The sequence below is a fragment of the Rahnella sp. Larv3_ips genome, assembly GCF_003697865.1.
Classification (GTDB): domain Bacteria; phylum Pseudomonadota; class Gammaproteobacteria; order Enterobacterales; family Enterobacteriaceae; genus Rahnella; species Rahnella rivi.
In genome coordinates this window covers 1,153,817-1,210,771 of record NZ_MJIB01000004.1, presented here as the reverse complement: position 1 = coordinate 1,210,771, position 56,955 = coordinate 1,153,817, and the positions used below count along the sequence as shown (strand labels likewise).

General features: G+C 52.2%; 54 protein-coding genes, 2 pseudogenes and 1 other annotated feature (1 of these 57 running past the window's edge). Of the genes and pseudogenes, 27 read left to right on the top strand and 29 right to left on the bottom strand.

What is annotated here, in order from left to right:
* Positions 1–1,149, top strand: the 3' portion of a protein-coding gene (locus tag ED901_RS07820; RefSeq protein ID WP_056780807.1) for a UDP-glucose/GDP-mannose dehydrogenase family protein. Its footprint begins 195 nt before the window's first position; 1,149 of the gene's 1,344 nt are visible here — the last part of the coding sequence; its start codon lies beyond the left edge, outside the window; it ends in the stop codon at positions 1,147–1,149.
* A 9-nt stretch (positions 1,150–1,158) separates the two neighbouring features.
* A complete protein-coding gene (locus ED901_RS07815; protein ID WP_122095520.1) occupies positions 1,159–2,166 on the top strand; it encodes an NAD-dependent epimerase in 1,008 nt (335 codons plus the stop codon).
* A gap of 197 nt (positions 2,167–2,363) precedes the next feature.
* Here the strand turns inward: ED901_RS07815 and hns are convergent, their stop codons facing one another.
* Entirely contained in the window at positions 2,364–2,771 is a 408-nt protein-coding gene (gene hns / locus ED901_RS07810) for a histone-like nucleoid-structuring protein H-NS (protein WP_056780802.1), read from the bottom strand.
* A gap of 624 nt (positions 2,772–3,395) precedes the next feature.
* On the opposite strand from hns, the gene ED901_RS07805 reads away from it, so the two are divergent.
* A complete protein-coding gene (locus ED901_RS07805) occupies positions 3,396–4,004 on the top strand; it encodes a thymidine kinase (RefSeq protein WP_122095519.1) in 609 nt (202 codons plus the stop codon).
* Between the two features lie 136 nt (positions 4,005–4,140).
* Here the strand turns inward: ED901_RS07805 and adhE are convergent, their stop codons facing one another.
* The gene (adhE, locus tag ED901_RS07800) at positions 4,141–6,816 is read right to left on the bottom strand and encodes a bifunctional acetaldehyde-CoA/alcohol dehydrogenase (protein ID WP_122095518.1); all 2,676 of its coding nucleotides are present in this window, start codon (positions 6,814–6,816) and stop codon (positions 4,141–4,143) included.
* A 540-nt stretch (positions 6,817–7,356) separates the two neighbouring features.
* Here adhE and ED901_RS07795 point away from each other — a divergent pair.
* The 6 genes from ED901_RS07795 to oppF all read left to right on the top strand — a co-directional run bounded on the left by ED901_RS07795 (position 7,357) and on the right by oppF (position 14,901).
* Positions 7,357–8,001: a YchE family NAAT transporter gene (locus ED901_RS07795; protein ID WP_056780794.1), complete on the top strand. Its 645-nt coding sequence runs from the start codon at positions 7,357–7,359 to the stop codon at positions 7,999–8,001.
* A 1,165-nt stretch (positions 8,002–9,166) separates the two neighbouring features.
* Positions 9,167–10,807, top strand: coding sequence for an oligopeptide ABC transporter substrate-binding protein OppA (gene oppA, locus ED901_RS07790; RefSeq protein ID WP_122095517.1), 1,641 nt, complete (start codon positions 9,167–9,169; stop codon positions 10,805–10,807).
* Positions 10,808–10,988: 181 nt separating this feature from the next.
* The gene (gene oppB / locus ED901_RS07785; protein WP_056780787.1) at positions 10,989–11,909 is read left to right on the top strand and encodes an oligopeptide ABC transporter permease OppB; all 921 of its coding nucleotides are present in this window, start codon (positions 10,989–10,991) and stop codon (positions 11,907–11,909) included.
* 15 nt (positions 11,910–11,924) lie between these two features.
* Positions 11,925–12,833, top strand: coding sequence for an oligopeptide ABC transporter permease OppC (gene oppC, locus ED901_RS07780; protein ID WP_056780783.1), 909 nt, complete (start codon positions 11,925–11,927; stop codon positions 12,831–12,833).
* A gap of 11 nt (positions 12,834–12,844) precedes the next feature.
* Complete coding sequence (locus tag ED901_RS07775; protein WP_056780780.1) at positions 12,845–13,867, top strand: ABC transporter ATP-binding protein; 1,023 nt, start codon at positions 12,845–12,847, stop codon at positions 13,865–13,867.
* Between the two features lie 29 nt (positions 13,868–13,896).
* Positions 13,897–14,901: a murein tripeptide/oligopeptide ABC transporter ATP binding protein OppF gene (gene oppF, locus ED901_RS07770; RefSeq protein ID WP_056781023.1), complete on the top strand. Its 1,005-nt coding sequence runs from the start codon at positions 13,897–13,899 to the stop codon at positions 14,899–14,901.
* A 69-nt stretch (positions 14,902–14,970) separates the two neighbouring features.
* Here oppF and ED901_RS07765 read toward each other — a convergent pair whose 3' ends face one another.
* Together ED901_RS07765 and cls are read right to left on the bottom strand one after the other, a co-directional pair.
* Positions 14,971–15,294 (bottom strand): HI1450 family dsDNA-mimic protein, encoded by a 324-nt coding sequence (locus ED901_RS07765; RefSeq protein ID WP_056780777.1) that lies wholly within the window; start codon positions 15,292–15,294, stop codon positions 14,971–14,973.
* Positions 15,295–15,374: 80 nt separating this feature from the next.
* Positions 15,375–16,835 (bottom strand): cardiolipin synthase, encoded by a 1,461-nt coding sequence (cls, locus tag ED901_RS07760; RefSeq protein ID WP_056780773.1) that lies wholly within the window; start codon positions 16,833–16,835, stop codon positions 15,375–15,377.
* 280 nt (positions 16,836–17,115) lie between these two features.
* Between cls and ED901_RS07755 the strand changes: the two genes are divergently transcribed.
* Positions 17,116–17,298, top strand: coding sequence for a YciY family protein (locus ED901_RS07755; RefSeq protein ID WP_056780770.1), 183 nt, complete (start codon positions 17,116–17,118; stop codon positions 17,296–17,298).
* On the opposite strand, the gene ED901_RS25340 is transcribed toward ED901_RS07755, so the two are convergent.
* Positions 17,299–17,460, bottom strand: coding sequence for a YnfU family zinc-binding protein (locus ED901_RS25340; protein WP_217204059.1), 162 nt, complete (start codon positions 17,458–17,460; stop codon positions 17,299–17,301).
* 113 nt (positions 17,461–17,573) lie between these two features.
* Positions 17,574–17,870 carry a YciI family protein gene (locus ED901_RS07750; protein WP_056780765.1) on the bottom strand — a complete coding sequence of 99 codons (297 nt, stop codon included), beginning with the start codon at positions 17,868–17,870 and terminating at the stop codon, positions 17,574–17,576.
* A 213-nt stretch (positions 17,871–18,083) separates the two neighbouring features.
* Between ED901_RS07750 and ED901_RS07745 the strand changes: the two genes are divergently transcribed.
* On the top strand, positions 18,084–18,815 hold the full coding sequence (locus ED901_RS07745; RefSeq protein WP_122095516.1) for an energy transducer TonB: 732 nt from the start codon (positions 18,084–18,086) through the stop codon (positions 18,813–18,815).
* 82 nt (positions 18,816–18,897) lie between these two features.
* Here ED901_RS07745 and yciA read toward each other — a convergent pair whose 3' ends face one another.
* The 4 genes from yciA to ED901_RS07725 all read right to left on the bottom strand — a co-directional run bounded on the left by yciA (position 18,898) and on the right by ED901_RS07725 (position 21,291).
* Positions 18,898–19,338, bottom strand: coding sequence for an acyl-CoA thioester hydrolase YciA (gene yciA / locus ED901_RS07740; RefSeq protein ID WP_056780758.1), 441 nt, complete (start codon positions 19,336–19,338; stop codon positions 18,898–18,900).
* A 74-nt stretch (positions 19,339–19,412) separates the two neighbouring features.
* On the bottom strand, positions 19,413–19,952 hold the full coding sequence (locus tag ED901_RS07735; RefSeq protein ID WP_056780754.1) for a septation protein A: 540 nt from the start codon (positions 19,950–19,952) through the stop codon (positions 19,413–19,415).
* A 99-nt stretch (positions 19,953–20,051) separates the two neighbouring features.
* Positions 20,052–20,804: a YciC family protein gene (locus ED901_RS07730; protein ID WP_056780752.1), complete on the bottom strand. Its 753-nt coding sequence runs from the start codon at positions 20,802–20,804 to the stop codon at positions 20,052–20,054.
* A gap of 121 nt (positions 20,805–20,925) precedes the next feature.
* Positions 20,926–21,291: a YkgJ family cysteine cluster protein gene (locus ED901_RS07725; protein WP_056780749.1), complete on the bottom strand. Its 366-nt coding sequence runs from the start codon at positions 21,289–21,291 to the stop codon at positions 20,926–20,928.
* A gap of 291 nt (positions 21,292–21,582) precedes the next feature.
* Between ED901_RS07725 and ompW the strand changes: the two genes are divergently transcribed.
* Positions 21,583–22,215, top strand: a complete 633-nt coding sequence (gene ompW / locus ED901_RS07720) for an outer membrane protein OmpW (protein ID WP_122095515.1) — start codon at positions 21,583–21,585, stop codon at positions 22,213–22,215.
* A gap of 67 nt (positions 22,216–22,282) precedes the next feature.
* Here ompW and ED901_RS07715 read toward each other — a convergent pair whose 3' ends face one another.
* The 6 genes and pseudogenes from ED901_RS07715 to ED901_RS07685 form a co-directional block, all read right to left on the bottom strand.
* On the bottom strand, positions 22,283–22,597 hold the full coding sequence (locus ED901_RS07715; RefSeq protein ID WP_056780743.1) for a BON domain-containing protein: 315 nt from the start codon (positions 22,595–22,597) through the stop codon (positions 22,283–22,285).
* A gap of 242 nt (positions 22,598–22,839) precedes the next feature.
* Positions 22,840–23,646, bottom strand: a complete 807-nt coding sequence (gene trpA, locus ED901_RS07710; RefSeq protein ID WP_122095514.1) for a tryptophan synthase subunit alpha — start codon at positions 23,644–23,646, stop codon at positions 22,840–22,842.
* Positions 23,646–24,839, bottom strand: a complete 1,194-nt coding sequence (gene trpB / locus ED901_RS07705) for a tryptophan synthase subunit beta (RefSeq protein WP_183848127.1) — start codon at positions 24,837–24,839, stop codon at positions 23,646–23,648. Before trpB ends, trpA begins: the two co-directional genes overlap by 1 nt.
* Positions 24,840–24,880: 41 nt before the next feature.
* Entirely contained in the window at positions 24,881–26,245 is a 1,365-nt protein-coding gene (trpCF, locus tag ED901_RS07700) for a bifunctional indole-3-glycerol-phosphate synthase TrpC/phosphoribosylanthranilate isomerase TrpF (protein ID WP_122095513.1), read from the bottom strand.
* A gap of 3 nt (positions 26,246–26,248) precedes the next feature.
* Positions 26,249–27,852, bottom strand: a pseudogene (trpD, locus tag ED901_RS25335) (bifunctional anthranilate synthase glutamate amidotransferase component TrpG/anthranilate phosphoribosyltransferase TrpD).
* A gap of 1 nt (position 27,853) precedes the next feature.
* Positions 27,854–29,416 carry an anthranilate synthase component 1 gene (locus ED901_RS07685; RefSeq protein ID WP_122095511.1) on the bottom strand — a complete coding sequence of 521 codons (1,563 nt, stop codon included), beginning with the start codon at positions 29,414–29,416 and terminating at the stop codon, positions 27,854–27,856.
* A gap of 42 nt (positions 29,417–29,458) precedes the next feature.
* Positions 29,459–29,561: a sequence feature (Trp leader region), on the bottom strand.
* 328 nt (positions 29,562–29,889) lie between these two features.
* Between ED901_RS07685 and ED901_RS07675 the strand changes: the two genes are divergently transcribed.
* The 3 genes from ED901_RS07675 (at position 29,890) to rluB (ending at position 33,061) form a co-directional block, all read left to right on the top strand.
* A complete protein-coding gene (locus ED901_RS07675) occupies positions 29,890–30,813 on the top strand; it encodes a PHP domain-containing protein (protein WP_122095510.1) in 924 nt (307 codons plus the stop codon).
* A 37-nt stretch (positions 30,814–30,850) separates the two neighbouring features.
* Positions 30,851–31,471, top strand: coding sequence for an L-threonylcarbamoyladenylate synthase (locus tag ED901_RS07670; RefSeq protein ID WP_056780712.1), 621 nt, complete (start codon positions 30,851–30,853; stop codon positions 31,469–31,471).
* 699 nt (positions 31,472–32,170) lie between these two features.
* Positions 32,171–33,061 (top strand): 23S rRNA pseudouridine(2605) synthase RluB, encoded by an 891-nt coding sequence (gene rluB, locus ED901_RS07665; protein ID WP_183848129.1) that lies wholly within the window; start codon positions 32,171–32,173, stop codon positions 33,059–33,061.
* Between the two features lie 98 nt (positions 33,062–33,159).
* Here the strand turns inward: rluB and cobO are convergent, their stop codons facing one another.
* Together cobO and ED901_RS07655 are read right to left on the bottom strand one after the other, a co-directional pair.
* Entirely contained in the window at positions 33,160–33,750 is a 591-nt protein-coding gene (gene cobO, locus ED901_RS07660; protein WP_056780705.1) for a cob(I)yrinic acid a,c-diamide adenosyltransferase, read from the bottom strand.
* A 38-nt stretch (positions 33,751–33,788) separates the two neighbouring features.
* Positions 33,789–34,550 carry a YciK family oxidoreductase gene (locus tag ED901_RS07655; protein ID WP_056780701.1) on the bottom strand — a complete coding sequence of 254 codons (762 nt, stop codon included), beginning with the start codon at positions 34,548–34,550 and terminating at the stop codon, positions 33,789–33,791.
* Between the two features lie 358 nt (positions 34,551–34,908).
* Between ED901_RS07655 and sohB the strand changes: the two genes are divergently transcribed.
* Positions 34,909–35,952, top strand: a complete 1,044-nt coding sequence (gene sohB / locus ED901_RS07650; RefSeq protein ID WP_122095508.1) for a protease SohB — start codon at positions 34,909–34,911, stop codon at positions 35,950–35,952.
* A 93-nt stretch (positions 35,953–36,045) separates the two neighbouring features.
* On the opposite strand, the gene ED901_RS07645 is transcribed toward sohB, so the two are convergent.
* Positions 36,046–36,297, bottom strand: coding sequence for a YciN family protein (locus ED901_RS07645; RefSeq protein ID WP_056780695.1), 252 nt, complete (start codon positions 36,295–36,297; stop codon positions 36,046–36,048).
* Between the two features lie 461 nt (positions 36,298–36,758).
* On the opposite strand from ED901_RS07645, the gene topA reads away from it, so the two are divergent.
* From topA to acnA, 3 genes are all read left to right on the top strand, one after another.
* Entirely contained in the window at positions 36,759–39,356 is a 2,598-nt protein-coding gene (gene topA, locus ED901_RS07640) for a type I DNA topoisomerase (protein WP_122095507.1), read from the top strand.
* 363 nt (positions 39,357–39,719) lie between these two features.
* Positions 39,720–40,694 carry an HTH-type transcriptional regulator CysB gene (cysB, locus tag ED901_RS07635; RefSeq protein ID WP_056780687.1) on the top strand — a complete coding sequence of 325 codons (975 nt, stop codon included), beginning with the start codon at positions 39,720–39,722 and terminating at the stop codon, positions 40,692–40,694.
* 192 nt (positions 40,695–40,886) lie between these two features.
* Positions 40,887–43,562: an aconitate hydratase AcnA gene (acnA, locus tag ED901_RS07630; RefSeq protein ID WP_122095506.1), complete on the top strand. Its 2,676-nt coding sequence runs from the start codon at positions 40,887–40,889 to the stop codon at positions 43,560–43,562.
* Positions 43,563–43,643: 81 nt separating this feature from the next.
* On the opposite strand, the gene ribA is transcribed toward acnA, so the two are convergent.
* Positions 43,644–44,249, bottom strand: a complete 606-nt coding sequence (ribA, locus tag ED901_RS07625; RefSeq protein ID WP_056780679.1) for a GTP cyclohydrolase II — start codon at positions 44,247–44,249, stop codon at positions 43,644–43,646.
* Between the two features lie 297 nt (positions 44,250–44,546).
* Between ribA and pgpB the strand changes: the two genes are divergently transcribed.
* The 3 genes from pgpB (at position 44,547) to lapB (ending at position 47,055) form a co-directional block, all read left to right on the top strand.
* Entirely contained in the window at positions 44,547–45,302 is a 756-nt protein-coding gene (pgpB, locus tag ED901_RS07620; protein WP_122095505.1) for a phosphatidylglycerophosphatase B, read from the top strand.
* Positions 45,303–45,567: 265 nt separating this feature from the next.
* The gene (locus ED901_RS07615) at positions 45,568–45,879 is read left to right on the top strand and encodes a LapA family protein (protein WP_056781019.1); all 312 of its coding nucleotides are present in this window, start codon (positions 45,568–45,570) and stop codon (positions 45,877–45,879) included.
* A gap of 6 nt (positions 45,880–45,885) precedes the next feature.
* On the top strand, positions 45,886–47,055 hold the full coding sequence (lapB, locus tag ED901_RS07610; protein ID WP_056780671.1) for a lipopolysaccharide assembly protein LapB: 1,170 nt from the start codon (positions 45,886–45,888) through the stop codon (positions 47,053–47,055).
* A gap of 75 nt (positions 47,056–47,130) precedes the next feature.
* Here lapB and ED901_RS07605 read toward each other — a convergent pair whose 3' ends face one another.
* Entirely contained in the window at positions 47,131–47,418 is a 288-nt protein-coding gene (locus tag ED901_RS07605; RefSeq protein WP_056780668.1) for a hypothetical protein, read from the bottom strand.
* Positions 47,419–47,609: 191 nt separating this feature from the next.
* Here ED901_RS07605 and pyrF point away from each other — a divergent pair, with 191 nt between their 5' ends.
* Complete coding sequence (gene pyrF / locus ED901_RS07600; protein WP_056780663.1) at positions 47,610–48,338, top strand: orotidine-5'-phosphate decarboxylase; 729 nt, start codon at positions 47,610–47,612, stop codon at positions 48,336–48,338.
* Positions 48,339–48,350: 12 nt separating this feature from the next.
* Positions 48,351–48,680 (top strand): stress response translation initiation inhibitor YciH, encoded by a 330-nt coding sequence (yciH, locus tag ED901_RS07595; RefSeq protein ID WP_056780660.1) that lies wholly within the window; start codon positions 48,351–48,353, stop codon positions 48,678–48,680.
* A 70-nt stretch (positions 48,681–48,750) separates the two neighbouring features.
* Here the strand turns inward: yciH and osmB are convergent, their stop codons facing one another.
* Positions 48,751–48,969, bottom strand: coding sequence for an osmotically-inducible lipoprotein OsmB (gene osmB, locus ED901_RS07590; RefSeq protein ID WP_056780657.1), 219 nt, complete (start codon positions 48,967–48,969; stop codon positions 48,751–48,753).
* Between the two features lie 401 nt (positions 48,970–49,370).
* Between osmB and araD the strand changes: the two genes are divergently transcribed.
* A complete protein-coding gene (araD, locus tag ED901_RS07585; protein WP_122095504.1) occupies positions 49,371–50,066 on the top strand; it encodes an L-ribulose-5-phosphate 4-epimerase in 696 nt (231 codons plus the stop codon).
* 12 nt (positions 50,067–50,078) lie between these two features.
* Here the strand turns inward: araD and ED901_RS07580 are convergent, their stop codons facing one another.
* From ED901_RS07580 to ED901_RS07555, 6 genes and pseudogenes are all read right to left on the bottom strand, one after another.
* Positions 50,079–50,822: a DNA-binding transcriptional regulator YciT gene (locus ED901_RS07580; protein ID WP_122095503.1), complete on the bottom strand. Its 744-nt coding sequence runs from the start codon at positions 50,820–50,822 to the stop codon at positions 50,079–50,081.
* A gap of 60 nt (positions 50,823–50,882) precedes the next feature.
* Positions 50,883–51,569: pseudogene (locus tag ED901_RS07575) on the bottom strand (glycine radical domain-containing protein); the annotation flags it as partial.
* Positions 51,570–51,663: 94 nt separating this feature from the next.
* Positions 51,664–52,083 (bottom strand): hypothetical protein, encoded by a 420-nt coding sequence (locus ED901_RS07570; RefSeq protein WP_122095502.1) that lies wholly within the window; start codon positions 52,081–52,083, stop codon positions 51,664–51,666.
* Positions 52,080–52,481, bottom strand: coding sequence for a hypothetical protein (locus tag ED901_RS07565; RefSeq protein ID WP_122095501.1), 402 nt, complete (start codon positions 52,479–52,481; stop codon positions 52,080–52,082). The genes ED901_RS07570 and ED901_RS07565 overlap by 4 nt, the downstream gene beginning before the upstream one ends.
* The gene (locus tag ED901_RS07560; protein WP_122095500.1) at positions 52,471–52,740 is read right to left on the bottom strand and encodes a hypothetical protein; all 270 of its coding nucleotides are present in this window, start codon (positions 52,738–52,740) and stop codon (positions 52,471–52,473) included. Before ED901_RS07560 ends, ED901_RS07565 begins: the two co-directional genes overlap by 11 nt.
* A gap of 62 nt (positions 52,741–52,802) precedes the next feature.
* Positions 52,803–53,303, bottom strand: coding sequence for a hypothetical protein (locus ED901_RS07555; RefSeq protein ID WP_162997826.1), 501 nt, complete (start codon positions 53,301–53,303; stop codon positions 52,803–52,805).
* Between the two features lie 156 nt (positions 53,304–53,459).
* On the opposite strand from ED901_RS07555, the gene fsa reads away from it, so the two are divergent.
* Entirely contained in the window at positions 53,460–54,125 is a 666-nt protein-coding gene (gene fsa / locus ED901_RS07550; protein ID WP_056780627.1) for a fructose-6-phosphate aldolase, read from the top strand.
* 261 nt (positions 54,126–54,386) lie between these two features.
* Positions 54,387–55,382 carry a 2-keto-3-deoxygluconate transporter gene (gene kdgT, locus ED901_RS07545; RefSeq protein WP_122095498.1) on the top strand — a complete coding sequence of 332 codons (996 nt, stop codon included), beginning with the start codon at positions 54,387–54,389 and terminating at the stop codon, positions 55,380–55,382.
* 45 nt (positions 55,383–55,427) lie between these two features.
* On the opposite strand, the gene lsrK is transcribed toward kdgT, so the two are convergent.
* On the bottom strand, positions 55,428–56,955 hold a 1,528-nt coding region (gene lsrK / locus ED901_RS07540), incomplete at its 5' end, for an autoinducer-2 kinase (protein WP_122095497.1).

The window sequence follows — 56,955 nt, the reverse complement described above, 5'->3', positions numbered from 1 at the left end:
TTCAGCACCGATGCGGCCGAAGGCGTGGCGCATGCCACCGTTCAGTTTATTGCTGTGGGCACGCCGCCGGATGAAGATGGCTCCGCCGACCTGAAATATGTTACCGCTGTAGCGCGGACTATTGCTGAACACATGACCGACACAAAAGTGGTGATTGATAAGTCTACCGTTCCGGTCGGCACGGCAGATAAAGTTCGTGCCGTGATGACCGAAGTGCTGAAACAGCGCGGCGTAGACATCGATTTCAACGTGGTGTCAAATCCGGAGTTCCTGAAAGAGGGGGCCGCTGTTGCCGACTGCATGCGCCCGGAGCGTATCGTTATCGGTACCGACAATCCTGACGCCATCGACCCTATCCGTGAACTGTACGAGCCCTTCAACCGCAATCATGACCGTATGATCCTGATGGACATTCGCAGTGCTGAGCTGACCAAATACGCAGCTAACTGCATGCTGGCCACCAAAATCAGCTTTATGAATGAGATGTCCAATCTGGCTGAAATGCTGGGTGCGGATATCGAGAAAGTGCGTCAGGGGATCGGTTCTGATTCCCGTATCGGTTATCACTTTATCTATCCTGGCTGTGGTTACGGCGGTTCCTGTTTCCCAAAAGACGTGCAGGCATTGATCCGCACGGCAGAACATATTGGTTATCAGCCAAAATTATTACAGGCTGTGGAACAGGTGAATTATCAGCAGAAATATAAATTACCGACTTTCATTCAGCGCCACTTCGGTCAGGATCTGCAGGGTAAAACCTTCGCACTTTGGGGGCTGTCCTTTAAGCCGAATACCGATGATATGCGTGAAGCTTCCAGCCGCGTTTTAATGGAACAACTTTGGGCCGCGGGCGCGAAAATCAAAGCCTACGATCCGGAAGCCATGAATGAAACTCAGCGAATTTACGGCCATCGTGAAGATCTCGAACTGATGGGAACCAAAGAATCCGCATTGCAAAACGCCGATGCGCTGATTATTTGTACGGAATGGCAGAATTTCCGCGCGCCTGATTTCGATGTCATCAAAAATGCATTAAAAGAACCGGTCATCTTTGATGGTCGTAATTTATTCGATCCTGAACGTTTAGAAAAACGCGGGTTCACTTACTACGGGATTGGCCGTGGTGCATCAGTTAATCCGGTTCTGTAAGGAGAATTCATGAAATATCTGGTTACCGGCGCTGCAGGGTTTATTGGTTTTTATGTGTCACAACGTTTGCTTTCGGCAGGCCATACCGTTGTCGGGATGGATAATCTCAATGACTATTATGACGTCAATCTGAAACTTGCACGTCTGTCACAACTGGAAAATAAAGACGGCTTTGAGTTTATCAAGCTGGATTTAGCCGATCGTGAGGGTATGGCGGCATTGTTTGCGGCACAGCATTTTGATCGTGTTATTCATTTGGCTGCGCAGGCCGGTGTCCGGTATTCCATTGAGAATCCTTTAGCTTATGCAGATTCTAACCTCATAGGATTTGTTAATGTGCTGGAAGGGTGCCGTCATAATAAAGTCGGTCATTTGCTTTATGCGTCTTCCAGCTCAGTTTATGGTCTGAACAAGAAGCAACCCTTCTCAACGGATGATTCGGTTGATCATCCCGTGTCATTGTATGCTGCGACGAAAAAAGCCAATGAATTAATGGCTCATACTTATTCGCATCTTTATCGCCTGCCAACCACCGGATTACGTTTCTTTACTGTTTACGGTCCGTGGGGGCGTCCTGATATGGCGCTGTTTAAGTTTACCAAAGCAATGATCGCCGGTCAGAGTATTGATGTTTATAACCACGGTGAAATGCGCCGGGACTTCACTTATATCGATGATATTGCTGAATCCATTGTTCGCCTGCAGGATGTCATTCCACAAGCGCAGCAGGACTGGACGGTAGAAGAAGGTTCTCCTGCCAGCAGTTCAGCGCCTTATAGTGTCTATAACATCGGTAATAACCATCCGGTGAAGCTGACGGCCTATATCAGCGCGCTTGAGAAGGCCCTTGGGATTGAGGCTGAAAAGAATATGCTGCCTATGCAGCCTGGTGACGTGCATGAAACCAGTGCCGATACACAGCCGCTTTATGAGGCTATCCACTTTAAGCCGGAAACGACGGTTGAGCAGGGCGTGCAGAACTTTGTTGACTGGTACCGCGATTTTTACCAGGTCTGACATGAACTAATAACAAAAGGCTGCCCAGGCAGCCTTTTTTATTTATCGGAGATAATTCAGTTAAATCTTATGGTTGTTTTACCTGGATTGTTTTTGATTTTTGTTGCTACCCGAAATTCATCACCCTAAATACATAACAAAAAACCCATCACAAGGATGGGTTTTAGCATTAATAACACTGAAGTCAATAAGGGCAATTACAGCAGGAAATCGTCCAGTGATTTGCCTTGCTCTTCTATTGCTTTCTTGATCACAGCTGGAGTACGACCCTGGCCAGTCCAGGTTTTGTTTTCGCCGTTCTCGTCGATATATTTGTATTTCGCAGGGCGTGCAGCACGCTTAGCTTTACCAGCAGATTTGGTAGCAGCCATTGTTTGCAGCAATTCGTTAGGATCAATGCCATCAGCAATCAGCATTTCACGGTATTGTTGCAGTTTACGTGTACGCTCTTCAATTTCAGCAGCTGCCTGAGAATCTTCTTCGCGACGTTCGTTAACAACAACTTCTAATTTCTCCAGCATCTCTTCCAGAGTTTCGAGAGTGCATTCTCTTGCTTGTGCGCGCAGAGTACGGATGTTGTTCAGAATCTTTAATGCTTCGCTCATTATACTAGTCTCAAATTATATGGTGGGGGGCGTTTGGTTAATAATAGATTGCTCTTCTCTATTCTGCAATAGCCAATTTGAACACCTGACTCTAATTTACGCATTTAAAGCAAATATTGATAACAGTGTAAAAATATAGTTGAGCCGGAACACACTATTTATCTGGGGCATATAAGCTAATTTTCAATACATTCTTCAGGTGTATTCGCGTGCCGCAAGATGCGTTGTATAACTTTGCGAGACTTCGCACAAATAAAACATTTACGTCGGCATCTATTGTAAGGATATGGCAAATCAGGGCATTAATGCTACAGCCTATAGGATTTTTACCGAACTTTTAAGACTCCGCTGATCGGAACCGCTATGTATAGACAAACCAGCGTACACATAAGGTATTACATATAAATACCGGTCAGATAAGGTAATAAGGTGTTCAGATAACGCATTATGATTGGCGGGTTTTATAATTTCTGTTTGTAAGTTTCTGTGTTTTTTGAAAAGTCATAAAGCGTTATTCATGGATCTTATTGGGATCGGTGACGCGATGTTATCAGCCGGCAGGGGCTATGGTACAATCCGTGCCGAAAAATTCCGCCATCCAATACTTAACGGGGTCGCCGCTTAATGGCTCAACTTTATTTTTATTACTCGGCGATGAACGCCGGTAAATCAACATCTTTGTTGCAGTCTTCATATAATTATCAAGAACGTGGCATGCGTACGCTGGTCTTAACGGCGGAGTTAGATCACCGGTTTGGCGTCGGTATGGTCAGTTCTCGTATCGGGTTGTCATCGCCTGCGGAACTTTACAATAAAGAAACCGATCTCTTTAATTTGATCGCACAGGACAGCGGCTCACAGCGCCTGAATTGCGTTTTGATAGATGAGTGTCAGTTTCTTACCAAGGCGCAGGTGTCGCAGCTTACAGACGTCGTTGACGACCTTGATGTGCCGGTTCTGTGTTACGGCTTGCGGACAGATTTCCGTGGGGAGCTTTTTGAAGGCAGCGAGTACCTGCTGGCATGGGCGGATAAGCTGGTCGAGCTTAAAACCATCTGTCACTGCGGCCGTAAGGCCAACCGCAACCTCCGCATGGATGAGAAGGGTAACGCGCTGCACGATGGCGCACAGGTGGTCATTGGCGGGGATGAGAGCTATGTGTCCGTTTGTCGCAAGCATTACAAAGAAGCCATGGCTGCGATAGATCCGCTTGACGATACAAAGACACGCTAAGTCAGCCGGGCCTGTGAGCGGTAGCAAACCTGTACCAGATTGAAGAGTGCCATTAAAACGTCGAGTGACGCTCCTGATGGCACAATAAAAAAACCCGCCATTTGGCGGGTTTTTTGCTTACGGGAATCTCAGCAGATTATTTTTTGCTGGTTTTCTTTTCAGCTTTCAGTGCCGGAGCTGCAACGGCAACTTCATCAGCAACATCTTCGTTGTACTCACGACCGTAGTAAGTATCCATCAGAATCTGTTTCAGTTCGGCGATCAGCGGGTAACGTGGGTTAGCACCGGTACACTGGTCATCAAACGCATCTTCAGACAGTTTGTCTACTTTCGCCAGGAAGTCAGCTTCCTGCACACCGGCTTCACGGATTGAAGTTGGAATACCCAGATCCGCTTTGATTTCGTCCAACCAGTTCAACAGTTTCTGGATTTTCTGTGCAGTACGGTCACCAGGAGCGCCCAGACCTAAATGGTCAGCGATTTCTGCGTAACGACGACGCGCTTGTGGGCGGTCATACTGACTGAAAGCAGTCTGTTTAGTTGGGTTATCGTTCGCGTTGTAACGGATAACGTTTGAAATCAGCATGGCGTTGGCCAGACCGTGTGGAATGTGGAACTCTGAACCCAGTTTATGGGCCATTGAGTGACACACACCCAGGAAGGCGTTCGCAAACGCGATACCAGCGATAGTGGCCGCATTGTGCACACGTTCACGAGCAACCGGGTTTTTAGAACCTTCGTGGTAGCTGGCTGGCAGGTTTTCTTTCAGTAATTTCAGCGCCTGCAGAGCCTGACCATCAGAATATTCATTCGCCAGTACGGAAACGTAAGCTTCCAGTGCGTGAGTCACCGCATCCAGACCACCGAACGCACAGAGTGATTTCGGCATGTTCATCACCAGGTTGGCATCAACGATAGCCATATCTGGGGTGAGCGCGTAGTCAGCCAGTGGATATTTCTGACCTGTTGCGTCATCTGTCACTACTGCAAACGGAGTGACTTCAGAACCGGTACCGGAAGTGGTAGTGACGGCGATCATTTTCGCTTTCACGCCCATTTTCGGGAATTTGTAGATACGTTTACGGATATCCATAAAGCGCAGCGCCAAATCTTCAAACTGAGTATCTGGATGTTCGTACAGAACCCACATGATTTTCGCTGCATCCATCGGTGAACCACCACCCAGCGCGATAATCACGTCTGGTTTGAAGGAGTTCATCTGCTCAGCACCTTTACGAACGATACTCAGCGTTGGATCCGCTTCTACTTCGAAGAAGACTTCAGTTTCAATACCGTGACCTTTCAGAACGCTGGTGATTTGGTCTGCATAGCCGTTATTGAATAAGTAGCGGTCAGTAACGATGAAGGCGCGTTTCGCTCCGTCAGTCGCCACTTCTTCCAGTGCGATTGGCAGTGAGCCACGACGGAAGTAAATAGATTTTGGAAGTTTATGCCACAACATGTTTTCTGCTCGCTTCGCTACAGTTTTCTTGTTGATCAAGTGTTTTGGACCGACGTTTTCAGAGATGGAGTTACCACCCCATGAACCGCAGCCCAGCGTCAGAGAAGGGGCAAGTTTGAAATTATACAGGTCACCGATACCACCCTGTGAAGCAGGGGTGTTGATCAGAATACGTGCGGTTTTCATTTTGTTGCCAAAATAATTAACACGTTCTGGTTGGTTGTCCTGGTCTGTATACAGACAAGAGGTGTGGCCGATACCGCCCATTTCTACCAGTTTTTCTGCTTTTGCTACCGCATCTTCGAAATCTTTCGCACGGTACATCGCAAGGGTTGGGGACAGTTTTTCGTGTGCAAACGGTTCTGATTCGTCAACAACGCTGACTTCACCGATTAACACTTTAGTATGAGCTGGCACTTTGATGCCGGCCATTTCAGCGATTTTCGCGGCTGGCTGGCCTACGATTGCCGCGTTCAGGCCACCGTTTTTAAGAATGATGTCGGAAACGGCTTTCAGCTCTTTACCCTGCAGCAGGTAGCCGCCGTGAGAAGAGAAACGTTCACGCACTGCGTTATAAACAGAATCAACCACGATGATGGACTGTTCAGACGCACAGATAACACCGTTATCGAAGGTTTTAGACATCAGAACGGAAGCGACAACACGTTTGATATCAGCGGTTTCATCAACGACAACCGGGGTATTACCGGCACCAACGCCGATCGCGGGTTTACCAGAGCTGTAAGCGGCTTTCACCATGCCCGGGCCACCGGTTGCCAGGATCAGGTTCAGATCCGGGTGATGCATTAACTGGTTGGACAGCTCTACGCTTGGTTCATCAATCCAGCCAATGATGTCTTTTGGCGCGCCGGCAGCGATAGCGGCTTGCAGAACGATATCTGCGGCTTTGTTGGTTGCGTTTTTAGCACGTGGGTGTGGAGAGAAGATGATACCGTTACGTGTTTTCAGGCTGATCAGCGCTTTGAAAATCGCGGTAGAAGTTGGGTTAGTTGTCGGTACGATACCGCAGATGAGGCCGATTGGCTCTGCGATAGTGATGGTACCGAAGGTGTCATCCTGACCGAGGATGCCACAGGTTTTTTCATCTTTATAAGCGTTGTAGATATATTCAGAGGCGAAGTGGTTTTTGATCACTTTGTCTTCGACGATACCCATACCGGATTCTTCAACAGCAAGTTTTGCCAGCAGAATTCGAGCATCAGCAGCAGCCAGGGCGGCGGCGGCGAAGATCTTATCTACTTGTTCTTGACTGAAGTTGGCGTATTCACGTTGTGCCTTTTTCACTCGGGCAACGAGTGCGTTCAGTTCAGCGACATTTGTTACAGCCATAATGCTCTCCTGATAAAGTTAAACTCTTTTAGTAAATAACCTGCCAGAGATGAGTATAGCCTTGCTATCCTCCACTGTGAGAAAGTAATTATTACTACTGTTCTCAATGTGTTATCTCTGTCTCTTTATTTGCTCAAAGAGCTTTCAGTCGTGTAGCACCCAGAGTAGATAAATTGTCATTCCGCGCCATTTTGTGAACGTTTATCTCAGAGAGTGTTCGCAAGTACCGGTGAGTGACTATGCGCAAAGCTTACCTATTTGTAGGCAGAGGGAATTTGATCTGGATCACTAAACACCAATGCTGACTCCTTTCAGCTGGGGTTTAATAAGAATGATTATCAAAAAAGTGGAAACTATCTACAACTTAACGGCTTTTTGAGGCAGTAATATTACACTTTTTTAACAAAAGTGTCATTCACTGCTTTTTAATGAAATTCTGGTGATAAATACCATGAAACGACGTGGCGCCATCTTTGCAATTCCAGTACATTAGCGCCCCATCAAGACCTTCATCTACTGGCAATTTGTGCGGAGTTCTGCGTGAGCCAATCTTTATTAGATTTTTCAGGCTATATCAAATTTTTCGTCGGGTTGTTCGCGCTGGTTAACCCGGTAGGGATCCTGCCTGTCTTCATTAGTATGACCAGCTATCAGGCTGCCGCCGGTCGTAATAAGACCAACATGACGGCTAACTTATCCGTCGCCATTATATTGTCGACAGCGTTGTTCCTCGGCGATGCCATTCTGCATCTGTTTGGGATTTCCATTGATTCATTCCGCATCGCAGGCGGCATTCTGGTTGTGACCATTGCGATGTCGATGATCAGCGGCAAGCTCGGTGAAGATAAGCAGAACAAACAAGAGAAGTCGGAAACTGCGATCCGTGAAAATGTCGGTGTAGTGCCTTTGGCATTACCCTTGATGGCAGGGCCAGGGGCAATCAGTTCTACGATTGTCTGGAGTTCCCGCTATAACGGCTGGCAGAATCTGCTGGGTCTTACGCTGGCGATCATCTTCTTTGCCTTTTGTTGCTGGCTTCTGTTCCGTGCGGCACCGCTGTTGGTTCGTTTACTGGGGCAGACGGGCATCAACGTGATTACCCGAATCATGGGGTTGTTACTGATGTCTTTGGGCATCGAATTTATTGTGACGGGAATCAAAGCTATTTTCCCCGGCCTTCTCTAATCAATACGCAGCCAAATTATCACGAGATCATAAACGTGATTTCGTGATAATTATTACGTCTGCTTATAATCGAATGCATTAATATAGTGCAGCTAATGGTGTAAATAAGAGCATTTGCACCCTAATGTGGCGTAAACTCCCTTCTCAGACTTCTTTTGAATCCAAGCCTTCATTTCTTCTAATAAACTTAGCTATTTTTTTGCTAAAACCCCTCCTTTACTGCCCGTATTGCCGTTAATTTATCCACATCATTCTGTAAGGCTTGTGCAGGCCGTATCGAGATGTTATTAGTGTTAACACAGCAGTTAACAGGGCTTTATCCTTGAAATCGTCAGAATGTTAACTGATTGTGTCAGTCGAGTTCTTGAGCAACCTCGCAGGAGATTTCGGACCTGTAAATTGCATTTAAGATGAGTTTAAACAGCAAGTTACCTGCTGTTTCACGGTGTAGGTATCTTGGGCGCTCAAAAGCTTAGTAACGTATAAAAGAGAATTGCGTAACAAATTTGCAAAATTAATTGGCGCCGGTATCGGGGTTCTGATAATTTTCAAATCGTCTTAACAAATGGAAAATTGTGTAGAGTCATGCTCTAAGTGAGAACGAATCTTGCAAGGCACAGAAAGATTGAAGCAATTTCATTTGTTTTTGGAGAGCAAAGTGTCGCAATACGTACCGCAAAATTATCCTCAGTCGTTTTCTTTTCGCAGGAACACGATCTTTGCGTTACCGCCATTACACAGCTCTGAGTTGAATCTTCCCGCTCAGCAAAACAAATCTTCAGTTCTTCTTCTTAATTGATTTCTGACGTTTGATGACGGCGGAAATGCTTTCACCTTTACCGGTGACAGCCAAAAAATTTTATTTAAAGCCATTAGGAATATCAGTATGCGACTGCCTGGTGTACCTCCGGAATGAATGCCGGTGATAAACGGGGTAAGTCAAATGGAGGAGATCTTCCTTAACGATCTCTGAAACCGCATGGCGCTTAACAGCCTGACGTTTCACTTGCTTCACGCAGTAATAGGGGAAGCCATCCGCGGATGGTTACTGAATGGGGGCCTTTCTTGAGCAATTCGTTCCTGCTTGTGAAACCCGTAGACGCAGTAAGGGTTTATCTTGCGCCAGAGTGTGCAAGTTCATAATAAAAATTGGAGTTGAATGACAATGACCAACATCACAAAAAAAAATCTGCTGGCTGCCTGCATCATGGCTGCGGTTGGCGCCATTTCCATTAATACCGCCTTTGCAGCCACCGTGCCTGCAGGCGTGACCCTGTCAGACAAGCAAGAGCTGGTACGTAACAACGGTTCAGAAGTACAGTCCCTTGATCCGCATAAAGTGGAAGGCGTACCTGAATCCAACGTGATCCGTGATCTGATGGAAGGCCTGGTCAATACCGACAGCAAAGACGGCAGTGTGATCCCTGGTGTTGCCACCAGCTGGGATAATAAAGATTTCAAAGTCTGGACCTTCCACCTGCGTCCGGAAGCAAAATGGTCAAATGGCGATCCTGTGACTGCTCAGGATTTCGTATACAGCTGGCAGCGCCTGGCTGACCCAAAAACCGCCTCTCCTTATGAAAGCTACCTGCAATACGGCCACATCGAAAACATCGATGACATCATCAGTGGTAAAAAAAGCCCTGATACGCTGGGTGTGAAAGCGATTGATGACCATACTCTGCAAGTGACCCTGACTGAGCCAGTACCGTATTTTGTCAAAATGCTGTCTCACACCGCGATGAAGCCGGTGAACAAAAGTGTTGTTGAGAAATTTGGCGACAAATGGACTCAACCAGAAAACTACGTCAGCAATGGCGCATACAAACTGAAAGCATGGACCGTCAACGAACGTATCGTGCTCGAACGTAGCCCGACTTACTGGGACAACGCCAAAACCGTGATTAACCAGGTTACCTATCTGCCAATTTCTTCAGAAGTGACAGACGTTAACCGCTACCGCAGTGGCGAAATCGACATGACTTACAACAACATGCCGATTGAACTGTTCCAGAAGCTGAAAAAAGAAATCCCTACCGAAGTTCATGTTGACCCGTACCTGTGTACTTACTACTACGAAATCAACAACCAGAAAGCACCATTCACTGATTCACGCGTTCGTGAAGCACTGAAACTGGGCCTGGATCGCGACATCATCGTGAACAAGGTGAAAGCGCAGGGCGACCTGCCAGCCTACAGCTACACTCCTCCTTACACAGACGGCGCGAAACTGACGCCTCCGGCCTGGTTCAAAGAGACTCAGGATCAGCGCAACACCGAAGCGAAAAAACTGCTGGCTGAAGCGGGTTACACACCGGCTAAACCTCTGACCTTCGAACTGCTGTACAACACCTCTGACCTGCATAAAAAACTGGCGATCGCCGCAGCGGCTATCTGGAAGAAAAACCTGGGCGTTGACGTGAAACTTGTTAACCAGGAGTGGAAAACCTTCCTGGACAGCCGTCATCAGGGCAACTTCGATGTGGCGCGTGCCGGCTGGTGCTCTGACTACAACGAACCTTCTTCTTTCCTGAACACCATGCTGTCTGACAGCAGCAACAACACCTCTCACTATAAGAGCGCAGCGTTTGATAAAGCGATTGCTGACACTCTGACTGCGAAGACGGATGACGAGCGTGCTGATCTGTATCAGAAAGCTGAAACTCAGCTGGATAAAGATTCCGTTATCGTGCCTGTTTATTACTACGTGAACGCGCGTCTGGTGAAACCTTACGTTGGCGGTTACACCGGTAAAGATCCACAGGACAACGTCTACGTGAAAGATCTGTACATCATCAAACACTAATCAGTGAAAATAACAGGGCATCCCCGAGCTGCCCTGTTTTTTATTTGATGTAAGTAATGTTCTTAGCGCTGACGTTCAGTGCCAAAGCAAAGAGCCACCACGATGACCCACACACGCGGGGCATCGTGACCAAGCCAAAACTATCAAGCTGTAGTGACAGGCTTAGAAACAGGTACGGGCAATGTTAAAGTTTATTTTACGCCGCTGTCTGGAAGCGATTCCGACGCTATTCATTTTGATCACAATTTCGTTTTTTATGATGCGTCTCGCCCCCGGTAGCCCTTTTACGGGTGAGCGTAATCTTCCGCCAGAAGTTATGGCCAACATTGAGGCGAAATATCACCTCAATGATCCAATCTATAAGCAGTATTTCAATTATTTAGAACAACTGGCGAAAGGTGACTTTGGCCCGTCGTTCAAATACAAGGATTACACCGTCAATGATCTGGTCGCGGCTTCTTTCCCGGTTTCGGCGAAATTAGGCCTGGCGGCATTCATTATGGCGATTGTGTTTGGTGTGACGGCGGGCGTTATTGCTGCGCTGAATCAAAACACCAAGTGGGACTATACGGTGATGGGGGTCGCCATGACCGGGGTGGTTATCCCCAGTTTCGTGGTCGCGCCATTACTGGTGCTGATATTTGCCATCACGCTGAAATGGCTGCCGGGCGGCGGCTGGAACGGCGGTGGGGTGAAATACATGATCCTGCCGATGGTCGCCTTGTCACTGGCCTATATCGCCAGTATCGCGCGTATCACCCGTGGTTCGATGATCGAAATTCTGCACTCCAACTTTATCCGTACAGCCCGCGCCAAAGGCTTGCCGTTGCATCGCATTATTTTGCGCCATGCACTGAAACCTGCGCTGCTGCCGGTGCTGTCCTACATGGGGCCAGCATTCGTTGGGATCATCACCGGTTCGATGGTTATCGAGAGCATTTTCGGATTGCCGGGCATCGGCCAGTTGTTTGTTAACGGCGCTTTAAACCGTGACTACTCACTGGTATTGAGCCTGACTATTTTAGTGGGCGCATTGACCATTTTATTCAATGCGATCGTTGACGTGCTGTACGCCGTCATCGACCCGAAAATCCGTTATTAATGCCGGAGTACGTCAATGATGTTAAGTAAGAAAAACAGCGACGTTGTCGAGAACTTCAGCGAAAAACTGGAAGTTGAAGGCCGCAGCTTGTGGCAGGACGCACGTCGTCGCTTTATGCATAACCGCGCAGCGGTAACCAGTCTGATCGTTCTGGCCTTTATTGCGCTGTTCGTGGCATTTGCCCCGTTGCTGTCGCAGTTTGCCTACGATGATACTGACTGGAACATGATGTCAGCCGCGCCTGATATGGCTTCTCACCACTTTTTCGGTACTGACTCATCAGGCCGTGACTTACTGGTGCGTGTGGCGATCGGTGGGCGAATCTCCCTGATGGTCGGCGTTGCTGCTGCACTGGTGGCGGTGATCCTCGGGACTCTCTACGGGTCTTTGTCCGGCTACCTGGGCGGCAAAATTGACTCCGCTATGATGCGTTTGCTGGAAATCCTCAACTCCTTCCCGTTCATGTTCTTCGTTATCCTGCTGGTGACCTTCTTCGGGCAAAATATCCTGCTGATATTCGTTGCGATCGGCATGGTGTCGTGGCTGGACATGGCGCGTATCGTGCGTGGTCAGACCCTCAGCCTGAAACGTAAAGAATTCATCGAAGCGGCGCTGGTCAGTGGTGTGAGTACGAGAAATATCGTATTGCGTCACATTGTTCCTAACGTACTGGGTGTCGTCGTGGTCTATGCGTCGCTGCTGGTGCCAAGCATGATCCTGTTCGAATCCTTCCTGAGCTTCTTGGGTCTGGGTACGCAGGAGCCGCTGAGCAGTTGGGGCGCGTTACTGAGTGACGGTGCCAACTCGATGGAAGTTTCACCTTGGTTACTGCTGTTCCCGGCAGGCTTCCTGGTTGTAACTCTGTTTTGTTTCAATTTTATCGGCGATGGCCTGCGTGATGCCCTCGACCCGAAAGATCGTTAAGGAGTGCAATCATGAGCACCATTGAACAAATTCAGGCGAATGCCGCGTCATCGCACGCTGCGAACGGGCAGACGCTGCTTGATGTTAAAGACCTGCGCGTCACGTTCGAAACTCCGGACGGTGATGTGACTGCGGTTAACGATCTTAACTTTGATCTGCGCGCTGGCGAAACCCTGGGGATCGTTGGCGAATCCGGCTCCGGTAAATCTCAGACTGCGTTTGCGCTGATGGGGTTGCTGGCGAGCAACGGTCGCATTGAAGGCTCGGCTAAATTCAACGGCCGCGAAATTCTCAATCTGCCGCAAAAAGAGCTGAACAAGCTGCGCGCCGAACAGATTTCGATGATTTTTCAGGATCCGATGACCTCACTGAACCCTTACATGCGTGTGGGTGAGCAGCTGATGGAAGTGCTGATACTGCACAAAAATCTCAGCAAACGTGAGGCTTTCGAAGAATCTGTGCGCATGCTGGACGCGGTGAAAATGCCGGAAGCCCGCAAGCGTATGAAGATGTTCCCGCACGAGTTTTCCGGCGGCATGCGTCAGCGTGTGATGATTGCGATGGCGCTGTTGTGCCGTCCGAAGCTGCTGATTGCTGACGAACCGACCACGGCCCTCGACGTGACTGTTCAGGCTCAGATCATGACGCTGCTGAATGAGCTGAAAGCCGAGTTCAATACGGCGATTATCATGATCACCCACGATCTGGGCGTTGTTGCCGGTATCTGTGACAAAGTGCTGGTCATGTACGCAGGACGTACCATGGAATATGGTCGCGCCCGCGACGTTTTCTACGAGCCTTGCCACCCGTATTCCATTGGTTTGCTGAATGCCGTTCCGCGTCTTGATGCGGAAGGTGGCGCGATGATGACCATTCCGGGTAACCCGCCGAACTTGCTGCGCCTGCCTAAAGGCTGTCCGTTCCAGCCACGTTGTCCGCACTCGATGGATATTTGTGCCACTGCGCCTCCACTTGAGCGTTTCGGTGATGGTCGTTTGCGTGCGTGCTACAAGCCGCTGGAGGAACTGGTATGACAGACAATACAATCATGGACAGCGCGGCAATGAACACCCATGCGCCGGAGAAAAAAGTCCTGCTCGAAGTGGCCGATCTCAAAGTCCATTTCGACATCAAAGATGGTAAACAGTGGTTCTGGCAGCCTTCGAAAACCCTGAAAGCGGTCGATGGCGTGACGCTGCGTCTGTATGAAGGGGAAACGCTGGGCGTCGTGGGGGAGTCCGGTTGTGGCAAATCCACCTTTGCCCGTGCGCTGATCGGCTTGGTAAAAGCGACCGATGGCCGTGTGGCGTGGCTTGGCAAAGACCTGCTGAATATGTCTGATAACGAGTGGCGTAAAACCCGCAGTGACATTCAGATGATTTTCCAGGATCCGCTGGCGTCATTGAATCCACGTATGACCATCGGGGAGATTATCGCCGAACCGCTGAAAACCTATAACCCGAATATGCCTCGTTTAGAGGTGAAAGAGAAAGTGAAGGCGATGATGCTGAAGGTCGGGCTGTTGCCTAACCTGATCAACCGCTATCCGCATGAATTCTCCGGCGGTCAGTGTCAGCGTATCGGTATTGCACGCGCACTGATCCTTGAGCCGAAACTGATTATCTGTGACGAACCGGTTTCCGCTCTCGACGTTTCTATTCAGGCGCAGGTGGTTAACCTGCTGCAACAGTTGCAGCGCGAAATGGGGTTATCCCTGATCTTCATCGCGCACGATCTGGCCGTGGTGAAACATATCTCCGACCGTGTTCTGGTCATGTATCTGGGCCACGCTGTTGAGCTGGGGACCTATGATGAGGTGTACAACAATCCTCAGCATCCGTACACCCGCGCGCTGATGTCAGCGGTGCCGGTTCCCGATCCGGATAAAGAGCGCAACAAAGTCATTCAGTTGCTGGAAGGGGAATTGCCTTCGCCGATCAACCCGCCGTCAGGCTGCGTTTTCCGCACACGCTGTCCGATTGCCGGTCCGGAATGTGCGATCACCCGTCCGTTGCTTGAAGGCAGTTTCCGCCATGCGGTTTCCTGCCTGAAAGTCGACCCGCTCTGATAAATCGCTCAGACGCAAAGCATAAAAAAACCTGCCGGTGGCAGGTTTTTTTTCATGCAGCTTTTAAGATTACTCTTTCCAGAGAATATGGCAGAGCTTGTGATCTTTCTCGCGGCACAGCAGTACGCGGGCAAAAATATCATTGATCGGCTGGTCTTCAGCATCAGCCAGACCAATCACCACTTCGGCGAAGAAGTCTGGATTCAGATCGAAATCGACGTGATCCACCCAGTCTTCTGCCGGATCGTACAACTCAGCGCCGCCGCGTTCTTCAAATTGCAGATTGAAGATCAGGATATCTGCGGGGTCGAGGTTATCTCCGGCCAGTTCCAGAAAGATATCATAGGCTTGCTCAAGCGTTTCGTCTTCGGTCAGGCGATTATTCAGGTCCATAGCGTTCTCATTTACAAAAAGTGTATTCAGGCATCAAAAAAGCCGGTACTGCGTCTATTACACCACGCCCAATCCGGCATTTACAGCAGCGGACTGAAAAAGTAGAACAAACGCTCGACGATACGGTGCCAGAAAGGCCGTTTGAGCCAGGCTTCGACATCCAGCAGGTGCGAACGGGCAATATAATCGTCCTGAACACGGCCAAGATCATCACCAAATCCGGCGTCATCTATCACCAGCGTTATCTCGAAATTCAGCCACAGGCTGCGCATATCCAGATTCACTGTACCGACCAGACTCAACTGCCCATCGACAAGAATACTTTTGGTATGCAGCAGACCGTCTTCGAACTGGTAAATTTTGACACCGGCTTCCAGTAATTCTCCGAAGAACGCTTTGCTCGCCCAATCCACCATCATTGAATCGTTTTTCATCGGCAGAATGATACTGACGTCCACCCCGCGCTGGGCGGCGGTACAAATCGCATGCAGCAGATCATCGCTTGGCACCAGATACGGTGTGGTCATCACCAGTTGTTCGCGAGCGGAATAGGTCGCGGTCAGCAACGCCTGGTGGATCATATCTTCCGGGAAACCCGGCCCGGAGGCGATAACCTGAATAGTATGGCCACTTTCCTGCTCGAACGGCATCTGGTTGAGATCTGGTTCGGGCGGCAGAATGCGTTTACCGGTTTCAATCTCCCAGTCACAGGAGTAGACGATGCCCATGGTGGTGGCGACCGGGCCTTCCATGCGCGCCATCAGATCAACCCACTGGCCGACACCGGCATCCTGTTTGAAGAAGCGGGGATCGACCATGTTCATGCTGCCGGTGTAAGCCACATAGTTATCGATCAGCACTACTTTGCGGTGCTGACGCAAATCCATACGGCGCAGGAATACACGGAAAAGATTAACCTGCAACGCTTCGACCACTTCGATACCGGCATTACGCATCATTGCCGGATACGGGCTGCGGAAGAAGGCCACGCTGCCCGCAGAGTCCAGCATCAGGCGGCAATGAATACCGCGACGAGAAGCCGCCATCAGCGATTCTGCGACCTGATCCACCAGTCCGCCGGGCTGCCAGATATAGAAAACCATCTCAATATTGCTGCGTGCCAGTTCAATGTCGCGCATCATCGCCTTGAGGACGTCATCGCTGGTGGTCAGCAGTTGCAGCTGATTCCCTTTGACACCCGCAATGCCCTGACGACGCTCGCACAGCTGGAATAATGACGCGGCGATTTCGCTGTTTTCGGTCGCGAAAATTCGCTGGCACTCTTTCAAATCGTTCAGCCAGCGAGCCGTGGAAGGCCACATCGCTTTCGCCCGCTCGGCGCGACGTTTGCCCAGATGCAATTCACCAAACGACAGATAAGCAATAATTCCGACCAGAGGAATGATGTAAATGATCAGCAGCCACGCCATGGCAGAAGGCACCGCGCGGCGTTTCATTAAAATACGTAACGTCACGCCGGCTATCAGTAACCAGTAACCAAAAACCAGAAATCCGCTGATTACCGTATAAAAAGTTGTCATAAAGACGAAAAATCCTGTTCGAAAGCCATGGGCATAAGTGTACGTGTTTGGGGAGTTCTTTTAACCAACTTTTTCCCACCAATCAATCAGCTACCTCTTAAAGCAACCCGGTGATTAGAAAATCATCAGGGTGCTGACTTCAAGGTTAGCTGATTACGGTCAACAAGGTGAGAAACAAGACTTGGATAACACGATCATCGGCCTATAATGTCCCGGCTAAATTCTTCCGTTCTTATTCTTTCATGATTGAACAGTGACGGCCACCACGGGACACAGGTGTATGAAACGCAGTAAAAATGAAGTCGGTCGCTGGCGCATGTTACGCCAGACTCAGCGCCGGAGAAGCCGCTGGCTGGAAGGTCAGTCGAGACGCTATCGTCACATCTACCGTATTCGTCAAATCCACCATCAACAACATCAACGCCTGTCATTGTATGCCGTGAACTACGAATGGGGTTCATGATTAGCGGGATTTAGGCTGAAAAAGCGCGCCACATTTTTTACAGACCAGCGTGGAGTTTTTGCGAACTTTGGTGCTGATTTGTTCAGCAACATAACCGCATTCCGGGCAGGTAACCTTCGTGGTTTTACTGGTTAGAAACTTCAGTCCGTCGAAGAATGACATAATGCTTACCTCATGGGCAGGGGTGTACATCCTAACACAGAAGCCATGAAAGCATTGTGACGGGTTTCGGGGTTATTGCGTCACGAGGGTCGCGTTCGTGACGCTCACCGGCCTTAGAAAACGCGTTTGAACGGTTTTACTGTGACGGATTTATACACGCCAGCCGCGACATACGGATCGGCATCTGCCCAGACCTTTGCCTCTTCCAGCGTTTCAAACTCAATCACTACCAGCGAGCCGGTCATGCCAGCGGTACCCGGATCTTCGCTGTCAATGGCCGGTGTCGGGCCAGCAATCACTACGCGTCCCTGGTCATGTAATGCTTTCAGACGTTCAATGTGTGCAGGGCGGGCCGCTGCGCGTTTTTCCAGTGAATCGGAAACATCTTCAGAATAGATAACGTAAAGCATGAGCCACCTTTAATTTGATTTTAATAAGCATTCTGTCCGGGTTCAGTGCGGGCAGAGTGATGTGCAGAATTAACATAGCTAAACCTGAAGCCGGATGAAAGTGCTTTGCGCGGGATCAAGGCAGAGGTTATTTGAGAATAGTTGTCATCTCGGTGTTGAATATGATTGCTATTTACATTTAAACTTGCGGCTTCACGGGGAAAAAGAATCATTATGCCGCTAAAAAAGTTTAGGTTTATTCGCAAGGTTTCTTTGCCGGTGGCACTTTCCGTCGGCTTACATGCTGCAGTTATTGCCGCTGTGCTTTATGTCACGGTGAGCGACGCACTCAAGCTGCCAGTGCAGGAACAGAAAGTCATGAGTGTGACGATGGTCAATCCTGCTGACTTTGCGCCACCACCGCCGCCGCCTCAGGCAGAACCGACACCGCCGGAACCTGAGCCAGAGCCGGAGGTGGTTCCAGAGCCACCGCCGCCGCCGGAAGCCGTGGTGATCCCGGAACCCCCAAAACCTAAGCCGAAACCGGTTAAAAAACCGGTGGTGAAGCCGAAGGTAAAACCCGTTGAGCGTCCGGTAGAAAAGCCGACACAAACGGTTCAGACGGCACCGGTGACCAGCAATCAGCCCGTGACCAAACCGGCCAACCAGCCGCCAGCGTCAAGTAACACGCAAAGTTCCAGCGGTCCGCGTCCTCTTGAACGTGGCAAACCGTTCTATCCGGCGCGTGCTTTAGCGTTGCGCATCGATGGCCGTGTCCGCGTGCAGTTTGATGTAGACAGTGACGGTCGCGTGGAGAATGTGCGTATTCTCTCAGCGGAACCTCGCAATATGTTTGAACGCGAAGTGAAGCAGGCGATGCGTAAGTGGCGCTATGAACCGAAGGCTGCCAGTAATCTGGTGGTTAATCTGGTATTCAAAGTGGAAGGGGGTTCGTCCGTCGAATAAGCCACGCTTTTCCGTAACGCATAAAAAAGGTCGCCCTTTAACAGGCGACCTTTTTTTGTTTCTAAAGCATAACGGCGTTTTATTAATCCTGTGACACACCATCAGAATCAACGCTGAAATTACTGCGACCGTCTGGCAACTGGCGCGATTTGCCTTCTTCATCCACGGCAACATATGTGAAGACCGCTTCAGTGGCTCTGTAACGCTGCCCGATGGGCTCGGAGGAGACTTTCTTAACCCAGACTTCCACATTGATGGTGATGGAGCTGTTGCCGGTACGGATGCAGCGTGCGTAGCAACATACAACATCTCCCACGGCGACAGGTTTGAGGAACGTCATGCCGTCCACCCGCACTGTCACCACGCGACCTTTGGCGATCTCCTTGGCCTGAATCGCACCCCCCATATCCATCTGCGACATTAACCAGCCGCCAAATATATCGCCATTCGCATTGGTATCCGCGGGCATTGCCAGCGTACGCAGCACCATTTCACCATTAGGTAAGCTATGTTTTTCGTTCATAGAGAGTGGCTTCACACAGTTCAATGACTTCAAAAATTAAGGCCTTTCAGAGAAAGGCCCAGACAGGAGAACACTTATTTTTTTTCTTCATCCGGCATATGCCGGTAAATATACACCCCGCTCAGCAGGGTAAATACCAGCGTCAGGACCGTCAGGCCGAACACTTTAAAGTTAACCCAGATATTTTGCGGTAACCAGAATGCGACGTAAATATTCGCCAGACCGCAGAGCAGGAAAAAGATCGCCCAGCTGACATTCAGTTTATTCCACACGTGATCGGGTAATGTCAGTTCTTTGCCCAGCATTCGCTGAATCAGGGGTTTTTTCAGCACCAGCTGGCTTATCAGCAGTGCGCCGGAGAACAGCACGTAAATCACGGTCACTTTCCATTTAATGAATTCATCATTATGGAAAACCAGCGTCAGGGTGCCGAACACAGCAACCATGGCAAAGGTGATTAATGTCATTTTTTCAATTTTACGGTACACCACCCAGGTGATGACCAGCGCCAGCGCCGTGGCAGCGATTAACGCGCCTGATGCGACGAAAATGTCGTAAAGCTTATAAACCACAAAAAAGACAATCAGGGGAAGAAAATCGAGGAGCTGCTTCATACTTCATTCCATGTTTTATGTATGGGATGACTATACCGGAATCATTTCGCGGACAAAAGAAAAGGGCGCCTGAGCGCCCTTTAAAAAGAGTTGTAAATATTACACGCGTAATTTTGTGTAAAGACGGAACAGATAAATCAGCAATAAGGCAGAAACCAGATTGCTCAGCGCGCTCAGGATCACCGCGGCGACGTCAGGAGACAGCATCGCCAGGCGGCTCACCACCAGCAACAGCACCATTTTTGCTGCCAGCCAGAACATGATCGCCGGAACCACTAAACGCAGGTTCGCGAACGCCAGTTTGCTGCTCACTTTTACGGATTTAAACACGCCGAGTTTTTCATTAACGCACAGCACCGGAGACAGGGACGTCGCCACCGCCAGCACAATGCCCGGAACGACGAACAATGTCAGACCCAGTTGCACCAGCAGCGTACAAATCAGCATCAGACCGAACAGGCGAGGCATAATCGGTGCCGCAGCGCCAAGTGCCCGTAGCGCGCTGGTCCGCATTCCGCCGGAAACCTGCTGAAGCAGAACTAACATTCCGCCAACCAGTAACACATTGCCGATCAGCGCAGAAAAAGTGGCCGCCGCAGAAACCTGAAGCAACACTTTCTGCTGGTCAGGCGACATGCTTTGAACCAGCTCCTGAATACTCATGCCGGTGTTACTCAGCAAATCGTCGCTGCCTGCACTGAGCACGCTTAGCTGGTCGCTGCCAGGCATGAAAATCTGGTTCAAGATGACGGTAATTAATGCGGTCAGCACGCAGAGCAGCAAAATGCTACCCAACTGATTACGCATAAAATTAAAACTGTCACGGTACAACGTACTGGCCGTGATAGGCATGAACGCTCCTTGGCAAAAAGCAAAAAACAATAAGACGGCGATTGTAACCTTTAAATGGTTATCGCCGATAGTTTTGCGCTGACTTCCTGTCATTTTGCATGATGATTTGCTGCCTGAAGCCTCAGCTAACAAAATCAGGTAACGGTAAATTCACTTCCAGCGGGGGCAGGCCGTAATGCGCACGGGCGCGGTCACAGGCAGAGTTACTCACGTCATTCAAACCCGACTGATCGAATTCGCGGCAGGGTGAGGGGCGGTTAAGGTAAATGGAACAGGAAACAGACTGACCCACTTCACCTTCCAGAGCGATACAGCGCGGTGACTTACTGCCAGTGCCCTGCATACAACTCAAAAAGGGAGTGACTTGCTCTGTCAGCGCCTGCGGAACCTGTCCGCCTGCCTCTTCAGATTCAGCCCAATAAAAGGATACCCGGAAATACGCACAGCATGCGCCACAGGTCATACAGGGATTGTTCATTTCGCTCATTTTGGAAAGCGGCCGACTCCTTTACGGCACCAAACCAAAATCCACAGAACTGTCCAAACTACGCAGTGCCTTTTTTTTAAGCAACAGAAATTCGCTGCATTTGTGAACTCAACAAATTCCCTCGTTTTTGATGTAGATCAATTCCTTTGTTTTTATAGATTTAGATCGGTTTGCGAAAGATGCAATTTGTGAAAATTTGTTTTAAAGATGTGATCCCGCGTAGATCAAACCATGCCACAGAGTGGGTATCATTTGCGCGGCGAATACTAATCCATACAAAGGGAAGGGATAATGAAAGCAGCATATTGGGCACTCGTCGCGGCAGCGGCACTTCCGGCAGTGGCGAACGCACATCAGGCAGGGGATGTGATTTTTCGCGTAGGAACAGCCACGGTTCGTCCGACCGAAGGATCAGACAATGTACTTGGACTGGGTTCTTTTGATATCAATAACAATACGCAGATGGGCATGACACTCGGCTATATGTTTACCGATAACATCGGCGTCGAGTTACTGGCCGCCACGCCGTTTCAGCATAAAGTCGGGCTGAAAAGCACCGGCACCATCGCGGAAGTAAAACAGTTGCCGCCGTCGCTGATGGCGCAGTACTACTTCGGAGATAAGCTGGATAAACTGCGTCCGTACCTCGGTGTGGGTATCAACTACACCACCTTTTACGACACAAATTTCAACCAGACTGGCCGCGATGCGGGATTGTCAGATCTGAGCGTAAAAGACTCCTGGGGCGTGGCTACGCAGGCCGGTCTTGACTACAACCTCGATGAGAACTGGCTGATCAACATGTCTGTCTGGTGGATGGATATTGATACGGAAGTGAAATTCAAAGCCGGTGGCGAGCAGCAAAACATCAACACCCGGATTGACCCGTGGGTCTTTATGTTTGGCGTCGGCTACCGTTTCTGATCGACGATTCAGGCATAAAAAAGAGGCGCTCAGGCGCCTCTTTCACGTTTATTTCCGGCAAGCCTGATTACTTCAGACGCATGTCGTTCTCAATTGAACGAACACCGGCCACGCCGCGCGTCACTTCTACCGCACGGTTAGCATCAGCAGTTGACGTCACAAAGCCACTCAGCTGTACGCGACCTTTAAAGGTTTCGACGCTGATTTCACGCGATGCGATAGTTTTATCTGCCAGCAAGGCTGATTTCACTTTCGTCGTCACCACGGTGTCATCGATATACCCGCCGGTTCCTTCTGATTTTTTTGTTGGCGCACAGGCGGCAACGGCCATTACCACAACGGCTGCCATGCAGAACGCAGACAAGGTCTTGAATAGCTTCATAAATAACTCTCCATGCTTTGTTATAAAACCAAAAGAAACGATCAGTACACATAAGGCCTGAACTCACGCAAGCGATGCGGTCAGAGCCCGTATAATCATAGGCTTGGTGAGTGATTTTAGTTTGGTTTATTCATGGGGTTTATACAAATAAATAGGCAACTATTTAAGTGCAGAAAAATCGCAAAGAGGTGAAAAGAGACAGAACGCGAGTGTTTTAACCTCTCACGTTCTGTTTATATCGGTTATGCGCGGGTGGCGGCTTTCATTTCACTGACGAAACGGGAAAGCTGAGCCAGCATTTCGGAAGGCTGGTGCAGATTGTTTTCGATAATACGCACGGTCGCAGAACCGGAAATAGCCCCTGCTGCGCCTGCGGCCAGGGTTTCTTTGACCTGCGCAGGTTCGGAAATACCGAAGCCCTGCAGAGGTGGCGCGGCGTTATATTCACGCAACTTATCGACCAGATGATTCAGAGGCGTCAGCGCACGCTTTTCAGTGCCGGTCACGCCAGCGCGTGACAGCAAATACGTGTAGCCGCGGCCGTGCGAGGCGATCTCGCGCAGCAAATCGTCTGACGCATTAGGCGGACAGATAAAGATGGGGGCGATACCGTGGCGCAGCGCGGCTGCACGGAATGGCGCAGACTCTTCGAACGGCACATCAGCCACCAGCACAGAATCGACGCCCACTTCAGCGCAACGCTGATAGAAGGTTTCAATGCCGTTATGGAAAACCAGATTAGCGTACATCAGCAGGCCAATGGGGATGTCCGGATGTTTTTCGCGAATGCGCGCCAGCATATTGAAGCACTGCGTCGGCGACACACCGGCAGCAAAGGCACGCAGGTTAGCATTCTGGATAACAGGGCCGTCGGCCAGCGGATCGGAGAACGGGATGCCCAGTTCCAGCGCATCGGCACCGGCTTCAATCAGCGTATCAATAATTGACAGTGACAGCTCAACGCCCGGGTCACCAAGCGTAACGAAAGGAACAAACGCGCCTTCTTTTTTGCTTTCCAGACGCGCGAATAATTGCTGATAACGTTCCATTAAATTTCTCCCCGGGCAGTCAGGATGTCATGTACGGTGAAAATATCTTTGTCACCGCGACCCGACAGATTCACCACCAGAATTTGTTCTTTCTCCGGTGTTTCTTTGATCATTTTCAGTGCGTGTGCCAGCGCATGTGAGGATTCCAGTGCCGGAATAATCCCTTCATGGCGGGACAAAGCTTTAAAGGCTTCCAGCGCTTCGTCATCGGTGATCGAGACATATTCCGCACGGCCAATGCTGTTGAGATGCGCATGCTGCGGGCCGACGGACGGGAAATCCAGACCGGCGGAGATAGAATAAGATTCTTCGATCTGGCCTTCTGACGTCTGCATCATGGGCGCTTTCATACCAAAATAAATACCCACGTGGCCGTGTTTCAGCGGCGCGCCGTGCTGCCCGGTTTCAATGCCCAGGCCGCCCGGTTCAACGCCAATCAGCTTCACGCTGGTGTCGTCGATGAAATCAGCAAACATCCCGATGGCATTGGAACCACCGCCGACACAGGCGATCACCGCATCCGGCAGGCAGCCTTCGCGTTCCTGCATTTGCGCTTTGGTTTCTTCGCCGATCATGCGCTGGAATTCACGCACGATAGTCGGATACGGATGCGGACCTGCCGCGGTGCCGAGCATATAGTGGGCGGTTTCATAGCTGCCAGACCAGTCGCGCAGCGCCTCGTTACAGGCATCTTTCAGCGTGGAGGAGCCGCTGTGCACCGGGATCACTTCCGCACCCATCAGACGCATACGGAACACGTTCGGGGACTGACGCTCGATGTCTTTGGCGCCCATATAAATGCGGCATTTCAGGCCGAGCAGGGCACAGGCCAGTGCTGACGCCACGCCATGCTGACCGGCGCCGGTTTCAGCAATGATCTCCGTTTTGCCCATACGTTTCGCCAGCAATGCCTGACCCAACACCTGGTTCGTTTTGTGCGCACCGCCGTGCAGTAAATCTTCGCGCTTGAGGTACAGCTTGGTTTTAGTGCCAGCTGTCAGGTTTTTACACAGCGTCAGCGCCGTCGGGCGGCCTGCGTAGTTTTTCAGTAAATCAATGAATTCAGCCTGAAACTCAGGGTCGCGCTGTGCGCTGACAAAAGCTTCTTCCAGCTGCGCCAGCGCAGGCATCAGAATTTGCGGCACATACTGGCCGCCAAATTCGCCAAAGTAGGGATTAAGTAAAGTCATGATATTCCGTCCTGTCTGTCAATTTTTGCGTCATTGCGTGCGGCTTAGTACGCCCGCAATGTCTGGAATACGGCGGTGATTTTTTCGGCATCTTTGATGCCCGGCTCGCTTTCAACACCGGAATTGAAATCCAGCCCCGCGCAACCGAGCTGCGCGGCTTCGACGCAGTTATCTGCGCTCAGACCACCGGCAAGCAGCACGTTGCTCAGATCCTGACCGGCCAGCTTGCTCCAGTCGAAACGATAACCGGTGCCGCCTTTGCCGTTGTCCAGCACGTAGCGGTCAACATTATTCAGGTCGCGTGACGGGATGCTGTCTTTAACGCTCAGCGCTTTCCAGATCTGAATATTGTCTGGCAGCGCCGCACGCAGTTCATCGATGTACGTCTGGCTTTCCTCGCCGTGAAGCTGCACGGCGGCCAGGTTCAGTGTCTGAGCCGTTTCAGCCACGTTGCTGACCGGTTCATCACGGAATACGCCGACATATTTCAGCGGTGCGCCGTTCTGCACTTCTTTCGCCAGTGTATGTGTCACAAAACGCGGTGACCCTTCGACGAAAATCAACCCGCCGTAAATGGCACCGGCTTCATGCGCGGTCCGGGCGTCCTGAGCTCGGGTCAGCCCGCAGACTTTATTATCGCCCAGCAGCACACGGCGTACCGCGCTGTTCAGGTTCTGTTCAGACATCAGCGCGCTGCCAATCAGGAAACCATTGGCGAAGCGGCTCAGCTCACGAATTTGCCCGTAGGTGTTGATCCCCGATTCGCTGATGACGGTGACACCGTGCGGTACACGCGGGGCCAGCTCGCGGGTGCGGTTGAGATCGATAGACAAATCGCGCAGATCACGGTTATTGATGCCGACCACTTTGGCTTTCAGTTGCACCGCGCGATCCAGTTCTTCTTCATTACTGGCTTCCGTCAGCACGCCCATATTCAGGCTGTGGGCGACGGCGGCAAGTTGAACGTACTGATCATCATCCAGAACTGACAGCATCAGCAGAATCGCATCGGCCTGATAGAAACGGGCCAGATGGATCTGATACGGGTCGATAATGAAATCTTTGCACAGCACCGGCTGCGTGGCGGTTTTGCTGACCAGAGGCAGGAAATCAAAACTGCCCTGGAAGTATTTTTCGTCGGTTAATACGGAAATAGCGGAGGCGTAGTCTTTATACACGCTGGCGATTTCTACCGGATCAAAGTTTTCGCGGATCTTCCCTTTCGACGGAGAGGCTTGTTTGCACTCCAGAATAAAGGCCGTTCTTGCGCCTTGCAGGGCATGGTAGAAACTGCGCTGGCTCTGAGTTATTTCATTTTGAAAGCTGGCCAGCGGTTGTTGTTCTTTACGCGCCGCGACCCAAATTTCTTTGTCGCGAACAATCTTGTGGAGCACGGTTTCCTGCTGCATCACTTATCCTCTTGCTGCCAATGCCAACACGCGCTGGTAGGGTTCACCACTGCGCATGACGGCCAATGCCTGTTGTGCGTTTTGTTTTAAATCTTCCTGACCGAAAAGGCGCAGCAGCATCGCCACATTGACGGCTACCGCGGCTTCATGGGCCGGATCACCTTTACCTTGTAATAAGCGTGCCAGAATGTCACGGTTTTCTTCCGGTTCGCCGCCGAGCAGGGATTCAATAGGGTAATTGTCCAGACCGAAGTCCTGCGGCGTGACCTCGTAGGTGGTAATTTTGCCGTCTTTCAGCTCGGCCACCTGCGTGGCTGCGTGGATCGCGACTTCATCCATGCCTGCGCCGTGAACCACCGCCGCTCGCTCGTAACCCAGTGCCCGCAGCGTTTCCGCAATCGGCAACACCAGTTCCGGGCTGTATACGCCTATCAGCGCCAGCGGCGGACGTGCCGGGTTAATCAGCGGGCCGAGCACGTTAAACAGGGTGCGGGTTTTCAGTGATTTGCGCACCGGCATCGCATGGCGAAAACCGGTGTGATACTGCGGCGCAAACAGAAAACACACATTCAGGTCATCAAGCGCCGCGCGGGATCCTTCCGCCGGCATATCCAGACGAATACCAAACGCGGCCAGTAAATCCGATGAACCGGAACGACTGGATACGCTGCGGTTACCGTGTTTCGCCACACGCGCACCGCAGGCAGCAGCCACAAAGGCGCTGGCGGTAGAAATGTTGATGCTGTTCGTGCCATCGCCGCCGGTGCCGACGATATCCGCGAACGGATAATCCGGGCGCGGGAACGGCTCGGCGTGCGCCAGCAGCGCCTTTGCCGCACCGGCGATCTCAGCCGGTTGCTCGCCGCGCACTTTCATACTGATTAAGGCTGCCGCTAACTGAGCCGGTTCCAGTTCGCCATTGACGATGGCGGTAAATAACTGCTGGCTTTCTTCCTGCGTCATCGGCTGTGCGCGATACAGATTCTCCAGAATGCCGGGAATAGTTTGCGTTTGCATGATCGCTCTCCTTACGCCAAAGCCCAGGCCAGTGTCTGCTCAAGCAGACGGGCGCCCTGTGAAGTTAAAATGGATTCCGGATGGAACTGGAAACCGCATACGCGATCTTTTTCATGACGCACCGCCATCACCATGTCGCCGTAGCGTGCGTTAACGGTCAGCCCGTCGGGGATCTGGCTGCCGACCAGCGAGTGGTAACGCGCCACCGGCAGAGGGTTGTTCATTCCGGCAAACATGCCTTCATTATCATGCGTAATCGAAGACGCTTTGCCGTGCAGAATTTCACCTGCCTGGCCGACAAAACCCCCGTAGGTTTCCACAATCGCCTGATGACCAAGGCAGATGCCGATAATCGGCAACTGACCGCGCAGACGTTTGAGCAATTCAGGCATGCAACCGGCTTCTGACGGGGTGCCCGGTCCCGGAGAGAGCACCAGCACCGGTTTTTCCAGCTGGCTGAGTTTTTCGATAATCACGTCAGCCGGGATCTGATTGCGGTAAATCACCACGTTGTGACCGCTTGAACGCAACTGATCGACCAGGTTGTAAGTAAAGGAATCGACGTTATCGATGAGTAAGATATCGGCCATCTTAAAATACCTCTTTCGCATTGTGGGCAGTGGCGATGGCGCGCAGTACAGCACGGGCTTTATTACGGGTTTCGTCGGCTTCGGCCTGCGGTACGGAATCCAGTACCACGCCGCCGCCAGCCTGCACGGTGGCGATGCCGTCTTCAACGTAAGCAGAGCGGATGACGATACAGGTATCCAGATCGCCGTGGGCGGTGAAGTAACCCACCGCGCCGCCATAGCTGCCGCGACGGGTTTGTTCGGAAGCCGAAATCAGCTGCATAGCACGCACTTTCGGCGCACCGGTCAGCGTGCCCATATTCATTACCGCCTGATAGGCGTGCAGTACGTCAAGATCATGACGCAGCGTGCCGACCACACGGGACACCAGATGCATCACGAAAGAGTAACGGTCCACTTTGGTCAGGTCGGCGACATAACGGCTGCCCGGCTCGCAGATACGTGCCAGATCGTTACGCGCCAAATCCACCAGCATCAGATGCTCGGCCAGCTCTTTGTGATCGGTACGCATCTCCAGTTCGATGCGGCTGTCAAGATCCAGATCCAGCGAACCGTCGGCACGGCGGCCGCGCGGACGGGTCCCGGCAATCGGGTAAATTTCAATCTGGCGGTTAGTGGCGTCATATTTCAGCGCGCTTTCCGGGGAGGCGCCAAACAGCGTGAAATCGTTATCCTGCATAAAGAACATGTACGGGCTAGGGTTGTTATTTTTCAGCGTTTCATACGCGGCCAGCGGAGCAGGGCAAGGCAGGGAGAAGCGGCGCGAAGGCACCACCTGGAAAATCTCACCGGCGCGGATGGCCACTTTCATTTTCTCAACCACAGCACCGAACTCTTCATCACTCTGGTTCACGCTCAGCTGCATTTCCGGCACGTTCTGCTGCGGGATGGCGTGCGGTGGCTGTTGCAACTGATGTTGCAGTTGTTCGAGGCGGGCATGCAGACGCTGTTTCTCATCAGCCGACGGCGTGAACAGGCTGGCCTGCAAACGACAGGTGCGGTTCTGGTGATCGAGCACCAGCAGCGTTTCAGAAAGATAGAAACAGAAATCGGGGCAACGCTGGTCGGAGGTTAATGCAGGTAAATCTTCAAAACCGGCGACCAGATCATAAGCAAACAGCCCGCCGAGGAACATCGCCTCACGCTCCTCTGCCGGAGATTCAACGCAGGTCAGAATGCTGCGTAACGCGTCGAACACTGAACGGGAACGCAAACGTGCATCTTCATCCTGCATCTGATCGATACCAGGGAACGTCAGTTCGCGGCCATTCGGGCGGACGTCATTGCGAATTTCAGCAGGCAGCGCGGCATCAATCAGCGGCAGTAAAGAGGCACCGTTCGGCGTCAGGGCCTGAATGGACACCTGCAAACCCAGCGCGGTGATCCGCAGGGCGCTGTCAACAATCAGCAGGCTCTTCAGGTTTTCTTTACTGGTCACTTCGGAGGACTCAAGCAGCAGGGTCGCAGGACGCGCGCCGCACAGCTGATGAAAAATGGCCGTCGGGTCGCCGCGATAACATCCCTGCGCGGTCAGCAATTCTAAACGAGGTGTTGGAGTTGTCATTTTGCTTCCTGAATTTTTATCAACGTTTTCAAATAAACGGCCATAAAAAAGCCCGCATTAAGCGGGCTTCGGAAATCTTGCAGCGTCTGATGACAGCTATGCGTGATTACTCCGCCCGACAAGGGGAAGTACGCCACCAGCTGAGAACCGCCATCATGTGAATTTTCATCATCAGACACTCTTGTTAGTTTATGAAAGCTATGGTTTTAAAAAACTAAGCTTTCTGAATCGGTTTGTCACGACGTTCTTCAGCGAACTGCCTCGTGAACTTGCGTACTAGTAAACTAGTTCACGGATATAAAGTCAACCCTCTTTTCAGCGGATTTCACAACTTTAGTGCGCTCAGATGTTATCGCACCGTTACAGTGCGTAACGGCGAGGTGAAAACATCGGCAAGATAGCCCTAACGTGAGGCGGCCTAACGCGTTATGATATGAACTGCATTCAGAAAAGGTTAAATCCCCGACGTGACGATGACTTTACCCACAACAGTTTCACCCCCGAAAGACGACCAGAACCTCAGCACGGCCTTCACGCTTTACGATCTCCACAGCCATACCACGGCGTCGGACGGCTATTTAACGCCTGAAGCACTGGTCGCGCGGGCGGTTGAAATGCGCGTCGGCGTACTGGCGATCACCGATCACGACAGTACCGAAGGGCTGGCGCGTGCGGCGCAGGCGATTGCGCAGCAGCAATTGCCGCTGGTGCTGATTAATGGCGTTGAGATTTCCACTTTGTGGGAAAACCATGAGATCCACATTGTCGGGCTGGGCATTGATCCGCAGCATCCGGCGATGAGGAGTTTGCTTAGTGCGCAGGCCGGTTTGCGTCAGCAACGCGCGCAGGAAATGGGCAACCGGTTGGCGAAAGCACGCATTGACGGTGCCTGGGAAGGCGCGCTGCGTCTGGCCAACGGCGGAGCCGTCACCCGTGCGCATTTCGCCCGCTATCTGGTGGAATTCGGCGCGGCGGATAACATCGCGCAGGTGTTCAAAAAATTCCTCGCCAAAGGCAAGACCGGCTACGTTCCGCCACAGTGGTGTACAATAGAACAAGCGATTGATGCGATTCATCAGTCAGGCGGGCAGGCCGTCGTCGCCCATCCGGGGCGATATGATCTTTCGACCAAGTGGCTGAAACGCTTACTGGCGTATTTTGCTGAGCAGGGCGGTGATGCGATGGAAGTCGCCCAGTGTCAGCAGGCACCGAATGAGCGTGCGCAGCTGGCAGCCTACGCCCGTGATTATCAGTTACTGGCCTCGCAGGGTTCTGATTTCCATCAGCCCTGTTCGTGGATTGAGCTTGGCCGCAAACTTTGGCTTCCCGCAGGCGTTGAACCGGTATGGCAACACTGGCCGCTTGCGATGACACAGCCTGAAATTGAACCGGTCTGATGCCTGACCGGAAAAGAATAAAGAGTGAGAGGATCCAATGAGTCAATATTTCTATATTCACCCCGAAAATCCGCAGCCGCGCCTGATCAGTCAGGCGGTAGAGCTGCTGCGTAAAGGTCAGGTCATTGTCTATCCGACCGATTCCGGTTACGCCCTGGGTTGTCGTCTGGAAGAAAAAAATGCGATGGAGCGGATTTGCCGGATCCGTCAGTTAGACAGCAATCACAATTTCACACTGGTATGCCGCGATTTGTCCGAGCTTTCGACGTATGCCTATGTCGATAACGGCGCTTTCCGCCTGATGAAAAACAACACGCCGGGCAACTACACCTTCATTCTGAAAGCGACCAAAGAAGTGCCGCGCCGTCTGATGAGTGAAAAGCGCAAAACCATCGGTCTGCGCGTGCCCTCCAATCCTATCGCCATCGCCTTGCTCGACGCGCTGGGCGAACCGCTGATGTCCACCACGCTGATGATGCCGGGCAATGATTTTGCGGAATCTGATCCGGAAGACATCAAAGACCAGCTGGGCAAACTGGTGGATCTGGTTATTGATGGCGGTTCCATCGGCCAGCAACCGACCACGGTGATTGATCTGACCGAGTCGGTTCCGGAAGTGGTCCGCGAAGGGGCAGGCGATCCGACGCCTTTCCGCTAAGCATTTACGCGCTACTGGCTAAAAAATAATCACCCTGACAGCCCCCGAAGCATACAAATTGCAGATAATTGTGTATAATGGCGGGCTGACTTTTTGTAAGTCATTGTATTGATAAGTAATGCTGTCTGGCGATGTGTTTTATCTGTGCATGTGTCGAGTGATCCCGTGCAGAAATGAAGTTTCCGCGACAGTCCGCTTATCTCCCAAACTGAATTTTGACGGGCAGGCGATGTTCACATCGTGCTGGCCGCTCCCCCCGACGCCTGTGAAGGCGACAAATGAGGCTGCTCAATGAGCGAGAAGTATAATTCCCAGAAACACTCCAGTGACAGATCCAAACCGGCACGTTCACCAGGTGATAAGCCGAAAAGCGGCAGAAACTCCGGTGCAGCGAAAGCCCGTCCTGAACTGTCACGTGCTGAAAAACGCGGCGAAAAGCCACGTAGCGATAAACCTAACAGTGATAAACCCCGCAGCGACAAACCGCGTTCAGACAAACCACGTTCTGATGCCGGTCGCAGCGATTCACGTTCTGATTCCCGCATCGAAAAACCAGGTCGCGGCAAGACGCGTCCTGAAAATCCACGCGGCGAAAAACCTCGTGCGGTGAAACCACGCGCCGGCAAGCCAAAAGCTGAAACGCTGTTTGATGAAACCGGTGACGAAGACGAAGTGAAGTACCAGAAGCCGAAAAATGCGCTGGACAGCACCGAAGGGCAAAGCGAAAAGCTGCAAAAAGTGCTGGCACGTGCGGGCCACGGTTCGCGTCGTGAAGTGGAAGCGATGATCCAGGCCGGGCGCGTCAGCGTCGACGGTAAAATCTCTACGCTCGGCGACCGCGTTGAAGTCACCGGCGGCACAAAAATCCGTCTCGACGGCCACGTGCTGTCAGTGATGGAGTCCCAGGACACCGTGTGCCGCGTACTGGCGTACTACAAGCCGGAAGGCGAGTTGTGTACCCGCAGTGATCCTGAAGGCCGCCCGACCGTCTTCGACCGTCTGCCAAAAATGCGCGGTTCGCGCTGGATTGCCGTAGGCCGTCTTGATGTCAACACCTCGGGCTTGCTGCTGTTCACGACCGACGGTGAACTGGCAAACCGCCTGATGCACCCAAGCCGTGAAGTTGAACGTGAGTATGCGGTGCGTGTATTCGGTCAGATTGATGATGAAAAAATCAAACAGCTGAGCCGTGGCGTGCAGCTGGAAGACGGCCCTGCCGCTTTCCGCTCGATCAAATTCCAGGGTGGCGAAGGTCTTAACCAGTGGTACAACGTGACCCTGACAGAAGGCCGTAACCGTGAAGTGCGTCGCCTGTGGGAAGCCGTTGGCGTTCAGGTCAGCCGTCTGATCCGCGTTCGTTACGGTGATCTGAATCTGCCAAAAGGCCTGCCTCGAGGCGGCTATAAAGAGCTGGATCTTCCGGATATCAACTACCTGCGCACGCTGGTAGAAATGAACGAAGAAACCGTCAGCAAAATGCCGGTAGAACGTGACCGCCGCCGTGTGAAAGCCAACCAGATCCGTCGCGCCGTTAAGCGCCACACTCAGGTGGCTCCTGCACGTCGCAGTGCCCCGGCGAAAAGAGGCTAATCGCGACTTAGCGATATTGTTTCGAATCCGCTGAAGAACCGCAGTCACTGACTGCGGTTTTTTTTGATCTCCATTCAGGGAACTGACGAATACGCCTGTTACCAGTCGATTCCCTGTTGCGCCATAATTCCTGCATCAAAAGCATGTTTCACCGGGCGCAGTTCGCTGACGGTATCGGCCATTTCCAGCAAATCGCGATGGCAGCCCCGGCCGGTGATGATGACTGTCTGATGCGCCGGACGCGCATTCAGCGCATCCACCACGTCCTGCAATTCGAGATAGCCGAAACTGACCATGTACGTCAGCTCATCAAGCACCACCAGATCTAAAGACGCATCGGCAAGCATCCGCTTTCCGTGCTGCCATACGGCCTGACAGGCCTGCGTATCCGTCTCTTTGTTCTGGGTTTCCCAGGTAAAGCCGGTCGACATCACCTGAAACTCAACACCGTGCGGTTCGAGCAGGTTTTTTTCACCGTTCGGCCATTCCCCTTTGATGAACTGTATGACCGCAGCGCGCATCCCGTGACCGACGGCGCGGGTGACGGTGCCGAAGGCCGCCGTGGTTTTGCCTTTGCCGTTGCCGGTGAAAACAATCAAAATTCCGCGCTGCTCTTTCGCGGCATCAATGCGTGCATCGACCTGTTCTTTAAGCTTTTGCTGGCGCTGCTTGTGGCGATCTTCGGTCATGAAAGGCTCCGTTGTATATTCAGGGCATTCTGGCACGGCTATTCAGCAGGGCCTGCTTTGCGGCCTGGCTGGGCATCAAAACTCATGCCGGTTTTACGGCGGCTGTCGTCGCCCATCAGGTACAGATACAGCGGCATAATATCGGCAGGTGTCTTGAGCTTATCCTTGTTTTCATCCGGAAACGCCGAGGCACGCATACTGGTGCGCGTGCCGCCGGGGTTGATGCAGTTGACCCGCAGCCCGGTGTGCTTATGCTCTTCCGCCAGCACCTGCATCATCCCTTCGGTGGCAAACTTCGAGACGGCATAGGCGCCCCAGCCGCTGCGGCCTTCGCGCCCCACGCTTGAGGTGGTGAAGACCAGTGAAGAGCTGGCCGATTTCAGCAACAGCGGCAACAGCGCCTGCGTCAGCATGAAGGTGGCGTTCACGTTCACCTGCATCACGTTCATCCAGTCCTGCAAGTCGATGTCTGCCATCGGCGTGATCTCGGTGAGCAGCCCGGCGTTGTGCAGAACACCGTCGAGATGCGGTACCCACTGTGCAATCTGATCCGCAACGCGCTGGCAATCCTGCTGGCTGGCAGTGAGCAAATCAAGAGCATAAATGAAAGCGGGGCGCAGATTTCTCGCCGCAATCTCCTGCTGAACGCTGGCCAGTTTACTTTCTGTACGGCCAAGCAAAATCACCTGAGCGCCGAAGCGGGCATAGGTGAGGGCGGCTTCGCGGCCAATGCCGTCGCCTGCGCCGGTCACCAGAATAATGCGGTGATTGAGTAAGTCAGATTTCGGATGATAGTGCACGTTCTGTCCTCATAACGGGTCGGAATGTGGCGGCAAATGGCCGTCGTCACATGCGTCATTTGTAAAATCAAAACGCCGGAAGTGGGAGATATTGCGCTCAACCAGGATCCGGCATTTCGGCGGAATTAGGGTGTGTTTCAGGTGTGATCACCGGTTATATGCCTGAAATGAACATGAGTTTCAATGATTAACCGAAAAACAGACAGCTCTTTTGTAACAAAATTGGAACAGACGCGCATCCGTATTTACCTCTGGCTGACAATGTCACATTCCCGCAAGACGCCGGTTAAGCTATTGTCTAGAATGTTCAGCATCTTTATTACCACAGTTTTATTTGCACATTGAAAAGGCGGTTTGAGTGGATTTACTTTCTCTTTATGGGTTGTTTTTAGCCAAAGTCGTCACCGTTGTCATTGCCATCGGCGCACTGGTGGTCCTGGTGGTCGGGCTTCGTCAGCGTAAATCTCAGGGTAAAGGTGAGTTACAGCTGACAGACCTGGGTGAACAATATCGCGAGATGCAGCGTGAAATGCGCACTGCAAGGCTCAATCCTGCAGAGCAAAAACTGCGCGTAAAAGAGCTGAAGAAAAAGGATAAAGCAGAAGCCAGACAGAAGAAATTGCAGGCGAAAACCGGCGAAAGTCAACGCAAGCCTTGTCTGTATGTGCTCGATTTCAAAGGCAGTATGGATGCCCATGAAGTGACCTCGCTGCGTGAGGAAATTTCTGCGGTGATGGCCGTCGCCACGCCGGAAGATGAAGTGTTGTTACGTCTGGAAAGTCCCGGCGGTGTGGTCCACGGGTATGGCCTGGCGGCCTCGCAGTTAGTGCGTTTACGCCAGAGCGGCATCCGCCTGACGGTGGCGGTAGACAAAGTGGCGGCCAGCGGCGGTTATATGATGGCTTGCGTTGCCGATCGTATTGTCGCGGCACCTTTTGCGATCATCGGTTCCATCGGCGTGGTTGCGCAAATTCCTAACTTCAACCGCTTGCTGAAAAAGAATGATATCGACATCGAATTGCATACTGCTGGCGAATTCAAACGGACGCTGACCCTGCTGGGTGAAAACACCGAGGAAGGTCGCGAGAAATTCCGTGAAGATCTCAACGAAACGCATGTGCTGTTCAAAGATTTTGTGCACCAGAATCGCCCTTCACTGGACATTGATGCCGTGGCGACCGGTGAGCACTGGTTTGGCACGCAGGCGCGTGAAAAGGGGCTGATCGATGCCATCGGAACCAGTGATGATTTGCTGATTGCTGAAATGAAAAATCATGAGGTGATTGCAGTGCGTTACGCACGTCGCAAACGCATGATGGACCGGTTCACCGGCAGCGCGGCAGAAAGTGCCGATCGCCTGTTCCTGCGCTGGTTGCAGCGCAGTCAGAAACCGCTGCTGTAACCGAACATTCAATAATGAAAAAGGGACGAAAGTCCCTTTTTTTATCACTGTTTTTTATCGGTAAATCTTCAGACAATCCCGGTTGGTATTCACTTAATTTTCGAGATGGTATTTTTCTGAAAACAGATGTGCCAGATGTTTAAACATATTAAATACAGCCGTTGTTTTTCGGGTGGGTAAACCGTCGTCATCCATGAAGAATTCCCCGCGGAAAACCAGCACATTGCCTTTCTGCTCAACCTCTGTGGCGATCATTCCCTGCATGTAATCTTCATGTTCACGGATAACCTTATTCGCTTCGATCAGTAAAGCTTCACGACTAATTGCCGATGTATTTTCGTGCATGTTATTTACTCCCCACTATAATTTCTGACGATATTGTAATCCTGCTGATGATAAAACCGCAAATCCGCTGGGGTTAATCCTTTAAGTAAGTGGTCATGTTTTGCACAGTCAGGGGAAAAGTTTCGCCACTATATCGAAATGGAGGATTCGGTGTTAATTAGGTTGCGCAGCGATTTTTATCAGGTAGAGTGTGGGATTTTGTGGCTTCAGGTGGAATGTTTTGTTTACGCTTGGTCATTATTTGACGTGAAAACAGGCACAGTCCGCTGAACCCTGTCTGGTTAATCCCTCGCAGAATCAGTGTTTTGAACCTCTGGAAGTCAGATCGCTCGTTCTTTGAAAGAAATGAGTTGACGTTCTGACTCACTGCCGCAATATAAAAAAAGACATGATATTGTGCCGCGGCATAACTAGACAAAAACTTCTTCAGCTGATGAAGAATCATTCAGGTAAAGGTAATTATGGGCAAAGCTCTCGTAATAGTTGAGTCCCCGGCAAAAGCCAAAACGATTAATAAATATTTAGGAAATGACTACGTGGTTAAGTCCAGCGTCGGTCATATTCGTGATTTACCGACCAGTGGATCCGCTGCTAAAAAAACCGCCGTCTCAACCGAAGAAAAGCCAAAGAAAAAAGTAAAAAAGGATGAGAAAACTGCGCTGGTTAATCGCATGGGCGTCGATCCTTATCACGGCTGGGAAGCGCAATACGAAATACTTCCTGGCAAAGAAAAAGTGGTTGCCGAGTTAAAAGCGTTAGCCGAAAAAGCTGACCACATCTATCTCGCAACCGACCTTGACCGTGAAGGAGAGGCGATTGCCTGGCATTTGCGGGAAGTGATTGGCGGTGACGATAAACGTTTCAGCCGCGTGGTCTTTAACGAAATTACCAAGAACGCGATTCAGAACGCTTTTAAAGAACCGGGCGAACTGAATATTGATCGTGTTAATGCTCAGCAGGCGCGTCGTTTCATGGACCGCGTGGTGGGTTACATGGTGTCGCCACTGCTGTGGAAGAAGATTGCCCGCGGTTTATCCGCCGGTCGTGTTCAGTCCGTGGCGGTGCGTCTGGTGGTCGAGCGTGAAAAAGAAATTAAAGCGTTCGTGCCGGAAGAGTATTGGGAATTGCATGCAGATTTGCTGGCGAAGAAAGACACCGCGCTGCAAATGGAAGTCACGCATCATCTCGACAAACCGTTTAAGCCGGTTAATAAAGAACAAACTCACGCTGCGGTTTCGCTGCTTGAAAAAGCGCGCTACACGGTCGTCGATCGTGAAGATAAACCGACCAGCAGTAAGCCGGGTGCACCTTTTATTACGTCCACGTTGCAACAGGCTGCCAGCACGCGTCTGAGCTTCGGCGTGAAGAAAACCATGATGATGGCCCAGCGTCTGTATGAAGCCGGTCACATTACCTACATGCGTACCGACTCCACCAACCTGAGTCAGGATGCTGTAGAAATGGTTCGCGGCTACATCGGTGAGAATTTCGGTGATAAATACCTGCCGAAAGCGCCGTTGCAGTACAGCAACAAAGAGAATTCACAGGAAGCGCACGAAGCGATTCGTCCTTCTGACGTGGCCGTGGTGTCTGAACAACTGAAAGACATGGAAGCCGATGCCCAGCGTTTGTACCAGCTGATCTGGCGTCAGTTTGTTGCCTGCCAGATGACACCGGCGCAATACGATTCTTCCACGCTGACGGTGAAAGCGGGCGATTACTCCCTGCGCGCCAAAGGCCGTACTTTGCGTTTCGACGGTTGGACGAAAGTCATGCCAGCGCTGCGTAAAGGCGACGAAGACCGCATTCTGCCTGCTATTGAAGTCGGCACCGACCTTGATCTGCAACAGCTGCTGCCCACTCAGCACTTCACCAAACCGCCTGCGCGTTTCAGCGAAGCGTCACTGGTAAAAGAGCTGGAAAAACGTGGCATTGGCCGTCCGTCTACCTATGCGTCGATCATTTCGACCATCCAGGATCGCGGCTATGTTCACGTTGAAAACCGCCGTTTCTACGCTGAGAAAATGGGTGAAATCGTCACAGATCGTCTGGAGCAAAACTTCCGCGAACTGATGAACTATGATTTCACCGCGCGCATGGAAGATGGTCTGGATCAGGTGGCCAACAACAAAGCTGAGTGGAAAGCCGTGCTCGACGAATTCTTCACCGAATTCAGCAAGCAGCTGGAAACCGCAGAAAAGGATCCTGAAGAAGGCGGTATGCGCCCGAACCAGATGATCCTGACCAGCATTGAGTGCCCGACCTGTGGCCGCCCGATGGGTATCCGTACCGCCAGCACCGGGGTGTTCCTCGGCTGTTCCGGTTACGCATTGCCGCCGAAAGAACGCTGCAAAACCACCATCAACCTGATCGCGGATGCCGAAGTGCTCAACGTGCTGGAAGGGGATGAGGCAGAAGCCAATGCGCTGCGTGCGAAACGTCGTTGTGGCAAATGTGGCACTGCGATGGACAGCTACCTGATCGACAACCAGCGCAAGCTGCACGTCTGCGGTAACAACCCGGAATGTGACGGTTACGAAATCGAGCAGGGCGAATTCCGCATCAAGGGCTATGACGGCCCGATCGTTGAGTGCGAGAAATGTGGTTCTGAAATGCACCTGAAAATGGGACGTTTCGGTAAGTACATGGGTTGTACCAATGACGAGTGCAAAAACACCCGTAAGATCCTGCGTAACGGTGACGTTGCACCGCCGAAAGAAGATCCGGTTCCGCTGCCTGAGTTGCCGTGTGAGAAATCAGACGCCTACTTCGTTCTGCGTGACGGCGCTGCCGGTGTGTTCCTCGCGGCCAATACTTTCCCGAAATCGCGCGAAACCCGTGCGCCGCTGGTGGAAGAGCTGAAGCGCTTTAAAGATCGCTTGCCGGAGAAACTGAGTTATCTTGCGGATGCGCCTGTCGCTGACCCGGAAGGCAACAAATCGATGGTACGTTTCAGCCGCAAAACTAAGCAGCAGTACGTGTCTTCGGAAAAAGACGGCAAAGCCACTGGCTGGACAGCGTTCTTCGTTGACGGCAAATGGGTGGAAGGCAAAAAGTAATGATTGCCGTTAGCCCGCCTGTCAGGCGATAACTCATTGTTACTCTTTTGTGAAAAACCAGTCCTCCGGGCTGGTTTTTTTATTGCATTCAGATCTATCATCGACAGGTTTCTGACCACTTTCTTCTCAGGCTTATGCTGTCTGCGTTAATCCTTATGTTATCTGGCTATACAACGTGTTAATTCTTGATATAATTGTTATATAAAATTTATTTTTATTCACAATAGTAATAAGCTAATGCGTCTGCCTCATAAAAAGGCGCGTTTACAGACTTCGGGCATTCAATAAAAATCATTTCCAGTCTGTTCAGCCGGCAGGCGAACAGGGATGGTGACAGGGTTTGAAACCAGGGTGGTATGAGATATGAAATTGCAGCAACTGCGCTACATCGTAGAGGTTGTTAATCACAATCTGAACGTCAGTTCGACGGCAGAAGGCCTGTACACGTCGCAGCCAGGGATCAGCAAACAAGTCAGAATGCTGGAAGATGAGCTCGGTATTCAGATCTTCTCCCGCAGCGGAAAACACCTGACGCAGGTCACACCGGCAGGGCAGGAAATCATCCGTATCGCCCGCGAAGTGTTGTCCAAAGTCGATGCGATCAAGGCCGTGGCCGGTGAGCATACCTATCCTGACAAGGGATCGTTGTATGTCGCCACCACGCACACGCAGGCACGCTACGCCTTGCCGAACGTGATTAAAGGCTTTATCGAGCGTTACCCGCGCGTTTCACTGCATATGCATCAGGGATCTCCGACGCAAATCGCGGAGGCCGTTTCAAAGGGCAACGCGGATTTCGCCATTGCTACCGAAGCGCTGCACCTGTACGACGATCTGATCATGTTGCCTTGCTATCACTGGAATCGCGCGGTGGTGGTTCAGCCCGATCATCCGCTGGCGGGTAAAGAGAAGGTCACCATTGAAGAGCTGGCGGCCTATCCCATTGTCACTTATACCTTCGGTTTTACCGGTCGCTCGGAACTCGATACCGCGTTTAACCGCGCCGGTCTGACGCCAAAAATTGTGTTCACCGCCACTGATGCGGACGTGATCAAAACCTACGTGCGGCTGGGGTTGGGCGTGGGCGTAATAGCCAGTATGGCGGTCGATCCGGTTCAGGATCCGGATCTGGTGACCGTAGATGCGCGGGATATTTTCACCTACAGCACCACCAAAATTGGTTTCCGCCGCAGCACGTTCCTGCGCAGCTACATGTACGATTTCATCCAGCGCTTTGCACCGCATCTGACGCGTGACGTGGTGGATACCGCGATTGCCCTGCGCTCGAATGAAGATATCGAAGAGATGTTCAAAGACATCAAATTACCGACGAAATAATTCCGCCACGGTTTCTGATCTAAAACGTCCCGCGCCATCTTCTGATGACGCGGGATTTTTTTTATCGGATGATCCGTTTGAGCTGTTATCAAAATGTTAACAATAATATGTGTTATCTTTATATATGCACTTATAAGCCAGCGGGTTATTCCTCTTTCGCCCAGCTGGTGCTGTGAAGCATAAGGAGAAGCTATGTCGTCCGATATTCGTAACAGAAGTCTGGATAAGCTGGCAGTCCAGGGTAAGGAGTTCCACTACTACAGTCTGCCACTTGCCGCCAAAACGCTGGGTGATATTCAGCGCCTGCCTAAATCTCTTAAAGTCCTGCTCGAAAATCTGCTGCGCCACGTTGACGGTGACACTGTCACGGAAAATGATTTGCTGCAGCTGGTGGAATGGCAAAAAACCGGCCACGCCGACCGCGAAATTGCTTACCGTCCGGCTCGCGTTCTGATGCAGGATTTCACCGGGGTACCCGCCGTGGTGGATCTTGCCGCAATGCGTCAGGCCGTTAAACGCCTCGGTGGGAATGTCGATCAGGTGAATCCGTTATCGCCGGTCGATCTGGTTATCGATCACTCGGTGACCGTGGATGAGTTTGGCGATGAAGAGGCGTTTGATGAAAACGTCCGGCTGGAAATGGAGCGCAATAACGAGCGTTATCAGTTCCTGCGCTGGGGTCAAAAAGCCTTTAACCGTTTCCGTGTGGTGCCGCCGGGCACCGGTATTTGTCACCAGGTCAATCTGGAGTATCTCGGTCAGACCGTCTGGCATGAAGAACAGAATGGCAAAACGGTGGCTTATCCCGATACGCTGGTCGGCACCGACTCCCACACTACCATGATCAACGGCCTGGGCATTCTGGGCTGGGGTTGCGGCGGTATCGAGGCTGAGGCGGCGATGCTCGGACAGCCGGTTTCCATGCTGATCCCGGACGTGGTGGGCTTCAGGCTGACGGGAAAACTGCGTGAAGGGATTACCGCAACCGATCTGGTGTTAACCGTCACGCAGATGCTACGTAAACATGGCGTGGTGGGTAAATTCGTTGAATTCTTTGGCGACGGTCTGGCCGATCTGCCGCTGGCGGATCGCGCCACCATTGCCAATATGTCGCCTGAGTTTGGTGCAACCTGCGGGTTCTTCCCGGTGGATGACGTCACCCTCGGCTACATGAAACTCAGTGGCCGCAGCGATGAACAAATCGAACTGGTGAAAGCCTATTCACAGGCGCAGGGCTTATGGCGCAATGCCGGTGATGAGCCGGTGTTCACCAGCACACTGGCGCTGGACATGGGCGATGTCGTGCCGAGTCTGGCCGGTCCGAAACGTCCGCAAGACCGCGTTGCGCTGCCGGATGTGCCAAAAGCCTTCAAAGCCGCCACCGAACTGGAACTGGGCAATAACAAGCCGGGGCATACCGACAAAGAAAGTTTCACTCTTGATGGTCAGCATTACTCGCTGGACACCGGCGCGGTGGTCATTGCGGCAATCACCTCTTGTACCAACACCTCCAACCCGAGCGTACTGATGGCGGCCGGGCTGCTGGCCAAAAATGCCGCTGAAAAAGGGCTGACCAGTAAACCCTGGGTGAAAACTTCGCTGGCACCGGGCTCTAAAGTGGTGACCGATTATCTGAATGCCGCCGGGCTGATGCCGTATCTGGAAAAACTGCGCTTCAATCTGGTGGGTTATGGCTGTACCACCTGTATCGGTAACTCCGGCCCGCTGCCTGAGCCTGTTGAATCCGCCATCAAAAGCGGTGATTTAACGGTGGGGGCTGTGCTGTCGGGTAACCGTAATTTCGAGGGGCGCATCCATCCGCTGATTAAAACTAACTGGCTGGCATCGCCGCCGCTGGTGGTGGCTTACGCGCTGGCCGGGAACATGAACGTCAATCTGACGACCGATCCGCTCGGTGAAGATCAGCAGGGTCAGCCGGTTTATCTGAAAGACATCTGGCCAACGGCGGCGGAAATCGCACTTGCCGTCGGGCAGGTCACGACGGAAATGTTCCACAAAGAGTATGCCGAAGTGTTCAACGGCGACGCCAGCTGGCAGGCGATTCAGGTTGAAGGGACGCCAACTTACACCTGGCAGGAGGACTCCACCTATATCCGCCATCCGCCGTTCTTCAGTGACATGAAGGCTGAACCGGATGCCGTGGAGGATATTAAAGACGCACGCATTCTGGCGATTCTGGCGGATTCCGTTACCACCGATCACATCTCACCGGCCGGGAACATCAAAATCGACAGTCCGGCGGGACTGTATCTGAAAAACCACGGTGTCGAACCGAAAGCCTTTAACTCGTACGGCTCCCGACGCGGTAACCATGAAGTGATGATGCGCGGAACGTTTGCCAACATCCGTATCCGCAACGAAATGGTGCCGGGCGTGGAGGGCGGTTATACGCGCCACATCCCGTCGCAGGAACAGCTGGCCATATACGACGCAGCGATGCGCTATCAGCATGAAAGCGTGCCGACGGCGGTGATTGCCGGCAAAGAGTATGGTTCCGGCTCCAGCCGTGACTGGGCAGCGAAGGGGCCGCGCCTGCTGGGCGTGCGCGTGGTGATTGCCGAATCCTTTGAGCGGATCCACCGTTCGAACCTGATCGGCATGGGCATTTTACCGCTCGAGTTCCCGCAGGGCGTGACGCGCAAAACGCTGAAACTGACCGGCGACGAGCAGATCAGCATCAGCGGGCTGCAAACGCTGAAACCGGGGCAGGAGGTGCCGGTGCAGATCGCGTTCGCTGACGGCCAGACGCAAACTATCAACGCACGCTGCCGTATCGATACCGGCAACGAACTGACCTATTTCCAGAACGGCGGCATTCTGCATTACGTGATCCGAAAAATGTTGTGATGGGTAAAATGCGTTAATACTGCGTTTTCTGCATAAAAAAGGGCACCTTCATAAGGTGCCCTTAATATTTGCCGGTCAGAATTACTTGTGGCGCAGATCGTTATCGAGCAGATGGCCCATTTTGGCTGCTTTGGTCGATAAATAACGCTCGTTTTCCGGGTTACGCCCGACGACCAGCGGAACGCGTTCGACGATGTTGATCCCGGCTTCTGTCAGAATTTCGACTTTTTTCGGATTGTTGGTCAGCAGGCGGACCGAATCAACACCCAGCAATTTGAACATGTCGGCGCACAGCGTGAAGTCACGTTCATCGGCGGCAAAACCGAGCTGGTGGTTGGCTTCGACGGTGTCGTAGCCTTTGTCCTGCAGGGCGTAAGCGCGGATTTTGTTCAGCAAACCGATGTTACGGCCTTCCTGACGGTGATACATCAGAATGCCGCGACCTTCTTCGGCGATGTCGTTTAACGCTGCTTCGAGCTGAAAACCGCAGTCGCAGCGCAGGCTGAAGAGGGCATCGCCCGTCAGGCATTCAGAGTGAACGCGTGCCAGAACGGGCGTTTCACCACTGATGTCACCAAAAACTAACGCCAGGTGGTCATGCCCGGTGGCCAATTCTTCAAAACCCACCATCAGGAAATCACCCCAAGGTGTCGGCAGATTGGCTTCTGCCACCCGTTTCAGCTGCATTTTACGCTCCAAAAAAAACACAAATTGTCTTCATTTACAGTGAGTATTTTACTTATTGATGCGCATCCTACGTGCGGATGCGGTGTCAGGATAGGGAATCGGTGCCTTTCCTTCACAACAGGGCACCATTTTGCCACAGTTTGACCTGCGCATTGACGGGAATATTTGAACAAATAGTTCATAACTTATGAACTATAACAGTAACCTCAACAACCCGGATTTAAGGAATGTGCAAGAATTACAACATTGCTACACTTCTACTCTTTTACGCATTTTACGAAAACAGAAAGGACGACTATGTTTGATATCGCCAAACGCACCGCCCTCGGGGCACTTCTTCTGCTTATCATGCCAGCGGCGGTGTGGGTCAGTGGCTGGCTATGGACCCCCGGTGGCAATCCGGCGATTTTACTCCCGCTCTACTGGGTGACCGAAACCGTCAGCCAGCCCTGGGGCGTGTTGACCACGGTTATTCTGTGCGGCTGGTTCTTATGGTGCCTGCGTTTTCGTCTCAAAGCGGCAATCGGGCTGGTGCTGATGATTTCTGTGGCGCTGCTGATCGGCCAGTCCACCAAGACGTACATCAAAAAGGAAGTGCGTGAGCCACGCCCTTACGTGGCCTGGCTGGGCACTAATCATCAGATGAACGTTGAAGAATTTTACGGCCTGAAACGCAAGGCGCGCAGCCAGCAGGTGAAAGAACTGCTCGGCGATAACGTCCAGATCCCGCACTGGCTGAACAGAAGCTGGCAGAAAGATACCGGTTACGCGTTCCCGTCCGGCCATACCATGTTTGCTGCCACCTGGGCGTTACTGGGTATCGGGCTATTGTGGCGCCGTAAACACTACAAGACGGTGACCGCGCTGATGGTGTGGTCGGTGGTGGTGATGGGCAGCCGGCTGATGCTGGGCATGCACTGGCCGCGCGATTTGATTGCCTCGGTAGGGATCAGTTGGCTGCTGGTGACGCTGGCCTGCTGGCTGACCGACCGTTACATCGGTCCGCTGACGCCGCCACCGGCAGAAGATCAGGACATCGCAGAGCGCGACTGAGGAGGTTTTCACGCGCACAGCATTTCTGAAAAGAGGGGGGCTTTTACCGTTCCCCTTTGATTTCACGCAGATCGTCCCCATATCACTGATATGTTGTTTTCACCGGTTCACGTCGCCGATCGCAAAAGTCGTGCGATCTTCAGACAGTTACTCTTTTAACCCTCTGCAATGTTTCCCAGCTTTGTGCAGAAATGCTAACTTATTAGGTCGGGACGAGAGTTTTTGGCATAATTCATCCGGTACACCCGGCATTACAGGAATGAATGTGAAATATCTGCTGATTTTTTTATTTTTACTGGTCATCGTGGTGATTTCCATCACGTTAGGCGCGCATAACGATCAAACTGTGACCTTCAACTATTTGCTGGCGCAGGGTGACTATCGCGTATCGACGCTGCTCGCCGTGCTGTTTGCGACCGGTTTCATTCTGGGATGGGTCATCTGCGGATTGTTTTACCTTCGTGTACGCCTTTCACTTGGCCGTGCTCAGCGCAAAATCAAACGTCTGGAACTGCAAATCGAACCCGTGGCTGTCGTGACGCCGCCTGCAGCATCTTATGATGTCAGCAAGGAATAATCCTTTATGTTAGAGCTGCTGTTTCTGTTGTTGCCCGTTGCGGCCGCCTATGGCTGGTACATGGGGCGCAGAAGTTCTCAGCAGGACAAACAGGAAAATGCTAACCGCCTGTCGCGTGAATACGTTGCCGGGGTTAACTTCCTGCTTTCCAATCAGCAGGATAAAGCGGTCGATCTGTTCCTCGAAATGTTGAAAGAGGACAGCAGTACGGTCGAAGCGCACCTGACTCTGGGTAACCTGTTCCGCTCCCGTGGCGAAGTCGATCGCGCGATCCGTATCCACCAGTCCCTGATGGAAAGCGCCTCGCTGACGTTCGAACAACGTCTGCTGGCCGTGCAACAACTGGGTCGTGACTACATGACCGCCGGTTTTTACGATCGCGCTGAGGACATGTTCAACCAGCTGGTGAAAGAGCAGGATTTCCAGCTTTTCGCGCTCGAGCAGCTCCTGATCATTCATCAGGCCACCAGCGACTGGCAGAACGCCATCGATGTGGCCGAACGTCTGGTGAAACTGGGTAAAGAAAACCGTCGCAAAGAGATCGCGCATTTCTGGTGCGAACTGGCCTTGCAGGCAATGGTGTCGGACGATTTTGATAAAGCCACCGGCCTGCTGAAGAAAGCTGCGCAGGCCGACAAACTTTGCGCCCGCGTGTCGATCATGCAGGGTCGGATTCTGATGGCGCAGGGCGATTACCGCAAAGCCGCCGATGCGTTACAGCGGGTGCTTGAGCAGGACAAAGAAGTGGTCAGCGAAGCGCTGCCGATGCTGCAGGAGTGCTATCAGAATTTACAGGATACGCTGGCCTGGGCGGAGTTTCTCAAACGCTGTGTGGATGAGAATACCGGTGCCACGGCTGAACTGATGTTGGCGGAAATCATTCATCAGGAAGAAGGGCGTGAAGTGGCGCAGAACTACATCAACCGCCAGCTTCAGCGCCACCCGACCATGCGCGTGTTCCACCATCTGATGGATTACCATCTGGCGGATGCGGAAGAGGGGCGAGCGAAAGAAAGTCTGGGATTACTGCGGGATATGGTCGGCGAACAGATCCGCACCAAGCCGCGTTACCGTTGCCATAAATGCGGCTTTACCGCGCATTCGTTGTACTGGCATTGCCCGTCGTGTCGTGGCTGGGCAACCATAAAACCTATTCGCGGGCTGGACGGGCAGTAGCGATATAAACGCAACATAATGGTTTTAAACGGGCAATAACCTTATTGCCCGTTTTTATGTCGGTCAGACCTGAATTTACTTCTTCTTGCTGCTCGCTTTACGGGCGCTGATCAGCGTACGTAATTTCTTGATTTCTTTGGCCGTCAGCGCCGGCTCAGACTCTTCCGCCAGATGCTGATTATCAATGTCATGTTCTGTCGCTTTCGCGGCTTTCTTGCCTTTATGCGCTTCCGGATTAAAACTTGCCTCCAGACGTGCGGCGACTTCTGCACTGAGTGAATGTTCTGCGTCTGCAGCTGCGTTCTTGATCAGCTCTTTTAATTCCACCGGAATTTTTACGGTCAGGGTCGTTATCTCACTCATTTTTCTGCCTTTCCTTCGTGTAAAAGTAACAAGCTAAGCCAGCCTTGTGACATCGTCTAGTGATTAACAAAAATTTAATAAAAGTGTCACATTAGGCATAGCTGTAAATTCAGCGTCTTGCCATGTAAAATGCGGGCGGCAGAAATTAAGCTTTCCCTTCCAGATTTGATAACTCACAAGAGGCTGAAGACATGAAGTCAGAAAATAAGATTAACAACAACGACTTAAATTCCTCACCTATTGTTGTCGCCCTCGATTATGCCGATAAATCTGCGGCGCTCGCCTTTGCAGATAAAATCGATCCCCGTGATTGCCGTCTGAAAATCGGCAAAGAGATGTTCACTCACTTCGGGCCGCAGATGGTCAAAGATTTGCAGTCGCGCGGATTCGACGTATTTCTGGATCTGAAATTCCACGATATTCCTAACACCACGGCCCACGCGGTGGCCGCGGCTGCCGATCTCGGCGTATGGATGGTCAATGTGCACGCCAGCGGTGGCGCGCGCATGATGACGGCGGCAAAAGAAGCGCTGGCCCCCTTTGGTAAAGACGCGCCACTGCTGATTGCCGTGACGGTTCTGACCAGCATGGAAGGCAGCGATCTCGCCGATTTAGGCATTACCCTTTCTCCGGCGGATTACGCAGAGCGTCTGGCTCGCCTGACCCGTGACTGCGGCCTGGATGGCGTGGTCTGTTCCGCGCAGGAAGCCACGCGCTTTAAAAGCGCGCTGGGCAGTGCATTCCAGCTGGTCACGCCGGGGATCCGTCCTGCCGGCAGCAAAGCTGACGATCAGCGCCGGGTGATGACGCCGCAGGAAGCAATGGCGGCCGGAGTGGATTATATGGTGATTGGTCGTCCGATCACCCAATCCGCCGATCCGGCGCAGACCCTGCGTGAAATCCGTGATTCATTGCGTTAAGCAGAGGCTGATATGAACAACGACAACAACAGTCGCCTGGTCTATTCAACAGACAGCGGCAGGATTGATGAACCGAAAGCGGCAGTCGTTCGCCCGAAAGGCGATGGCATTGTGCGCATTCAGCGTCAGACCAGTGGCCGTAAAGGGAAGGGCGTGTGCCTGATCACCGGCGTTGATCTCGATGACGCAGCGCTGGACAAACTGGCGGCGGAATTAAAGAAGAAGTGCGGCTGTGGTGGTTCAGTGAAAGACGGTGTGATTGAGATCCAGGGCGATAAACGCGATCTGCTCAAACAATTGCTCGAAGCGAAGGGAATGAAAGTCAAACTGGCGGGCGGCTGATTAACCCTGAAGGTGATGAGATGCTGCGCCGGTCAACAGCGCAGCCTCTTTCTGTTTTTTGACTCTGTTTTTATTTGCTAACCTGATGACCCACAATACCACCGACTGCTGCGCCACCTAATGTACCTAACGTACTGCCATCAGTCAGAACCGCACCACCCAGTGCACCGGCACCGGCACCAATTGCCGTGTTACGGTCACGTTTAGACCAGTTACCGCAGGCGGTAACAGACATCGCAAGAGTCAGAACCAGTGCAATACTGGCAACGCGTTTATTTACGAGCATCATAGTTATCTTCCTCAAAGGATTAACGTTCAGCATCATTTATAAGTATAGGTAAGTTGCAGCGTTCTCACCGAAATTCACCTTGTATTCCTTCACGCTACTTACAAATTCTCTGGCTGTTCCGAACCTTTATTCATAATTCGTATCATCCGGACGCACTTTTGCATCCGTTGAATTAAAATAGTGAAATTACCATTCATTCACTAGGTGAATAATCTTAATTCACCAGTGCACTGCGTGAGCGGAGCACAAAAGACTAAAGGGCGGTGAGATTTCATCCAAATCTGTCCCTGCGGGCACTTTTGTGTTTGCAGCAGAACTGTACGCACTCTTTAGCGATTTCCCCCATACCTGCCACCTCCTGCCGCCGAGACAATAGGTCATCGACAGACGAGGGAACCAACATGCTGAAACAACTGAAAGAGCAGGTACTGGAGGCCAACCTGGCACTGCCTCGCCATCATCTGGTGACCTTCACCTGGGGAAATGTCAGCGCGGTAGATCGCCAGCAGGGGCTGATGGTCATCAAGCCGTCCGGCGTGGAATACGAAAACATGGGTGTGGATGACATGGTGGTGGTGGAGCTGGAATCCGGCAAAGTGGTTGAAGGCAATAAAAAGCCCTCATCCGATACCGATACCCACCGGGTGTTATACCTGAATTTCCCGCAGGCGGGCGGCATCGTGCATACCCATTCGCGCCATGCCACCATCTGGGCGCAGGCAGGCATTGATATTCCGGCATGGGGCACCACGCACGCGGATTATTTTTACGGCAATATTCCCTGCACGCGCCTGATGACCGAAGCAGAAATTGCCGGGCGTTACGAATGGGAAACCGGAGAGGTGATCGTGAAAACGTTCGCCGAACGCAACCTGTCACCGGCGGATATCCCGGCCGTGCTGGTGCATTCTCACGGGCCGTTCACCTGGGGGAAAGATGCAGATAACGCGGTGCACAATGCGGTCGTGCTGGAAGAAATCGCCTACATGGGCATCTTTTCCCGCCAGCTGACGCCGCAGCTGCCAGACATGCAGCCGCAGTTACTGGATAAACATTATTTACGCAAACACGGCAAGAATGCCTATTACGGTCAGTGAGACAGGATGAAGTCAGCCGACCAGGCTGACTTTTACCCCTGAAAGCGCAAGTTGTTGCTGAAAGTCTTCCGGCAGTTTGTCATCTGTGATCACCCGGCTGAAGGCATTGACCGGCCCGAGCGGATTGAGGTTAATCTGGCCGAACTTCGACGAGTCCGTCAGCACAATGTTTTCAGCGCCTTTCGCTATCACCGCATTGACAATATCCGCCCGCAACATATCTCTGCCGGTAAATCCGGTGGCCTCAGTAAACCCGTCAATGCCGACAAATGCCTTGCTGAAATTGGTCTGTTGCAGACACATTTTGGTCAGCGGGCCGACCACCGTTTGGCTGGTTTTCTGATACATTCCGCCGAGTAACACCACCTCGCACGGCATACTTTTCAGCAGTGACGCCACATAGCTGCTGACGGTGATCACCGTCAGATTCTTCTTGTCGGAAAGGTACTGTGCCAGCAGGGCAATGCTGCTGCCGCTTTCAAAAAAAACCGTTTCACCGTCGCGGATTAACGATGCCGCGAACCTGGCCAGTTTTTGTTTCTGGGCGAAATTCGACATCATGCGGGTATCCACGTCGTCGGTCTGAATGGCGACGGCAAAGCCGTGCGCACGACGCAGATAATCACGCTGCTCCAGCTGGGTCAGATCATGACGGATGGTCACTTCCGACACCTGACAAATCTCCGACAACTCACTGACGCTGATCCGCTGTTTATCGTTTACCCATTGCAGAATAACTTGTTGTCTGTCGTTCATAATCGTCCGAAATACGGGCGGCCACAGCCGCCCCGATAAAGGTAAATTCAGAGGTGAACATCAAAGCGTATGTTCAGTGCGCGCAATAATATCATCCTGCGCCTCAGGCGATAAAGCCGTAAAGAACGCGGAATAACCGGCAACGCGCACCACCAGATCGCGGTAGTTTTGCGGCTCTTCGCGTGCCCTGAGCAGCGTCTCGCGGGAGACAATGTTGTACTGCACGTGCCAGCCACGATGTTCCTCAAAGAAGGTGCGCAGCATCAGCATTAACGTCTGGCGGTCGCCTTCATTGTCCAGCGAGGCCGGATTCAGTTTCTGGTTCAGCAACACCCCGCCCAGTATTGCTGCGGTCGGCAATTTACCCAGCGAATTAAACACCGCCGTCGGCCCGAGATGGTCGGTGCCCGATGCCGGGCTCGCGCCTTCTGCCAGCGGAGTGTACGCCTTTCTTCCGTCTGGTGTTGCGGGAGTGGCCGCACCAAAGGGCACGTTGGCAGAAATCGACGAGGTCCCCGCGTAGTAGGTGCCGCCAGTCGGGCCACGGCCAAAACGGGTGTTGTGATAATTTGCCAGTTCATCGATGTAACACTGATAGGCGCGCACCAGCAGCTGGTCCACGTCATCATGATCGTTGCCGTATTTTTCCGCGCCGTTAATCAGACGCTGACGCAGACGCTCACCGTCCAGCCCCTCATAGTCCGATGCCAGCGCATTGGCCAGTTGCTGCTGGCCAATCACACCCTGTAGTGTTTTTTGCATCTGTCATTTCAACATCTGAACGACGCCATTCACGACAATGTAAAGGGGGGGCTTCTGGTGCTGTACTGTGTTCAGGTGCTTATACTTCAGCAGCCTTCTTCACCTCCTGCGCAACGTGCTGCTGATGTTCATGCTCAAGTGCAGACTCTATGAGTGGATGAGGTGCGACTGAGAGACTCACCGCATGATTCCATAACCGCTGAAGTTCTTGAATAGCAGGATCAGCCGATTTGGCAATCTTCACCATGTGATAGTGATACCGCAATTTACCCTTCGCGTTACGCTCCCCCAGAGTTTCCCGATAGTTCCAGAAAAAGCAGGTGTCTCGACACATCACTCGCCACGCCTGGGCAAGTGTCATCTTTGGCTTTACAGGTGGCTTTGCCTTCTTCATGGCAGCAGCCTGTGCCGCACGTCTTGCAATCTCCCTGTCACGTGTCACCGGATCCATTGCATCAAGAATTTCTTGCTGGCGCTGTTTCTTCAATCTGCAGCTCACTTGATCACCTCACATTCGAGATAGTTCATAATGTGGTCATTCTTGTTGATAATCAAACGTGCCCATGAACCACTCACCACGAGGGACACATACCCATTACCGGCGATGTCTGACAGGGTGTAGCTGACAGCTTTCTCTGACGTGAAGACTGAAAATCTGTCATACGGTAATTCGGTCATTGCGTACTGCACGGAGTGTTTGCTGAAGTCCACGAACACCACACCTTCAAATTGTGCATCTGCAATCTTTGAGTGACACTGAAGACTCAACCCACCGCTAAGCTGTTTCAGGTAGTAGGCGTCTGATCGCTCATAGCCGTAATCAGTCCCTTTCTTGAATGCGGTGACCAGAGCCACCACAAACAGGACGATGATCAGCACCCAAAGTTTACGATTCATGGTCAGACAGTTTTTCGATCATGCTGTCCACAGCGTAGTAAGTTAGGCCACCAATGATGACCACTGCACCGATCCCACCTACCATACCCAGACCAAGACCCAGAGCAGCCAGACCCGATGTGATACCAGAGGCTGACAGTCCCGCCACGCTTCCCGCACCCGATACAGCAATAACTGGTGTAGCGACCGCTGAAACTGCTGCACCAGATTTCTTGACCAATTTCTGACCCATCTCAACCAAATCATTTGTATTGAACATTTTTCATCCAACCTCTAATAAATTTCTGAAATCATACCGCTATGAAATTACGTTGATTTGATTTACTGCAAATCTGCATCGGATTCTGTGGCGTTATCGTTATCAGAAAGGGTGACGTTCCTTAAGCGATCCGTTTCGATGGTCACAGAATCATCTTCCTCGAAAGCTGACGCATCTGGGACAAGGTACTGATCGCCATTGTCCAGAGTGATAACTTTTGCACGGTCTGCTTTCTCGTAGCACAGTTCACGGAAAGGTTTAATCAGTAAAAACAGGGCAGCTTGAAGGGTAGGGAACTGGTCACCGGTTACTGTGACAATGTATGAATGGTTACTGTGCAGCACGTTCCTCACAAGACGGCCTGAGTGACGTATCTCTGTAACAGTGCCCAACGTAGAAGCTGAAGCGGTGATCTCTTCAACAGTGGCAACCTCAGCGGCAAACTCTGCTTTGAATTCTTCCAACCAGCGGGACAGTTTGGTGAACATCTCTTGTTGCGCTTTGGCTGACTGGTGGCGGGGAATGTCCCACTGTGACAACTCACCTGCAAAGGAGAACTGCACAGCGTGTTTTACCTACTGAGAAGCCGGTGCGATGGTCAGCAGACGCGCATACTCTTTATGAGTTTCAGAGAAAGTTTAAATGGTTAAGTTTCATTGCGCTTGCAGGCGTACACTCTCAGAACTTTGCATTCGCTCACAGGTTTCAAGGAGAGGGTTATGGAGCTGTATCTCGATACTGCCGATGTCATTGCGGTAAAACGTCTTTCACGCATTCTGCCGTTACAGGGAGTGACCACCAATCCGAGTATTGTGGCGAAAGAGGGGAAATCGCTGTGGGACGTACTGCCCGCACTGCGTGATGCGCTGGGCGGCACCGGGAAATTATTTGCGCAGGTGATGGCGTCAGATGCCGAGCAAATGGTCGCTGAAGCTCTGTTACTTTCACAGCGGGTATCGGGTTTAGTGGTGAAAATACCGGTCACGCGGGAAGGCCTGGCGGCGATTAAAAAGCTGAAAGGGATGAACATTCCGACGCTCGGCACGGCGGTTTACGGTGCGGGTCAGGGATTGTTATCGGCGCTGGCCGGTGCGGAATATGTTGCGCCTTATGTGAACCGGGTAGACGCGCAGGGCGGTGACGGCATCGCGATGGTCAAAGAGTTACAGACGCTTCTCACCCTCCATGCACCGCAGTCCAAAGTGCTGGCGGCGAGTTTCAGAACGCCGCGTCAGGCGATGGATTGTTTGCTGGCAGGCTGCCAGTCGATCACTCTGCCGGTGGACGTGGCTGAACAGCTGCTCAACACGCCTGCGGTCGAAGCGGCCATAGAAAAGTTTGACGCAGACTGGCGGCAGGCCTTCGGCACCACGTCCCTCGGCTGATTTTCCCTTCGTTTCACCCCCGCCCGCACAGGTCACTGTTGCGGGTTTTTTTGTTTCCATAGGTTAAGAATTTTCGTACAAAAAAGCTGGAAATGTGATTTCGCGCCGAAATTAATTATTGACGAACGCCATTAATGAAACTGCTGATCTAAAAAATAGAAACATCGTTTCATTTTATGATTGCGGTCAATTTTATAAGCCTGATGAATGGATAACGTAGCGGCATAACGTCATCCAATACTTTTATATCAGGTGGAAAATATGCACATTAAAAGAGCGATAGAAAGAATCCCCGGCGGCATGATGTTGGTGCCTCTGTTCATCGGCGCGCTGTGTCACACCTTTGCCCCTGACTCGGGGAAATATTTCGGTTCCTTCACCAACGGGCTGATGACCGGCACGGTGCCTATTCTGGCGGTCTGGTTCTTCTGCATGGGTGCCTCCATCAAAATCAGCGCGACCGGTACCGTACTGCGTAAATCCGGCACGCTGGTTATCACCAAAATCGCCGTTGCCTGGATTGTGGCGGCAATAGCCTCGCGCTTTATGCCGGAAAACGGCGTCGAGTTTGGCTTCTTCGCCGGGCTGTCGGTGCTGGCGCTGGTGGCGTCGATGGACATGACCAACGGCGGCTTGTACGCCTCGGTGATGGAGCAATACGGCACGAAAGAAGAGGCGAGCGCCTTTGTGCTGATGTCGCTGGAATCTGGCCCGCTGATGACCATGATCATTCTCGGCACGGCGGGTATCGCCTCTTTTGAACCGCACGTCTTTGTCGGTGCCGTTCTGCCCTTCCTGATTGGTTTTGGCCTGGGGAATCTGGATCCTGAACTGCGTGAATTCTTCGGCAAAGCGATTAAAACGCTGATCCCGTTCTTTGGTTTTGCACTCGGTTGCACCATCAATCTGACCGTGATTGCACAGACAGGTCTGCTGGGTATTCTGCTGGGTCTTTCGGTGATTGTCGTGACCGGTATCCCGCTGATGCTGGCAGATAAATTTATCGGAGGAGGTGACGGGACCGCCGGTATCGCCGCCTCCAGCTCCGCCGGTGCGGCAGTGGCAACGCCCGTGCTGATTGCTGAAATGGTGCCGGAATTCAAAGCCGTCGCCCCGGCTGCCACGGCGCTTGTCGCCACCTCGGTGATTGTGACCTCGATTCTGGTCCCGATCCTGACGGCCATGTGGTCGAAAAAAATGAAAGGAAGAGCAGCAAAACAGAGCGTTAAGCTGGAGACGGTGGCGCGAATTAAATAAGCAGAAACAAAGGGGGGCGTTCAGTTCCCCCTTTATCACCCCGGTTTATAACCCCGGCGCTTTCCACATCGACGTCGTCAAATGCCGGTCAACCAGCCCCAGTTGATCGGCATACACTTCCTGCCAGTTGGCTTTCTGCACCAGATATTTTGCATGATTCGCCACATCCGGCTGATATTCCCGCTCCCAGCGCACCAGGGCTTCGCCGGTATCCGCGAGAGAGGCATACACCCCGGCAGCCACACCTGCCGCAATCGCGCAGCCCAGCGCCGTAGCTTCTTTTACCACCGGCACATTCACCGGCACGCCGGTAACGTCACTTAAAATCTGACACCACAATTTCCCCTTCGAACCGCCACCGGAAAACACCAGTGATTTGGCGCGCACGCCTGAAAAAGCGGCGATCATGTCAAGATTACAGGCCGAGACGATAGCGGCGTTTTCTTCCAGTGCGCGGAACAACGTCGGTTTGTTGCATTTTTCAGGGTCGATGGAGAGATTGATGAACGACGGCGCGGCGTGATACCAGTTTTTGAAATGCATCGCATCAGAGAACACCGGCGTCACGCCCCACGAACCGACCGGCACGCGAGCGGCCATGTCTTCCAGCAGGCTGTAAGTGTCCACGCCCAGGCGCTGCGCCAGGGTTTTCTCTTCGGTGCAGAACGCATCACGGAACCAGCGCATGGTCAGGCCGGTGAAAAAGCTGATGGATTCCGCCTGCGCCATGCCGGGGATGACGTGCGGATTCACGCGGATATTCATCTCAGGGTCGGTCACCGGCTGGGGTAAATTGACGATTTGCTGCCAGAACGTGCCGCCGAGTACGGCGGTCTGGCCGGGGCGCACCAGCCCGAGGCCGAGCGTGCCGAGCTGCGCATCGCCGCCGCCCATGCCGACCGGCGTACCCGCTTTCAGCCCGCAGGCATCGGCGGCGCTGGCGGTGACGAAGCCGAGGCGGGTGCCGGTTTCAGCCACCGGCGACAGCATATCGGCACGCAGACCGGCCATGTCCAGCAGCTCAGGCCGCCAGTTACGGGTGGTGAGATCTAACATCCCGGTGGTGCCGGCGTTTGACGGGTCAACCGCCAGTTCGCCGCTGAGCATATACGCCAGCCAGTCGCTGATCATCGTGATGGTGGCGGCCTGACGGTAGATATCCGGGCGATGATGAGCCAGCCACAGCAAACGCGGCATGGCGCTGAGTGCCAGCGTCTGGCCGGAACATTCATAGACTTCGCGTTCAAATTCAAAATCGTGGATTTCTTTCAGTTCGGAGACTTCGCGGCTGGCGCGCGCATCCACGTTGGCGCAGGCCCAGATCGGGGCCCCGGATTTGTCATACAGCACAATGCCTTCGCGCATCGAACAGGCGGCAACCGCGCGGATGGCGGAGGCGGGGAGATGTGCTTCCTGCAATGCCTGACGGATACACTGGCAGGCCAGCTGCCAGTTTTTTTGCAGATCAAATTCCATCGAGCCGGGCACATCCGGCACCGCCAGATGGATCCACTCGGCCTGTCCGGCGGCTATCTGTTCGCCTTCGAGATTGAAAATCACCGCGCGGACACTG

Excerpts from the sequence above, each read along its gene's own strand:
- ED901_RS07815 (WP_122095520.1), top strand. The coding sequence starts at position 1,159 with ATGAAATATCTGGTTACCGGCGCTGCAGGGTTTATTGGTTTTTATGTG.
- hns (WP_056780802.1), bottom strand. The coding sequence starts at position 2,771 with ATGAGCGAAGCATTAAAGATTCTGAACAACATCCGTACTCTGCGCGCA.
- ED901_RS07805 (WP_122095519.1), top strand. The coding sequence starts at position 3,396 with ATGGCTCAACTTTATTTTTATTACTCGGCGATGAACGCCGGTAAATCA.
- adhE (WP_122095518.1), bottom strand. The coding sequence starts at position 6,816 with ATGGCTGTAACAAATGTCGCTGAACTGAACGCACTCGTTGCCCGAGTG.
- oppA (WP_122095517.1), top strand. The coding sequence starts at position 9,167 with ATGACCAACATCACAAAAAAAAATCTGCTGGCTGCCTGCATCATGGCT.
- oppB (WP_056780787.1), top strand. The coding sequence starts at position 10,989 with ATGTTAAAGTTTATTTTACGCCGCTGTCTGGAAGCGATTCCGACGCTA.
- oppC (WP_056780783.1), top strand. The coding sequence starts at position 11,925 with ATGATGTTAAGTAAGAAAAACAGCGACGTTGTCGAGAACTTCAGCGAA.
- ED901_RS07775 (WP_056780780.1), top strand. The coding sequence starts at position 12,845 with ATGAGCACCATTGAACAAATTCAGGCGAATGCCGCGTCATCGCACGCT.
- oppF (WP_056781023.1), top strand. The coding sequence starts at position 13,897 with ATGAACACCCATGCGCCGGAGAAAAAAGTCCTGCTCGAAGTGGCCGAT.
- ED901_RS07765 (WP_056780777.1), bottom strand. The coding sequence starts at position 15,294 with ATGGACCTGAATAATCGCCTGACCGAAGACGAAACGCTTGAGCAAGCC.
- cls (WP_056780773.1), bottom strand. The coding sequence starts at position 16,835 with ATGACAACTTTTTATACGGTAATCAGCGGATTTCTGGTTTTTGGTTAC.
- ED901_RS07755 (WP_056780770.1), top strand. The coding sequence starts at position 17,116 with ATGAAACGCAGTAAAAATGAAGTCGGTCGCTGGCGCATGTTACGCCAG.
- ED901_RS25340 (WP_217204059.1), bottom strand. The coding sequence starts at position 17,460 with ATGTCATTCTTCGACGGACTGAAGTTTCTAACCAGTAAAACCACGAAG.
- ED901_RS07750 (WP_056780765.1), bottom strand. The coding sequence starts at position 17,870 with ATGCTTTACGTTATCTATTCTGAAGATGTTTCCGATTCACTGGAAAAA.
- ED901_RS07745 (WP_122095516.1), top strand. The coding sequence starts at position 18,084 with ATGCCGCTAAAAAAGTTTAGGTTTATTCGCAAGGTTTCTTTGCCGGTG.
- yciA (WP_056780758.1), bottom strand. The coding sequence starts at position 19,338 with ATGAACGAAAAACATAGCTTACCTAATGGTGAAATGGTGCTGCGTACG.
- ED901_RS07735 (WP_056780754.1), bottom strand. The coding sequence starts at position 19,952 with ATGAAGCAGCTCCTCGATTTTCTTCCCCTGATTGTCTTTTTTGTGGTT.
- ED901_RS07730 (WP_056780752.1), bottom strand. The coding sequence starts at position 20,804 with ATGCCTATCACGGCCAGTACGTTGTACCGTGACAGTTTTAATTTTATG.
- ED901_RS07725 (WP_056780749.1), bottom strand. The coding sequence starts at position 21,291 with ATGAGCGAAATGAACAATCCCTGTATGACCTGTGGCGCATGCTGTGCG.
- ompW (WP_122095515.1), top strand. The coding sequence starts at position 21,583 with ATGAAAGCAGCATATTGGGCACTCGTCGCGGCAGCGGCACTTCCGGCA.
- ED901_RS07715 (WP_056780743.1), bottom strand. The coding sequence starts at position 22,597 with ATGAAGCTATTCAAGACCTTGTCTGCGTTCTGCATGGCAGCCGTTGTG.
- trpA (WP_122095514.1), bottom strand. The coding sequence starts at position 23,646 with ATGGAACGTTATCAGCAATTATTCGCGCGTCTGGAAAGCAAAAAAGAA.
- trpCF (WP_122095513.1), bottom strand. The coding sequence starts at position 26,245 with ATGCAGCAGGAAACCGTGCTCCACAAGATTGTTCGCGACAAAGAAATT.
- ED901_RS07685 (WP_122095511.1), bottom strand. The coding sequence starts at position 29,416 with ATGACAACTCCAACACCTCGTTTAGAATTGCTGACCGCGCAGGGATGT.
- ED901_RS07675 (WP_122095510.1), top strand. The coding sequence starts at position 29,890 with ATGACTTTACCCACAACAGTTTCACCCCCGAAAGACGACCAGAACCTC.
- ED901_RS07670 (WP_056780712.1), top strand. The coding sequence starts at position 30,851 with ATGAGTCAATATTTCTATATTCACCCCGAAAATCCGCAGCCGCGCCTG.
- cobO (WP_056780705.1), bottom strand. The coding sequence starts at position 33,750 with ATGACCGAAGATCGCCACAAGCAGCGCCAGCAAAAGCTTAAAGAACAG.
- ED901_RS07645 (WP_056780695.1), bottom strand. The coding sequence starts at position 36,297 with ATGCACGAAAATACATCGGCAATTAGTCGTGAAGCTTTACTGATCGAA.
- topA (WP_122095507.1), top strand. The coding sequence starts at position 36,759 with ATGGGCAAAGCTCTCGTAATAGTTGAGTCCCCGGCAAAAGCCAAAACG.
- cysB (WP_056780687.1), top strand. The coding sequence starts at position 39,720 with ATGAAATTGCAGCAACTGCGCTACATCGTAGAGGTTGTTAATCACAAT.
- acnA (WP_122095506.1), top strand. The coding sequence starts at position 40,887 with ATGTCGTCCGATATTCGTAACAGAAGTCTGGATAAGCTGGCAGTCCAG.
- ribA (WP_056780679.1), bottom strand. The coding sequence starts at position 44,249 with ATGCAGCTGAAACGGGTGGCAGAAGCCAATCTGCCGACACCTTGGGGT.
- pgpB (WP_122095505.1), top strand. The coding sequence starts at position 44,547 with ATGTTTGATATCGCCAAACGCACCGCCCTCGGGGCACTTCTTCTGCTT.
- lapB (WP_056780671.1), top strand. The coding sequence starts at position 45,886 with ATGTTAGAGCTGCTGTTTCTGTTGTTGCCCGTTGCGGCCGCCTATGGC.
- ED901_RS07605 (WP_056780668.1), bottom strand. The coding sequence starts at position 47,418 with ATGAGTGAGATAACGACCCTGACCGTAAAAATTCCGGTGGAATTAAAA.
- pyrF (WP_056780663.1), top strand. The coding sequence starts at position 47,610 with ATGAAGTCAGAAAATAAGATTAACAACAACGACTTAAATTCCTCACCT.
- yciH (WP_056780660.1), top strand. The coding sequence starts at position 48,351 with ATGAACAACGACAACAACAGTCGCCTGGTCTATTCAACAGACAGCGGC.
- osmB (WP_056780657.1), bottom strand. The coding sequence starts at position 48,969 with ATGATGCTCGTAAATAAACGCGTTGCCAGTATTGCACTGGTTCTGACT.
- araD (WP_122095504.1), top strand. The coding sequence starts at position 49,371 with ATGCTGAAACAACTGAAAGAGCAGGTACTGGAGGCCAACCTGGCACTG.
- ED901_RS07580 (WP_122095503.1), bottom strand. The coding sequence starts at position 50,822 with ATGAACGACAGACAACAAGTTATTCTGCAATGGGTAAACGATAAACAG.
- ED901_RS07565 (WP_122095501.1), bottom strand. The coding sequence starts at position 52,481 with ATGAATCGTAAACTTTGGGTGCTGATCATCGTCCTGTTTGTGGTGGCT.
- ED901_RS07560 (WP_122095500.1), bottom strand. The coding sequence starts at position 52,740 with ATGTTCAATACAAATGATTTGGTTGAGATGGGTCAGAAATTGGTCAAG.
- fsa (WP_056780627.1), top strand. The coding sequence starts at position 53,460 with ATGGAGCTGTATCTCGATACTGCCGATGTCATTGCGGTAAAACGTCTT.
- kdgT (WP_122095498.1), top strand. The coding sequence starts at position 54,387 with ATGCACATTAAAAGAGCGATAGAAAGAATCCCCGGCGGCATGATGTTG.